Source organism: Neorhizobium tomejilense (genome assembly GCF_964254135.1).
In the GTDB taxonomy this organism is placed as follows: Bacteria; Pseudomonadota; Alphaproteobacteria; order Rhizobiales; family Rhizobiaceae; genus Neorhizobium; species Neorhizobium tomejilense.
In genome coordinates this window covers 4,091,669-4,147,500 of sequence record NZ_CAXUSO020000001.1, presented here as the reverse complement: position 1 = coordinate 4,147,500, position 55,832 = coordinate 4,091,669, and the positions used below count along the sequence as shown (strand labels likewise).

Here is a 55,832-nt window from a genome sequence, read left to right as displayed (position 1 = left end):
CACTGCCGCGACCTCGGCGCTCGCCGCCCGGTATCTCGCGCGGGAAGATGCCGAGATCATGCTGATGGTCGGAACCGGCCGGCTTTCGCTCAATCTCATGCAGGCCCATGCGATCACACGGCCGCTCAAACATTTCCGCATCTGGGGGCGCAATATAGAGAAGGCCGAAGAGACTGCGCACGAAGCACGGATGCTCGGGCTCGACGCGGTGGCCGTCAAGGATCTGGCCCACGCGGCCGGACAGGCGGACATCATTTCCTGTGCGACGCTATCGAGCGAGCCGCTGATCCGTGGCGAATGGCTGAAGCCGGGCGCGCATCTGGATCTCGTCGGCGCCTTCAAGCCGAGCATGCGCGAGAGCGACGACGAGGCGGTGCGGCGCGCGTCGGTTTTCGTCGATACGCGTGCCGGCGCCATGAAGGAAGGTGGCGACATCGTTCTGCCGCTTGCAAGCGGCGCGCTATCGAAAGACGGGATCAAGGCGGAACTCGCCGAACTCGCGCATCGAAAACATCCCGGCCGCACAAGCGCGGACGAGATCACGCTCTTCAAGTCGGTGGGCGCAGCGCTCGAAGATCTTGCCGGAGCGATCCTCGCCTATCGTCATGTCAGCGGACAGGTTTCGCACTGATGGCCTCAGCGCATGAGGCAGGTCCGATCACGAAGACCCTGCCAAGGCTTCCCGTTACCGACGTACTGGGCAATATAATGGTGGCGCTGGCCGAAGGTACGCGCGCGGTCCTTTCCGCCCCACCGGGCGCCGGCAAGACGACGCTGGTGCCGCTCGCGCTGCTCGACCAGGCCTGGTGCACGGGAAAGATCATCCTGCTCGAACCGCGGCGGCTGGCAGCGCGCGCAGCTGCATCCCGGATGGCATCGCTGCTTGGCGAGCAGGTGGGCGATCGGGTCGGCTACCGGATGCGGCTCGACAACAAGGTCTCGGCGAAGACGCGGGTCGAAGTGGTGACAGAGGGCGTTTTCGCCCGGATGATCCTCGACGATCCCGAGCTCAACGGCGTTTCCGCCGTCATCTTCGACGAATTTCACGAGCGGTCGCTCGACGCGGATTTCGGTCTGGCGCTGGCGCTGGATGTGCAATCGGCACTGCGCGACGATCTGAAGATCCTCGTCATGTCGGCGACACTGGATGTGGAGCGGGTGGCGGGCCTGCTTGGCGAGCCTCCTGTTATCAAGAGCGAAGGCCGGACCTTTCCGATCGACATCCAGCATCGCGACCGCGCACCGAACGAAAGGATCGAAGACGCGATGACGCGGGCGATCGTCGAGGCGCACGCGAATGACACGGGTTCCATCCTTGCTTTCCTGCCGGGCCAGGCGGAAATCCTGCGCACGGCCGAGCGGCTCGCGAACCGGTTCGGGCCGGAGACCGTGGTCGTGCCGCTTTACGGCAACCTTTCCCAGAGGGAGCAGGATCTGGCGATCAGGCCGGCGCCCGCCGGGCAGCGCAAGATCGTGCTGGCGACGTCGATCGCCGAAACCTCCATTACTATAGACGGAGTCCGGATCGTCATCGACAGCGGGTTGCAGCGCCTGCCGGTGTTCGAGCCCTCGACCGGGATCACCCGGCTGGAGACGGTGCGCGTTTCCCGCGCCTCGGCAGACCAGCGGGCGGGTCGTGCCGGCCGTACCGAACCGGGCATCGCGATGCGCCTCTGGCATCCGGGGCAGACGGCAGCGCTGCAGGCGTTCACGCCACCGCAGATACTGGCAAGCGATCTTTCCGGCCTAGTTCTCGATCTTGCCCATTGGGGCGTCCAGGATCCGAAGGGGCTTGCCTTTCTCGATCCGCCTCCCGGACCGGCCTTCAACGAGGCAAAGGTGCTGCTGGCCCAGCTTGGCGCGCTCGACCCCCAGGGCGGGCTGACGGAAAAGGGCCGGCTGATGCGGGAACTGGCGCTTCCGCCCAGGTTATCGGCCATGGCTATCTCGGCGGCGGAGGAGGGTTTCGGCAGGCAGGCAAGCCTGCTTGCGGTGCTCCTGACCGAACAGGGGCTCGGCGGCAGCGACATCGATCTCGACGAGCGGTTGCGGCGGTTCCGCAACGAACGCGGCGACAGGGCCGACGCTGCAAGGAAGCTTGCGGACAGGGTCGCTTCGAACCTGCCGAGGCGATCGCAATCGACGGAACCGGTACTCGCCGGCAGGCTTCTCCTGCATGCCTATCCGGACAGGATCGCGCTCCAGCGCGGCGGACGCGGACGTTTCGTGATGGCAAACGGGCGCGGCGCGGAACTGCAGGAGACCGAGCGGCTGGCGGCATCGCAGATGCTTGTCATCGCCGACCTGACCGGCCGGGCAGCGCAGGCGCGTATTCTCGCGGCAGCGGAGATCAGCCGGGCGGACGTCGAGGCTGAGCTTTCCGGCGCGATCCGCGAGAGCGAGGAGTGTTTCTTCGACCGGGCGAGCCGGCAGGTGCGCGCCCGCAAGGTGACGCGGCTCGGCGCCATCATCTTTGAGGAAAGGCCGCTGCCACGGCCGAGTGGCGAACGGGCCGCACAGGCGCTTGCGGACGGCGTGCGGGAACTGGGGCTTCAGGTTCTGCCGTTCTCCAAGGAAGGTGCGCAATTGCGCGACCGGATCGGTTTCCTCAGCCGGTCGATCGGCGCGCCTTGGCCTGATATGAGCGACGAGGCGCTGCTTGCCCGGCTCGACGACTGGTTCGTCCCGTTCCAGGGCAGTATGTCGGGCATCGATTCCATCAATCCCGGCAGCCTTTCGGAAGGGTTGCGTTCGCTCATTCCGCATGAGGTTTCCCAGGATCTCAACAAGCTGGCGCCGACGCATTTCGAGGCGCCTACGGGCGAGCGGCATCCGATCCGTTACGACGGCGAGGAGCCGGTCCTGGCGATCCGGGTGCAGGAACTGTTCGGGCTGAAGAAACATCCGGCGATTGCCGGTGGGAAGCTGCCGCTGCTGCTCGAACTCAACTCGCCGGCGCATCGGCCGATCCAGACGACGCGGGACCTGCCCGGCTTCTGGGCCGGCTCCTGGAAGGATGTGCGGGCCGAAATGCGCGGCCGCTATCCCAAACATCCCTGGCCGGAGGACCCGGCCGAGGCTGCCCCGACGACACGTGCCAAACCGCGCGGGACGTGACAGAATGCCGCCTGCGACCTGAAGTCGAGCCGGTTTATGAAGGCGGCCGCAAGTCACTTGTATAAGGCAAGGTAAAGAGCAGACGGTGAGCGTAGACAGTCCTTCAGTGCGTTTTGCGCAATTCGGCCCTTCGAGCCGGCGGATTCGGCTTCAGACGCTGGTGCGGCTGCGCTGGCTTGCGGTCGCCGGCCAGACGATCACCGTGGTCATCGTCGGGCTGCTGCTGCAGTTTCCGCTGCCTCTTCAGGAAGCAGGTATCCTGGTCGGCGCGCTTGCGGTCGCAAACCTCACCCTGTCGGCCTGGTTTCCGCCGACCCATCGGCTTGGCCCGAAATCGGCGCTGGCGTTGCTCGGTTTCGACCTGCTGCAGATGGCGGCGCTGCTGTTCATCACCGGCGGGCTTGCCAACCCCTTTGCACCGCTGATCTGCGTTCCGGTCATCATCGCCTTCGCTTCCCAGCCGCTGCGCCATTCGCTAGTGCTGATCGTTTTTGCGCTGGTCTGCACCACGGTGCTCGCCTTTTCGCCCTATCCGGTGCCCTGGTACGAAGGCGAGCCGCTCCGGATCCAGCCGGTCATGCAGCTCGGGGTTTGGTGTTCGATCGCCTCTATGATGATGTTCGCCGCCTTCTATGCCTATCGCGTCAGCCATGAGGCGACGCTGCTTGCCGATGCGCTGGCGGCGACCGAACTGGTCCTGGAGCGGGAGAAGCATCTTTCGCAGCTCGACGGGCTGGCCGCCGCCGCCGCCCATGAACTCGGCACGCCGCTCGCAACCATCAGCGTCGTCGCCAAGGAGATGGAGCGCGAGCTCGGTCCCGACGATCGGTTCCGCGAGGATGTGCTGCTGCTGCGAAGCCAGAGCGAACGCTGTCGCGACATCCTTCGCCGGCTCACCTCGCTTTCCGCCGAGAGCGAGGAACATATGCGCCGGTTGCCGCTTTCCTCCCTGGTCGAGGAGGTGGTGGCGCCGCATCGGCAATTCGGCATCGAGATCGAACTCGTCGAGGAAAACGACCGAACCGACGAACCGGTCGGCAACCGCAATGCCGGCATTATATATGGGCTCGGAAACCTGATCGAAAATGCCGTCGATTATGCCAAGAGCAAGGTGATCGTCACGGTGGAGCACGACGTCGAGCGGGTGGCGATCACCATCGAGGACGACGGCCAGGGTTATGCGCCGGATATTCTTTCGCGGATCGGCGAACCCTATATGACGAAGAGGCCCAAGGAAGACGAACGGGCCGGTGGCCTTGGCCTCGGTCTCTTCATCGCGAAGACGCTGCTCGAACGGTCCGGCGCCTCGATCCGCTTCGGCAACCGCGACAGCGGCGAACCGGGTGCCCGCATTCATATCGAATGGCCGCGCTCGGTGATGGACGCGCAGGACTTGAAATAGGCCGGCCAGCCGGCCGATCATCATGAAAAGGCAAGCGGGCCTTTGAAACCCGCGGAGAAAAAGAGATGGAAACACACCCGGAACCGACCAAGGCTCATGCCGACCCAGAACTCGGGCCTGACCCTTCGCTGCTGATCGTAGATGACGACGGGCCGTTCCTGCGCCGGCTGGCCCGCGCCATGGAGACCCGCGGCTTCCTGGTCGACACGGCGGAGTCCGTCGCGGAAGGCATCGCCAAGACGAAGGCGCGGCCGCCGAAATATGCGGTGGTGGATTTGCGCCTCGGCGACGGCAACGGGCTGGATGTGATCGAGGCGATCCGTCAGAGCCGCGAGGACACTAAGGTGATCGTGCTGACCGGCTACGGCAATATCGCAACGGCCGTGACCGCGGTGAAGCTCGGGGCGCTCGATTATCTCGCCAAGCCCGCCGATGCCGACGACATTTTTGGCGCGCTGACGCAGCGGCCGGGCGAGCGGGCGGACGTGCCGGAAAACCCGATGTCTGCGGATCGCGTCCGCTGGGAACACATCCAGCGGGTCTACGAGATGTGCGAGCGTAACGTGTCCGAGACGGCGCGCCGGCTCAACATGCATCGCCGCACGCTGCAGCGCATCCTTGCCAAGCGCGCGCCGAAATAAGTCACATCTCGTCGAAATTCTTGCCGGTCGCCCATTCCGCCAGCATCAGGCGCTGGGCGGCGGCACGCGAAAAATTCAGTGTCATCGCCTTGCGGGTAGCGGGCGGCAGCCTGTGTTCCGGTGCGTCGCGCAGCAGATGCCCGCCATAACCGTCCGAGAGGAAAAGACCGCAATCCTCCGGGAAGATGTCGAGAGGCACATCCTTGTGCGTCGCGAAAAACAGCCGGTCGCAAAAATAACGGTATTCCGGCCATTTGCGATCGACGCGAAAATCCTCGATCGACGTCTTGATCTCGACGATCCAGATCTCGCCCTTTTCCGAAATGGTCACCAGGTCGGCTCGCCTTCCGCTCGACAGCACGAGTTCCGGCAATATCGCATGTCGCATGTCGTGGAGCAGAATCTGGACGCCCTTGCGCACCAGCATGGCGCGGGCCGACTGCCGCCCATCTATTAACGGATTATTACTGGCAAGGTTGAGTATAGTCATAGAATCCCGAAAAACCGCTTCCATGATGTTGCAAAAACGCCATGGCTTTTTTCAATCATGCGCCGGCTCTGTTTTGATGCGCTGCAGCGCTTGCCAAGCGTAGTTTAATCGAAAATAACCCGTCATCAAAGATGGGCCAGACGCCCGTCTAAATCGATTCGTTTATCCAAGAGATCTCCATGCGCTTTCGCACTAGCATGCTCGCACTCGGCTTGTTGGCAACTGCCGCCTTGGCCGGTTGCGCCTCCACGATTCCCGGCGGCGGCACCCAGGTGGCCACGGCCTCCTACACCGAACAGATCTTTACCGACTCCTACGGTTCGGTGAGAGACGCCGGATATACTCTGCCGGCGATCCCGATCAACAAGGTGGCCAAGCAGTATGTCCGCCAGATCGTCAGCTATCAGACCAGCGAAAAGCCGGGCACGATCGTCGTCAACACGCGTGAACGCCATCTCTATTACATCATGCCGAACGGCAAGGCGATGCGCTACGGCATCGGCGTCGGCAAGCAGGGTTTTGCCTGGTCGGGCACGGCCTATGTCGCCTGGAAGCAGGAATGGCCGACCTGGCACCCGCCGAAGGAAATGGCCGGCCGTCGTCCGGACGTTGCAAAATACGTCGAAGACGGCATGGGCCCCGGTCTCAGCAACCCGCTCGGCGCCCGCGCCATGTACCTGTTCAACGAAAAGGGCCAGGATACACTCTTCCGTCTGCACGGCACGCCGGAATGGAACTCGATCGGCACCGCGGCTTCGTCCGGCTGCATCCGCCTGATCAACCAGGACGTCATCGACCTTTACAGCCGCGTCCGTCCGGGCCGCGAAACCAAGGTCGTGGTGGTCCAGTAATCGCGAAATTCGACGAGAATACGAAAAGGCCGCCGAGAGATGTCTCCGGCGGCCTTTTTCTTTGTTCAGTTCCCTGCTCTCCGGTCAGCCAGCTAGCTTGGCTTTCAGCTCGATCCGGCGGCGATGCAGGACCGGCTCGGTATAACCGTTCGGCTGCTCGCGGCCCTTGAGCACCAGATCAAGCGCGGCCTGGAACGCGACGGAATCCTCGAAATCCCTGGTCATCGGGATGTAGAGCGGATCTCCGGCGTTCTGGCCATCGACGACGCCGGCCATGCGCTTCATCGTCTCGACGATCTGCTCTTCGCTGGTGAGCTTGTGATAGAGCCAGTTCGCCATGTGCTGGGCCGAGATGCGCAACGTTGCGCGGTCTTCCATCAGGCCGACATTGTTGATGTCCGGCACCTTGGAGCAGCCGACGCCCTGATCGATCCAGCGGACGACGTAGCCGAGAATCCCTTGCGCATTGTTGTCGAGTTCGCGCTGGATTTCCTCCGGCGTCCAGTTCGGCCGAACGGCGACCGGCACCGAGAGGATGTCCGACAGTTTTGCCCGGGTGCGGCTCTTCAAACCTGCCTGGACGGCTGCAACATCGACCTTATGATAGTGGGTGGCATGCAGCGTGGCCGCCGTCGGCGACGGAACCCAGGCGGTGTTGGCGCCGGCCTTCGGATGAGCGATCTTCTGCTCCAGCATCGCCGCCATCAGGTCCGGCATCGCCCACATGCCCTTGCCGATCTGCGCATGGCCGGACAGGCCGCATTCGAGACCGATATCGACGTTCCAGTTCTCGTAGGCTGCGATCCAGGCAGCCTGTTTCATGTCGCCCTTGCGGATCATCGGGCCTGCTTCCATCGAGGTGTGGATCTCGTCGCCGGTACGATCGAGGAAGCCGGTATTGATGAAGACGACACGCTCGCGCGCCTCGCGGATGCAGGCCTTGAGGTTGATCGTGGTACGGCGCTCCTCATCCATGATGCCCATTTTCATGGAATTGGTCGGAAGGCCGAGCGCCTGTTCGACGCGGGCAAAGATCTGGCAGGCGAAAGCGACCTCTTCCGGCCCGTGCATCTTCGGCTTGACCACATACATGGAGCCGGCCCGCGAATTCTGGCGGCGTCCGTTCGGGCCGATATCGCGGATCGCAATCAGCGCCGTAATCATGGCGTCCATGATGCCTTCCGGAACTTCCCTGCCCTCGCTGTCCAAAACCGCCGGATTGGTCATCAAGTGACCGACATTGCGGATCAGCATCAGCGAGCGGCGCTTCACCGTCACATCACCGCCGGCAGGTGCCTTGAAGGTGGTGTCCGGGTTGAGCTTGCGGATGAAGGACTTGCCGCCCTTGGCAACCTCCTCCTGAAGGTCGCCGTTCATCAGGCCGAGCCAGTTGCGGTAGACGACGACCTTGTCCTCGGCATCGACCGCGGCAATCGAATCCTCGCAGTCCATGATGGCGGTCAGCGCCGATTCCAGCCAGACATCGGAAATCCGGGCCGGATCCTCCCTGCCGATCGCCGTCGTGGCATCGATCAGGATTTCGATATGCAGGCCGTTCTTCGTCAACAGCAAATGGGTCGGCTTAGCCGGCTCTCCAAGATAGCCGGCAAACTGCGCCGGATCGGCAAGATTGACCGTCTTACCGTCCTGGGCTGCCGCCGCAAGCGTTCCGCCCGTCACCACAAACGAGGTGACGTCCGTCCAGCTTGCTCCTGATAGCGGCACCGAATGATCGAGGAAGTCACGCGCCCAGGCGATGACCCTGGCGCCTCGGATCGGGTTGTAGCCCTTGCCCTTTTCGGCACCGTCCGTCTCGGGAATGGCGTCCGTGCCATAGAGCGCATCGTAGAGCGAACCCCAGCGGGCATTGGCGGCATTCAGCGCATAACGGGCATTCATGACCGGTACCACCAGCTGCGGCCCGGCGATTTCGGCGATTTCCGGATCGACCTTGTCGGTCGAAACCGTAAAGTCCGGCCCTTCCGGCAGCAGGTAGCCGATGTCGCGCAGGAAGGCTTCGTAAACTGCCAGATCGCTGGGGGCGCCGTTCTTGCGGTACCAGTCGTCGAGCTTGGCCTGGAAGGCGTCGCGCTTGGTGAGAAGTTCGCGGTTCTTCGGCGCCAGATCGTGGACGATCTTCGAAAACTCGGAGAAGAAGCGGTCGGCATCGACGCCGGTGCCCGGCAGCGCTTCCTTCACCAGGAAGTCATGGAGCTTCTCGTCGATTGCGAGACCATTTTTTTCGATACGGGCCATCGGTTCCTCCGAATTTTTCATGCCGCGACTGTCTTTGTTAGCGAGCGAAATTGCAATTGCACAAATATTGAATGACCTATGCCATATTGGAATTAATCACGAACGATAGCAGCTATTTCCGGCCTGCCTCCGGGGAATGCCGCTCCCAATAAGGCGTCGGCCCATAGAGGTCCGCCAGATACTCGATGAACGCCCGGACCTTGGAGGGAAGATGCTGCCGGCTGGGATAGACCGCCGAGACCGAGACATTTTTGGAGCCTTCGTACCCTGGCATTACACTCACCAAACGCCCGTCCTGGAGTTCGTTGCCGATGTCCCAGGTGGATCTTAGCGCGATGCCGAGGCCGGCGATTACCGCTTCGCGGATGACTTCGCTCGAATTTGTGTTCAGCCTTCCAGCCGGTCGGTAAATCAGCGGGCCTTTGGGGCCTTCCAGCCTCCAGGGTTCGCCATTGTGGGCCGTGAGGCAGTGATGACCCGCCAGTTCCTCAAGGCTTGTCGGGGCGCCGTGCCGCTCGATGTAGGAGGGAGAGGCGCAGAGAATGCGTCGGACCTGCACAAGCTTGCGGGCGACAAGGCTCGAATCTTTCAGCTCGGATATGCGGATCGCCACATCAAAACCCTGGGCGATAATATCCGTGAACTCGTCCGACAGCATCAGGTCGATCGACAGATGCGGGTTTGCCTGCATGAATGCCGGCAAATGAGGCGCGATATGCATCCGCCCGAATGAAGTCGGCGCGGAGATCCGCAGATTGCCGGCGATCTCGGTCGACCGGCCCGAGACGAACTGCTCGGCATCCTCGATCCCGGTCAGGACGTTGGCGATCCTGTCGTAAAAACCCTTGCCGGCGTCGGTCATCCCGACCTGGCGGGTGGTCCGCTGCAGGAGCCGCGTCCCCAGCTGCTCCTCCAGCCTCTTGATACGCTTGGAAACCACTGCCGGCGAAATGCCGAGACTCTTTGCCGCCGCCGACATGTTTCCGGTGGCCGCCACTTTGACGAAGATTTCCAGATCGGCGAGATTGGTGATCACTGCAGTTTTTCCCGGCTGGAATAAATGCCGGCCAACTTACGCCCTTTTGAAGAGAGCTTAAAGGTGGTCCACACCCCCAGCGTCGAGGAGCATGGGCCGGCTAAGCGACCTGAAAAACAGCTATCCTCGGCCGACCGACAGCCACGGCAGTAATCCGTGCCTCGATGAGCTTTCGCGAGCCCTCGATTTCCGGCGCATCCAGTTCTTCCGAGACGGTCACGGCGGCGTCCCTGGCGCCATCCGCATTCGCCTGTGCCAGCGCGGCTGCGATTGCGCGGTCACGGGCCGTTGCCAGTGCTTCCGTTTCGCCGATGACCGCAATGCGCTCGCCCGCGCCGGACACTATAAATCGCCCCTCTTCCGGGGAAGTGACGACAATGGTGACGCTGGCACGGACCTGGCCGACCACCGCCCCGACGGCATTTGCGACATCGGCATCGGCCGGTATGACCGGCTGCGCGCCCAGCATATCCGCAACCGCCGGATAATAGACGGGTGCCGAAGCGCCGAGCCCGATCAAGGGACGATCGAGCGAGACGGAGAACCGGGCGATGCCGGGAACGCGTTTCAGCGCTCGGTCGACGGCAAGCGAAACCGCGGGATCGATGGCTTCGGCGCCGTCTTCGGAAAGGCAGGCCGCGAGCACGGCCTCGGACGACTGGCGCGTCAGCCGGCTCACGATCTTTTCGGCCAAGTCTCCCGGGGACGCGGCGATCCCGCGCCCTGCGCCGTCCTTGCGCCGGGCGGCAAGTTCGAGACCCAGACTTGCAGCCTCTCCGCACCATTGGTTCTGGCGGCCGAGCACGTGCAGGGCATCAGATGGGGTGATGCCACAGAGATGCACCAGCCCTCTCGCAACCAGCCGGTCGAGAACCGCCTTTTGCGAATTCATGGTCAGAAGATCATTGAGCGAAACCGGCGCAATGCCAATGCGGGCGAAAAGTGCCTGTTCCGGCGGCTGCAGGCCCTGGGCCATCATATCCGGCACGCCGGTTCGCACCGCAAAGCGCCCGTCGTGCCGTCCGGCATGGCTGGCCCGCAGCTGCCTTTCCAGCGTCGACAGGATGATCTCGCCATGCGCCATCGCGGCAAGGCTCAGCGGCAGAAGCCGGCGCGGACCGAGCGTGAGCCGGGCGTCGAGGCCGCGGTCGTCGATATGGACTTCGGAATCGCCGCCGAGCCCGTAGGTGCGCAGCGCCACCGCCTCGACCATGGTGCGATGACCGCCGACGACGGCGCCTTCTTCCGCCAGCTTCGGTCGCCCGCCATCGAGAACCGCAACATCCGTGGTCGTGCCGCCGATATCGGAAACGACCGCCTGATCGAGCCCCGTCAGGAAATGCGCACCGACGAGACTTGCGGCAGGACCGGAAAGGATGGTCTCGATCGGCCGCAGCCGGGCTTCGGCGGCGGAGATCAGGGCACCATCGCCGCGCACCACCATCATCGGCGCCGTGATGCCGCGCGCGGTCAGAAAACCTTCGCAGGAGCCCACCAGCCGGTCGATGATCGACACCAGCCGGGCGTTCAGAAGCGTGGTCAACGCACGGCGGGGACCGCCGAGTTTCGACGAAAGCTCGTGGCTGCAGGTGACGGGCAGATGCGAAAGCTCGCGAATACGGTCCCTGACCCGGATTTCATGAGCCGGATTCCGGACGGCGAAATAACCTGCGACGGCAAAGGAAGACACCGTACTGCCAAGCGCGGGCATGGCTGCCTCCAGAGCCCCCATGTCGAGCGGCGTTTCGTTGCCGTGCACATCGTGGCCTCCGGGCAGGAAGATCACCGGATCATTTCCCAGCGCCTCCGCAAGTCCGCCGCGGGTCAGGTCCTCCGCAGCAAAACCGATCATGATCAGGGCGGCACGACCGCCCTGCCCCTCGACCAGCGCATTGGTGGCAAGCGTCGTCGACAGCGAAACGAGGCCGATAGCCGAAGCGGAAGCCGCGCTTTTTTCCAGTACCGCATCAACCGCGCCGGCAATGCCGACCGCCAGATCATGCCTGGTCGTCAGCGATTTTGCCTTGGCGATAACGCCTTCGCCCTCGCGGAACAGCACCGCATCGGTATAGGTGCCGCCGGTATCAATTCCGAGAAGAAGAGGGCCGGGAGGAAAGGAAGGGGCCACGCGAGAATCCTGAAGATCGGGTCCATGGATCAATAGCGCATAGGCCGCCAAGATCAATTCACCAGCGGAGACCTCTGATGTCGCGGACTGACCCGCATAAGCAGACCATCTCGCGGCTGGGTGGTCAGCTTCTGGACCGGCCAGACCTTGGTTTCCGGCGTAACATCGAAACGATAGCGACCCATCAGAACCGCAAGCGCGATCACCGCCTCCTGCAGGGCGAAGGTGGCGCCGATACAGGTGCGCGGGCCCGCGCCGAAAGGCAGATACTGGAACCGGTTCAGCTTGCCGCGATTCTCGGGCAGAAAACGCTCGGGCATGAAGGCCCGCGGTTTTTCCCAATAAAGCTCGTGGCGGTGCAGCGTCCAGGGCATGACCAGCACGGTCACGCCGGCGTCGATCCTGACCGTCTTGCCTTCCGGGCTCGTCCAGCTGTCGTCGCTGATCGCTTCGCGGTTGATCGAAGGCGCCGGCGGATAGAGCCGCAATGCCTCCTCGAATGCCGCCCGCACCCATGGCATCAGTTCCAGCCATTCGACCGGATCGGCGCCGGTCGCCAGAACACGGTCGATCTCTTCCTCCATGTTCTGCCGTACCGATGGCGATTCCGCGACGCAATAGAGCGTCCAGGCCAGCGCCCGGGCCGTCGTCTCGTGCCCCGCGCCGATGAAGGTAAGGATATTGTCCTCGATCTCGCCCATCGTCAGTCCGTCGGGACCGGCCAGCTGCAGCAACAGCGTCAGGAAATCCTGCGGCACGTCGCCCGGATGTTTGCGCATCCGCTCCTGCCGCATAAGCATGGTTTCGGCGACCACCCGCCGGAACTTGTCGAGGATCCGCCTGCCGCCGATGCGCGTAACGCGTGGCACCCAAGGCGGCGCGCGCAGCATGTCCATCGGATCGATCCGGCCCATGCGATGCAGAAGCTGGTCGACATCGTCGGCAACGGTCTCCTTGTTCCCGGCGATCTCCCCGGAAAACAGGGTTTCGGCGAGGATGGCATAGGTCAGTTCCGTCATGTCGACGGAAATATCGCGGACCGAGCCCTCGGCGCCGGCCTCGGCATATTTTCTTGAGAACTCCTCGGTCTGGCTCAGCATCTGGCCGGCAAAACCGCGGGAATGCCTTGGCGTGAAAACCGGTGCCATTGCCTTGCGGCAGCGTTTCCAGACCTCGCCTTCCGCCGTCAGCAGGCCGTCCCGGAGGATCGGGCGAAGGACGAGCTGGCGGATTTCCGACATTTCGTAATTGCTGACATTGTCCACCAGGATATGCCGGATAAGCCCGGGATGATTGACGATCAGCGTCCGTTCCTTGAAGAACTTCGTCTCGAACCAGGGCAGCGTGTAGGAAACCTTGCCCCAGAGCTCCAGCGGATTGCGCAGCGCAGTCCAGATGACCTCGATCGGGTTCAGCAGTCGATCTCGAAGCGGAGGTGCCGGCGGAACGAAGGGTTCGGGGCGGATGTCCATGGACAGCCCTCCTCAGGGGTTTCCTATGGAGGGAGTATCAGCCGTCAGAGGAGAGATTTCAACTCGGCGAGCTTGTCGTTGACCAGCCAGCCGTAATAATTCTCCTCCGGCAGGCCGCCGCGGGCAGCCAAGGCCGCGGCGCGCTGCGTCGAACCGCCGGTATTGTAGAGCGTCGCGGTGATGCCGGGATTGCGGGAGATATCCATGCCGGCGATCGTCTTGTAGTCGTCGATGGAGCGGCGGATGCTGGCTGCCATATAGGCGAGCGACTTGTCCGGATCCATGATCGCATCATAGACCGCGGCCGCTTTATTCTCGTCGAGCTTCGGATAACCGGAGGTTCTGGCCACCATGTCCGAGAGCATCAGCGCCGTCAGCGGATTGACCTGGCCGAGGCCAAAAGTCTGGCCGGCATAGAACGGCTGAAAAAAGACCGCGCTGAATCGGTTGTCCGGAAACGAGGTGCCGCCAACCGAACGGCCGCGAAAACTCTTTTCCCAGACGCCTTCACGGCAGGTCCAGAGCTTGTAGGAATCGGCGAAATCGCCGCATTTGCTGAATTCCGGCCGATCGAGAAACTGCTGGATGGTCTCGTCGCCGTAGCCGAAACGGAAACTGTTGCCAGCATAGGCGGCGGCCTTGACGTAATAGGTCTGCAGCCGGTCGTAGGCATCGACATTGTAGGTGTGTTCGCCGACGATCGCGCCGATCATGTGGATCGGATCGATACCGTAATCGGCGGCCGTCGACCTGACCTTGGCAATCAGCTTCTTGTCGGAGGCCAGGAGGTCGCGGATTTTCTCGTATTTGTCATCGAAGGTGGTGCGGCCGGCTCGGGTCCGGCGTACGGAAGCGCCGGGAACCTTCGGCTGTTCCGCGTGACGGTTTCCTTCGGGAACCATCGTAAGTCCGCCTCCGAGCGCGGAAGAAGCCGCAGACGTCGCGACGACAAGGATCAGTGCCAGAAGGATGCGTTTCAAGATTTTTGCGTGTCCCAGGACTTAGACTATGCCGTTCTCCGGCACGGGATGCTGAAAGCCATTCCAAACCGACTCACTCAGCGCCGGATATTTCCATGAAAACGCGCTTCCCTTACGCGAGGCGCAAGGACCGTGTCGAGACGCGGGCGTTCAAAATCCCGTCAGCGCCGGCAAATGAGCAGCCGGACGTTGCCCGGCTGCCACGATTGCCCGCTCAGAGAATATAACGCGACAGATCGGTGTCGGCGGCAAGATCGCCGACATGCTTCTTGACGTATTCCGCATCGATCGTGACGGCCGTGCCGCCCTGGTCCGGGGCGTTGAACGAGATTTCGTCGAGCACCCGTTCCATCACGGTCTGCAGCCGGCGGGCACCGATATTCTCGACCGAAGAGTTGAGATGCACTGCGACATCCGCCAGAGCGTCGATCGCATCCTCGGTGAAGTCGAGCGTCAGCTCTTCCGTTTCCATCAGCGCCTTGTACTGGCGGATAAGGCTTGCCTCGGTTTCCGTCAGGATGCGGCGGAAGTCCTCCTTGGTGAGCGGCCTCAGCTCGACCCGGATCGGCAGGCGGCCCTGGAGTTCCGGTAGGAGGTCGGAGGGCTTGGAGACATGGAAGGCGCCCGAGGCAATGAACAGGATGTGGTCGGTCTTCACCGGTCCGTATTTGGTCGAGACCGTGGTGCCTTCGACCAGCGGCAGCAGGTCGCGCTGCACCCCTTCGCGGGACACGCCGGCGCCCATTCCGCCGTCGCGGGCGGCGATCTTGTCGATCTCGTCGAGGAAGACGATGCCGTCGTTTTCGACGGAGCGGACAGCCTCGCGCTGGATGACCTCGTTGTCGATCAGCTTGTCGGATTCGTCGCGGATCAGCTCGCCATAGGATTTCTTGACGGTGGTACGGACCTTCTTGGTGCGGCCGCCCATCGCCTTGCCGAACATTTCCGACAGGTTCAACACACCTATATTGGCGCCCGGCATGCCGGGGATCTCGAAACCGGGCATGCCGGAGCCGCTATCGGCCACCTCGATGTCGATTTCCTTGTCATCCATCTCGCCGGCGCGCAGCTTCTTGCGGAAGCTTTCGCGGGTAGCGGGCGAGGATGTCGCACCGACCAAGGCGTCCAGCACCCGTTCCTCGGCGCTCATATGGGCCTTCGCCTGCACGTCGGCGCGCATCTTGTCGCGCACGAGGCCGATGCCGATCTCGACGAGATCGCGGATGATCTGCTCGACATCGCGGCCGACATACCCCACTTCGGTGAATTTGGTCGCTTCGACCTTGATGAAAGGCGCGCCGGCAAGCTTCGCCAGGCGACGCGAGATTTCCGTCTTGCCGACGCCGGTCGGGCCGATCATCAGGATGTTCTTGGGCATCACTTCGTCGCGCAGGCTCTCGTCGAGCTGGTGACGGCGCCAGCGGTTACGCAGCGCGATCGCCACCGCGCGCTTGGCGTCGTGCTGGCCGATGATGTGCCGATCCAGCTCGGAGACGATTTCCCGGGGTGAAAAGTTACTCATGTCAAATCCGTTTCTTGGCTTGCGTCCAGCGCCATGAAATGGGCCGGACCGTATATGGATGTCCTGGTGTCGACGTAGCGGAAGCCGGCCTTCTCGTAGGCGCGGATCGCCTGGGCGTTTTCCGGGTCCGGATCGATGACGATCCTTCTCGCGCCCCTTTCGAAAAGCTCAGCGGCCAGCTGGCGGATGATCGCGCTGCCATGGCCGATGCCGACAAGTTCGGGGATGCCGATCGAGATATCGATGCCGAGCGTGCCCTTCGGCTGATCCTGATAGGGATGGTCCTCTTCAAGATGCGGATCGTAGTACTGGAGATAGGCGATCGGCCTGCCGTCCAGTTCCACGATCATCGGCCGTGTCTCGACGCTCGTCATCAACTGTTCGATGCTTGCCAGTTCCTCATCGACCCCGCCCCACCATTTCGCGATATGCGGCTCGGCGAGCCACTGCGCGAGCAGCGGAAAATCCTCTGCCGCGACATCACGAAACGAATAGCGGGGCGCGCCGTCAGTCATCGGCATCCAGCGTTTCGATGACCAGGTTATGGTTGGTGTAGACGCAGATATCGGCGGCGATATCCAGCGCCTTGCGGGCGATCTCCTCGGCCGACTTGTCCGAATCCATCATCGCGCGTGCTGCGGCATAGGCATAGTTGCCGCCCGAGCCGATCGCGATCGTTCCGTGCTCCGGTTCCAGCACGTCACCGTTGCCGGTAACCGCCAGTGTCGTCGATTTGTCGGCGACCAGCATCATCGCTTCGAGATTGCGCAGGTACTTGTCCGTGCGCCAGTCCTTGGCAAGCTCGACGGCGGCCCGCATCAGCTGGCCCGGATATTGTTCGAGCTTCTTTTCAAGCCGGTCGAGCAGCGTGAAGGCATCGGCGGTCGCGCCGGCGAAACCGGCGATCACTTCGCCCTTGCCGATGCGGCGCACCTTGCGGGCATTGCCCTTCATCACGGTCTGGCCAAGGCTCACCTGGCCGTCGCCGGCCATGATGACCTTGCCGCCTTTCCGAACAGTAATAATGGTTGTCATAAGCCACCTGTTGGCCCGTCTTGCGGGCATTGGTTTTCAGAGCATTTCGGCCCCGTTGGACATTTATGTAAGACGGTCCAGGGCGAATGCAATCTCATGATGCTATGCCGCCGCCACTGCCCTGCTTTTGCTGGATATTTGACGTAGTGCCTGATAAGGAGCGCAGATCGATCGCATGGAGCAGACCCAGATGGGTGAGACGACTACCGCACGCGTGGGCAACATCGTCCGCAAGACCAACGAAACCTCCGTTTCCGTTTCCGTCAATCTCGACGGCACCGGCGCGGCCAGGATTTCCACGGGCGTCGGCTTTTTCGACCATATGCTGGACCAGCTCTCGCGACATTCGCTGATCGACATGGACATCGAGGTCACCGGCGACCTGCATATCGACGACCACCATACCGTGGAAGACACCGGTATCGCGATCGGCCAGGCAATCTCCAAGGCGCTCGGCGACCGTCGCGGCATCGCCCGCTATGCCTCGCTCGACCTTGCCATGGACGAGACGATGACCAAGGCGGCTATCGATGTTTCCGGCCGGCCGTTCCTGGTCTGGAACGTCGCGTTCAGCGCGCCGAAGATCGGCACGTTCGATACGGAACTGGTGCGGGAATTTTTTCAAGCGCTTGCCCAGAATGCGGGCATCACGCTGCATGTCCTGAACCATTACGGCGCCAACAACCATCATATCGCCGAGACCTGCTTCAAAGCCGTGGCACGGACACTTCGCGCCGCCATTGAAATCGACCCGCGGCAGGCCAATCGCGTTCCTTCGACCAAGGGAATGCTGGTCTGACTGCTTGAGGAGACAATCCTTGAGAAGCTATCTCGTTCTGACACCGCCCAATGACCCGCGACGCGGACCCGAAAGGGATCTCCAGTCGACCCTCGTTCTGCGGGACGGGTTTTCCTGGCTGGCGCTGTTGTTTCCGTGGATCTGGCTGTTCTGGCATGGGCTATGGATTGCCGGGATCGTGGTGCTGCTGGTCCAGATCGGCGGCGGCATCCTGATGCAGGTTCCTGGTTTCTGGACCGCCGGCCTGCTGCTTGGTTTCGCCACCAGCCTGCTCACGGCATTCGAGGGCCGACATTATCGCTCCGAAGCGCTGATCCGCCGCGGCTGGACACTGGAAACGGTGATCTCCGCCCACGATCTGCGTACGGCCGAAGATATCTACTTCTCTGGCCTGCCGCAGCCGGAACAACAACCAATGCCGGTCTCGGCCGAGTGGGCAAAGCAGGCAAAGCCGCCCGCCGCCGGATGGCAGGCCCCACACATGGGCCTTTTCGAACATGGAGGACGCTGATGCGCGTCGCAATCATCGACTACGGGTCCGGCAACCTCCGTTCCGCGACCAAGGCCTTTGAACGAGCCGCCCGGGAAGCCGGAATCGACGCGGTCATCGATCTGACCGACAAGGCCGAGGCCGTTGCCAGCGCCGACCGTATCGTGCTGCCGGGTGTCGGCGCCTATGCGGACTGCAGCGCCGGCCTCGCCGCCGTGCCGGGCATGCGGGAAGCCATCCTCGACGTCGTCGAGCACAAGGGCCGCCCCTTCCTCGGCATCTGCGTCGGCATGCAGCTGATGTCGTCGCGGGGGCTTGAAAAGACGACCACCGACGGCTTCGGTTGGATCGAAGGCGATGTCGTCGAGATGACCCCGAGCGATCCCAACCTCAAGATCCCGCAGATCGGCTGGAACACGCTCGATATCCATCACCCCCACCCGCTGTTTGACGGCATCCCGACCGGACCGGACGGCTTGCACGCCTATTTCGTGCATTCCTACCATCTGGCGGCCAAGCACCGCAGCGACGTGATCGCGACCACCGAGTACGGCGGTTCGATGACCGCTTTCGTCGGCCGCGACAATGTGGCGGGCTCCCAGTTTCACCCTGAGAAAAGCCAGACGCTAGGGCTTGCCCTCATCTCCAATTTCCTGCGCTGGAAGCCCTGAGCTCGCGCGAACTCTCAAGGACCGAAGACATGATCCTCTTTCCTGCAATCGACCTAAAGGACGGCCAGTGCGTGCGCCTCAAGCTCGGCGACATGGACCAGGCCACCGTCTACAATCCCGATCCCGCAGCCCAGGCCAAGGCCTTCGAGGACCAGGGGTTCGAGTGGCTGCATGTGGTCGACCTGAACGGCGCCTTCGCGGGGACGAGCGTCAACGGCACTGCCGTCGACGCCATCCTCAAGGCCACGAAGAACCCCGTGCAGCTCGGCGGCGGCATCCGCACGCTCGACCATATCGAAAACTGGCTGGCGCGCGGGCTTGCCCGCGTCATCCTCGGCACGGTCGCGGTGCGCGATCCGGCTCTGGTCATCGAGGCCTGCAAGCAGTTTCCCGGCAAGGTCGCCGTCGGCATCGACGCCAAGGGCGGCAAGGTGGCGGTCGAGGGCTGGGCGGAAGCGTCCGAGCTGGGCGTGATCGAGCTGGCGAAGAAATTCGAAGGCGCCGGCGTTTCGGCGATTATCTATACCGACATCGACCGCGACGGCATTCTGGCCGGCATCAACTGGGCCTCGACGCTGGAACTCGCAGATGCCGTTTCCATTCCGGTCATCGCATCGGGAGGACTTGCCTCGCTCGACGACATCAGCCGCATGCTGGAGCCGGATGCGGCCCGGCTCGAAGGCGCGATTTCCGGCCGTGCGCTGTATGACGGCCGCATCGATCCCCACGAAGCGCTGGCCCTGATCCGCTCCAGACAAGGACGTGCCGCATGACCCTCAAAGCCCGCGTCATCCCCTGCCTTGACGTCAAGGACGGCCGCGTCGTGAAAGGCGTCAACTTCGTCGATCTCATCGATGCCGGCGATCCCGTCGAGGCTGCAAAAGCCTATGACGCTGCCGGTGCCGACGAACTCTGCTTCCTCGACATCACCGCCTCCTCCGACAATCGCGAGACGATTTTCGACGTCGTCGCCCGTACCGCCGACCATTGCTTCATGCCGCTCACCGTCGGCGGCGGGGTGCGTGCCGTCGGGGACATCCGCAAGCTGCTGCTGGCCGGCGCCGACAAGGTGGCGATCAACTCGGCAGCGGTCAACAATCCGGACTTCGTGGCTGAGGCCGCCGACAAGTTCGGCAACCAGTGCATCGTCGTGTCGATCGACGCCAAGCGGCGGCGCAGCCAGGCGATCGGTGGCGACAATCTGAGCGCCTGGGAGATCTACACGCATGGCGGCCGCAACGCGACCGGCATCGATGCCGTCGAGTTCGCCGTCAAGATGGTCGAGCGCGGCGCCGGCGAGCTGCTCGTCACCTCCATGGACCGGGACGGCACCAAGAGCGGCTACGATCTGGAGCTGACGCGGATGATCGCCGACAGCGTCAGGGCACCGGTTATCGCGTCGGGCGGAGTCGGAAACCTGGACGACATGGTCGCCGGCATCAAACAGGGCCACGCAACGGCAGTGCTGGCCGCGTCGATTTTCCACTTCGGGACCTATACGGTCGGTCAGGCAAAGCACTATATGGCAGAGCACGGCATCGCCATGCGGCTCGATTGAGCGGTCGGAGAGAATGTTATGAGTGAATTTTCCCTGATCGACCTCGAGCGGATCGTCGCCGAGCGGGCCAAGGCCTCGCCGGAAGAGTCATGGACGGCAAAACTGGTCGCCGCCGGCCAGGAGAAGGCCGCAAAGAAGCTCGGCGAAGAAGCCGTCGAAACGGTGATCGCCGCGATCAAGCACGACGCCAAAAATCTGACGGCGGAAAGCGCCGATCTTCTCTATCATCTTTTAGTCGTCTTGAATATTGCGGCGGTACCGTTGCAGGATGTGCTCGACGAACTCCAGCGAAGGACCGGCCAGTCCGGCCTTCAAGAAAAGGCAAGCCGGCCGACATCATGAATATCGTTTCCCAGCCCGCCGAGGCGCCGGAGCTCGAGACCGGCTCGAATGCGGAATATTACTCGCCCTATCACCACTTCAGTGCGGAAGAATGGGCGAAGTTCCGCGCAGACACGCCCCTGACGCTCACCGCCGACGAGGTGCAGAGGCTGCGTTCGCTGGACGACCCGATCGATCTCGATGAAGTCAGGCGCATCTATCTCTCGCTGTCGCGCCTGCTGTCGACGCATGTGGAGGCGACGCAACGCCTCTTCCAGCAGCGAAACCGTTTCTTGAGCCTTTCCGACATCACCAAGACGCCCTTCATCATCGGCATTGCCGGGTCGGTCGCGGTCGGCAAATCGACCACCGCACGTATCCTGAAGGAACTGCTCGCCCGCTGGCCGTCGAGCCCGAAAGTGGATCTGATCACCACCGATGGTTTCCTCTACCCCAACGCCGTGCTGAGCCGTGAAAACCTGATGGAGCGCAAGGGGTTTCCGGAAAGCTACGATATCGGCACCATCCTGCGGTTCCTGTCGGCGATCAAGGCCGGCGAACCGAACGTCAAGGCGCCGCGTTACTCGCATCTCACCTACGACGTTCTGCCGGACGAATACACGCTGGTCGACCGGCCGGACATCCTGATATTCGAAGGCATCAACGTCCTCCAGTCACGGGCGTTGCCGGCCGACGGTAAGATCGTGCCGATCGTCTCGGACTTCTTCGACTTCTCGATCTATATCGACGCCGACGAGGAGCAGATCCACAACTGGTACGTCCAGCGCTTCATGAAGCTGCGCCAGACCGCCTTCCGCGATCCGACCTCGTTCTTCAAGAAATACGCGGCAATCGATGCGGATGCGGCCCGCGCCGTTGCCGAAGGATTGTGGGAAAACATCAACCTGAAGAACCTGCGCCAGAACATTCTGCCGACCAGGCCCCGGGCGGACCTCATCCTGCGCAAGGGCCGCAATCATCTGGTCGAAACGGTCGAACTGCGGAAACTGTAGGCGATCGATCGTCGGCTATTGAATTAAATCGTCAACTATTCACGCGGCGGAGCGTCAGGTTGATGCGTCCGCCGTTCTTCAGCAGCGTCGACGTATCCGGATAGATGCGATCGACGCCGTGAAAGGCGAGGCGTCCCTCTCCGCCCAGCACGACGACATCTCCACTCGCCAGCCGGAAAGAGCCGGTCGGGTCCTTCCGGTTGCGGCCACCGACCCGGAACAGGCAGCTGTTGCCTAGCGAGACGGAGAGAACGGGGGCGGCCAGATCGTTCTCGTCGCGGTCCTGATGCAGGCCCATCTTGGCATCGTCGGAATAGAAATTGATGAGGCAGGCTTCCGGCGGCTTCGGATAGCCGCCGAGCTTTTCCCAGAGATCGAGCAGATCCCGTGGCATCGGGGGCCAGGGCTTTTTCGTCAGCGGGTGAAAAGACTGGTATCGATACCCCTGGTCCTTGTCCGTTACCCAGCCGAGGGGGCCGCAATTGGTCATGCGCACCGACATGGGTTTGCCGGTGCCGGGCATTTCGGGCGTGTAGAGCGGTGCCTCGGCCACGACGTCTCGTATCAGTTCGACCAGATGCTCCTGCGCCGGTCGATCCAGATAGTCGGGAAGGTGCCTGATGCCATTCGCATGCGTCGCCAAAGATCAATCTCCGCTGTTAGTCGCCGCTTGGCCGGCCGCGCATCTTCTTGACGTCCGAACGGCCGGATTTTTCTTTCAGCCGACGCTCCACCGAACCCTTGGTCGGCTTGGTCTTCTTGCGTGGCGGCGGCGGCGGTTCGGCGGCCTTGAGGATCAGTTCCTTCAGCCGCTCGCGTGCGTCTTCCCGGTTGCGATCCTGGCTGCGGAACCGGTTCGCTTCTATCATCAGCACGCCGTCCTTCGACACCCGTTTTCCGGCGAGCTTGATGGCGTTTTCCTTCACCCGCTCCGGCAAAGACGGCGTATTCACGATGTCGTAGAAAAGCTGGACCGCCGTCGAGACCTTGTTGACGTTCTGGCCGCCCGGCCCGCCCGCCAGCACGAATTGTTCCGTCAGTTCCCCTCCGGCGATGGTGATGCGGTTGTTGATGACAAGGGGATTGCTGGCCATGGGTCTCTGGTCTTTGTTCTTGGGCGCATGCCGTTGTCCGGAACCGGCACCCACGTTCGGGCGACATACGGCAGGCCCGCATCTTTCCCACAAAGCCGGCAAAAAGAAAACCGCCGGCCCAGGGTCTTATCCCGGGCCGGCGGTTTCACGTGAATCCTTCAAAGATTACTCGGCGGCGGCAAGCATGACCGGAGCGGCGCTTCTCACCTTGCTGTCGACGTGGTCTTCGTACTGCCCGAAGTTCTGGATGAACATCGAGACGAGCTTCTTGGCATAGGCGTCGAACGCCGCACCATCCGCCCAGGTCGAGCGAGGATCGAGGATCGCATTGTCGACGCCGTCAACGGCGACCGGCACCGCGAAACCGAAATTCGGGTCGGTCCGGAACTCCACATTCTTGAGGCTGCCATCGAGCGCAGCGCTCAAGAGGGCGCGGGTCGCCTTGATCGGCATGCGCCGGCCGACGCCGTAAGCGCCGCCGGTCCAGCCGGTGTTGACGAGCCAGCAATCGACCCCGTGGCGGGCGATCAGTTCCTTGAGCAGGTTGCCGTATTCGGCCGGATGACGCGGCATGAACGGGCCGCCGAAGCAGGTCGAGAACGTCGCTTCCGGCTCTGTGACACCCTTTTCCGTGCCGGCGACCTTGGCGGTGTAGCCGGAGAGGAAGTGGTACATCGCCTGTTCCGGCGTCAGCTTGGCGATCGGCGGCATGACGCCGAAGGCATCGGCGGTCAGCATGATGATCGACTTCGGCTGCGGTGCCATGCCGGTCTTCGATGCATTCGGGATGAAATGCAGCGGATAGGCGCTGCGGGTATTCTCGGTCAGCGAATCGTCGTTGAAATCCGGAACCCGGTTCCCGTCGAGCACGACGTTTTCGATCACCGTGCCGAAACGGCGGGTCGCCGCATAGATTTCCGGCTCGGCTTCGGCCGAAAGATTGATGGCCTTGGCATAGCAGCCGCCTTCGAAATTGAAGACGCCGTTTTCACCCCAGCCATGCTCGTCGTCGCCGATGAGAGTGCGGTTCGGATCGGCCGACAGCGTGGTCTTGCCGGTGCCGGACAGGCCGAAGAACACCGCGGTATCGCCGTCCGGGCCGACATTGGCCGAGCAGTGCATCGGCATGACGCCTTGTTCCGGCAGGAAGTAGTTGAGCACGGAGAAGACCGACTTCTTGTTTTCGCCAGCATAGGAGGTGCCGCCGACCAGGATGAGGCCATTGGTGAAATCGCAGGCGATCACGGTCTCGGTGCGGCAGCCGTGGCGGGCGGGATCCGCCTTGAAGCTCGGCAGGTTGATGATCGTCAGCTTTTCTTCGAAGCTTTCGAGCGTGGCGCGATCCGGACGAATCAGAAGATTGCGGATGAAGAGGGCGTGCCAGGCGAATTCGCTGACGACGCGGGTCGGAAGCGCATATTCGGCATCGGCGCCGCCGACCAGATCCTGGACGAACAGCGTCTTGCCGGCCGCATGGGCGAGCATGTCCTGCTTCAGGACGTCGAAGTGTTCAGGCTTCATGGGCTTGTTGTCGCTGCCCCACCAGACACGCTTCTCGGTGCCGGCATCGCGGACGATGAACTTGTCCTTGGGGGAGCGGCCGGTGTGCTGGCCGGTAACGGCGCGGAGGGCGCCGTCGATCGTCAGATCGGCTTCACCGCGGCGGATTGCTTCTTCGTAGAGTTCAACCTCGGACGAATTGTAATAAACACGCGATACACCGCCGAGACCGATCGCCGCTAAACCCTTGGACGGGTTGTGAAGTCCAAACTCCTCCATGCGCGCACTCCTTCAGCTTGCCGTGGGGACTGACGCGAAATTAATGACAGATTTCTAAAAGGGCAAGAGGTCCTTTGCAAATTCTTTAATAATATCAATTATTTAATCGATTTAAAAAATTTTATTCCTCTTTAAATCGGTTTAATAAAGGTTTCAATCCGCATCCGCGCTATCTTAAACTCCATTGCCAAAACGCACGATCGTCAGCGGCCCCTTTATCTTTGCCACAATTTGTTCCACCTTTATACTCAAGAAGCGCGTCGGCTGATGCCGCCTGGCTGGGGTGATTTCCAGGAGATGCGCATAGATGATGACGGAGATGGAGAGCATGCAGACAATCGCGCTCGTAGACGACGACCGCAATATCCTGACGTCGGTGTCGATTGCACTCGAGGCAGAAGGATACAAGGTCGAGACCTATACGGATGGCGCTTCCGCGCTCGACGGGCTGATCGCCCGCCCTCCGCAGTTGGCGATCTTCGATATCAAGATGCCGCGCATGGACGGCATGGAGCTTCTGCGCCGCCTGCGGCAGAAGTCCGACCTGCCGGTGATCTTCCTCACCTCCAAGGATGAAGAGATCGACGAACTGTTCGGGCTGAAGATGGGCGCCGACGACTTCATCACCAAGCCATTCTCGCAGCGTCTTCTGGTGGAGCGCGTCAAGGCGATCCTGCGACGGGCCGGCAGCCGCGAGGCACAAGCCGCCGGCGGTGCCGGGGCCAAGATGGCAGCCGATCAGCAGGCAGCCCGCACCCTCGAACGCGGCCAGCTTGCCATGGACCAGGAGCGCCATACCTGCACCTGGAAAGGCGAGCCGGTGACGCTGACGGTGACCGAGTTCCTGATCCTGCATTCCCTGGCCCAGCGGCCCGGCGTCGTCAAAAGCCGCGATGCGCTGATGGACGCCGCCTATGACGAGCAGGTCTATGTGGACGATCGCACCATCGACAGCCACATCAAGCGGCTGCGCAAGAAGTTCAAGATGGTCGACAACGACTTCGATATGATCGAAACGCTTTATGGCGTGGGTTATCGATTCCGCGAGTCGGCTTGACCCTTGCGAAAGGTTAACTTGAGGCCACGGCCGGACCAGCGCTAAGCTGGCCCGGTGGAAGGACTGCAGTGGCAGATCAAACGTTCGACAGCAATATCGCCCGAATGGAGAAGGCTGGGACACGCCGCGCGCCGCGGAAGTTCTGGTCGCGTCCCTTCACGCTCATTCGGCGGGTGTTCGGCCACGCGGTCTTTTCGAGCCTCACCCGCCGCATCCTGTTCTTCAATATCGCCGCGACGGTCGTGCTGGTCGCCGGCATTCTCTACCTCAACCAGTTCCGCGAGGGGCTGATCGACGCCCGCGTCGAAAGCCTGCTGACGCAGGGCGAGATCATCGCCGGCGCGATTTCCGCCTCAGCCTCGGTCGATACCAACTCGATCACCATCGACCCCCAGAAACTCCTCGAACTGCAGGCCGGCCAGAGCATTACGCCGGTGCCGAACGACGAGGATCTCGATTTTCCGATCGATCCCGAGCGCGTCGCGCCGGTTCTGAGGCGGCTGATTTCACCGACCCGCACACGCGCCCGGATTTTCGATGCCGACGCGAACCTGCTGCTCGATTCCCGCCATCTCTATTCGCGCGGACAGGTGCTGCGTTTCGACCTGCCGCCGGTGGAAAACGAAGCGCAGACCTGGAGCGAATGGTTTGCGGGCCTCATCAACCGCCTGCTGCAGCCGGGCAACCTGCCGGTCTACAAGGAAGCGCCGGGCGGCGACGGTTCGATCTATCCGGAGGTGATGAACGCGCTGACCGGGGTTCGGGGTGCGCTCGTGCGCGTCACCGACCGCGGCGAGCTGATCGTTTCCGTCGCCGTGCCGGTCCAGCGTTTCCGCGCCGTACTCGGCGTGCTTCTTCTGTCGACCCAGGCCGGCGACATCGACAAGATCGTGCATGCGGAACGGCTGGCGATCATGCGCGTCTTCGGCGTCGCAACGCTGGTCAACATCCTCTTGTCGCTGCTGCTGTCGTCGACCATCGCCAATCCGCTGCGGCGGCTGGCGGCAGCCGCAATCCGTGTGCGGCGCGGCGCCAAGCAGCGCGAGGAAATCCCGGACTTCTCCTATCGCCAGGACGAAATCGGCAATCTTTCGATCGCGCTTCGCGAGATGACCAACGCGCTCTACGACCGCATCGATGCCATCGAGAGTTTCGCGGCCGACGTCAGCCACGAGCTCAAGAACCCGCTGACCTCGCTTCGCAGCGCCGTCGAGACCCTGCCGCTGGCGAAATCGGAGGAGTCGAAACAGCGCCTGACGGAAATCATCTTCCATGACGTGCGCCGCCTCGACCGCCTGATCAGCGACATTTCCGATGCTTCGCGGCTGGACGCAGAGCTTGCCCGCTCGGATTCGACGTCCGTCGACATGGAAAACCTGCTCGGCAATCTCGTCGATATTTCGCGGCAGATCCGCAGCGGCCGCAAGCCGGTGGAAATCAGTCTCACGGTAGACAACAAGGCCGGCAACCGGTCGGCCTTCCTGGTCAACGGCCATGATCTTCGCCTCGGGCAGATCATCACCAACCTCATCGAGAACGCGCGATCCTTCGTGCCTGAGAAGGGCGGCCGCATCACCATCCGGCTCTCCCACACCAGGGATCGCGTAATCGTGACGGTGGAGGACAACGGTCCAGGCATCCAGGCGGAGGACATCGACCGCATCTTCGAACGCTTCTACACGGACCGGCCGGACGGCGAGAGTTTCGGCCAGAATTCCGGTCTCGGCCTGTCTATCAGCCGGCAGATCGCCGAGGCCCATGGCGGCTCGCTGAAGGCGGAAAACGTGCACGACGCCAAGACGGATGCTGTGACGGGGGCGCGCTTCACGCTGTCGCTGCCGGGCGGCGAAGACCAATGAGCACGACGCCGGTCAATATCCATGCGACCGCGATCGTCATCGGCACCAAGGGTCTCCTCTTCACCGGCCCGTCCGGCAGCGGCAAATCCATGCTCGCCTTTACCTGTATCGCCGCGGCCCGGCGCCAGGGCGCTTTCGCGGCCCTGGTGGCCGACGATCAGGTGCTCGTCTCGCGCCACGGCGATCATCTGCTCGCCACCCAGCCGGAACCGATCGCCGGCCTCATCGAACTGCGCGGCAGCGGCATCGCCCGTGTTGAAAGTCTCTCCGCCGCGGCGCTGGACCTTGCGGTCGAGATCATCTCCCTTCCCGAAGATGAAAGACTTCCGCCGGAAAACGAACGCTTCCGGATCCCCGATCTCGGCGACCTTCCGCTTGTCCGGATATGGCGCGGTGCACCGGACCCTTTGGCGGTTCTGGTGGCGTTCGCGTCTGATTTTCACGCCGAGATGCCGTTTCGATCATCCTGAAGCCTGATTTTTTAACTTGAACTTCGAGTCTACTTGGAGAAGATGGCATCCCACCGCTGGACCGCCTTATTGCAATGCGATATTGGCGCCGAGTTTCCATAGCAGGGGGCAGTTTTCATGATCGGACTAGTGCTTGTCACCCATGGCAAGCTGGCTGAGGAATTTCGTCATGCGGTGGAGCATGTCGTCGGGCCTCAGAAATTCATCGAAACCGTATCGATCGGTCCCGAGGACGACATGGATCAGCGGCGGCAGGATATCGTCGATGCCGTCACCAATGCCGACGAAGGCCATGGCGTCATCATCCTGACGGACATGTTCGGCGGCACGCCCTCCAATCTTTCCATTTCCGTCATGGAAAGCGGCAGGATCGAAGTGATTGCCGGCATGAACCTACCGATGCTGATCAAGCTAGCCGGCGTGCGCAGCGACAACAACATGGACAAGGCGCTCGCCGAAGCCTCCGAAGCCGGCCGCAAATACATCAATGTCGCAAGCCGCGTCCTCAGCGGCAAATGAGAACCCAGACCGGATGTCATCCCCCTCTTCCCGTGAATTCCTGATCGTCAACAAGCGTGGACTGCATGCGCGCGCCTCCGCCAAATTCGTGCAGATGGTGGAAACCTTCGATGCGCGGATTACCGTTTCCAAAGACGGAACGACCGTCGGCGGTACATCGATCATGGGCCTGATGATGCTCGCCGCCAGCACGGGATGCTCGATCGAGGTCTCAGCGGAAGGCCATCAGGCCGAGGAAGCGTTGAACGCGCTGGAACAGCTCGTCGCCAACAAGTTCGGCGAAGAAGCCTGACGCGCCCGCGGCTTAACCTTTCACTGACATAAACATATAAAGACTTCTTTATATCCCGTTGCCAGCTTGCCGGAAGCCTGCTAAACCGCTGGCCAGTTTCCGCTTGGCCAAAGCGGGTCTTGCCACGTCCGGCGGTACCCCGCCGGAAAGAGCACCACCGAACATGGAGAGCTTTATGAGCACTGAGAAGGATTACGTCGTCGCGGATATCAATCTTGCCGCCTACGGCCGCAAGGAGCTCGACATCGCAGAGACCGAAATGCCGGGCCTGATGTCGTGCCGCGAAGAATTCGGCACCACCAAGCCGCTGAAGGGCGCCCGTATCTCCGGCTCGCTCCACATGACCATCCAGACGGCCGTTCTGATCGAGACCCTTCAGGAACTCGGCGCGGAAATCCGCTGGGCGTCCTGCAACATCTTCTCGACCCAGGACCATGCTGCTGCGGCAATCGCTGCCGCCGGCATTCCGGTCTTCGCCGTCAAGGGCGAATCCCTGACAGAATATTGGGATTATACCGACAAGATCTTCCAGTGGGCCGATGGCGGTCTCACCAACATGATCCTCGATGACGGCGGCGACGCCACCATGTACATCCTCACCGGCGCCCGCGCCGAAGCCGGCGAGGACGTTCTTTCGAACCCGACCTCGGAAGAAGAAGAGATTCTCATCGCGCAGATCAAGAAGCGCCTCAAGGCATCGCCGGGCTGGTTCACCAAGCAGCGCGACGCGATCAAGGGCGTTACCGAAGAAACCACGACGGGCGTGCACCGCCTTTACGAACTGTCCAAGAAGGGCCTGCTGCCCTTCCCGGCGATCAACGTCAACGATTCGGTCACCAAGTCGAAGTTCGACAACAAATACGGCTGCAAGGAATCGCTGGTCGACGGCATCCGCCGCGGCACCGACGTGATGATGGCCGGCAAGGTTGCCGTCGTCTGCGGTTACGGCGACGTGGGCAAGGGTTCGGCCGCGTCGCTTGCCGGCGCCGGCGCCCGCGTCAAGGTCACCGAAGTCGATCCGATCTGCGCCCTGCAGGCCGCCATGGACGGCTTTGAAGTCGTCGTCCTCGAAGACGTCGTCGACAGTGCCGACATCTTCATCACCACGACCGGCAACAAGGACGTCATCCGCATCGACCACATGCGCGCGATGAAGGATATGGCGATCGTCGGCAATATCGGCCACTTCGACAACGAAATCCAGGTCGCCGCGCTCAAGAACCTCAAGTGGACCAACGTCAAGCCGCAGGTCGACATGATCGAGTTCCCGAAGGGCAACCGCATCATCCTTCTGTCGGAAGGCCGCCTGCTCAACCTCGGCAACGCCACCGGCCATCCCTCCTTCGTGATGTCGGCATCGTTCACCAACCAGACGCTCGCCCAGATCGAACTCTTCACCAAGCAGGGCGAGTACAAGAACGACGTCTACATCCTGCCGAAGCACCTCGACGAAAAGGTCGCTCGCCTGCATCTCGCCAAGCTCGGCGTGAAGCTGACGGAACTCTCCGACGAGCAGGCAGCCTATATCGGCGTCTCGCAGACGGGCCCGTTCAAGGCTGAACACTACCGGTACTAATCAATAGCCGGTCAATCCACAAGATATGGTAGCCGCGGCCTTGACAAAGGTCGCGGTTTCTTTTTTGGGCGCATCCCTTCCCGGCGATTCCCTAAGCAAGTATTGTTTTAGAACTTGATTCGCGCCTTCCCTGGAGCGTGATGCCGGAAGCCGCCAGCGGTTTTCGACCATCGTCGCGCTCCCACCATGTGATTGGGAGCCGTCCGGCTACGGGCAAGGCACGGAGTGGTATGTCTTGTCGATGAGCGGCAATTGGACGGAGACAGACCGGATATGTCGGTAAAAAAAATGAGCTCGTCAGAACGGGCCGATCCCCTTTGCGGCGGAGCGGACGCTCCGGCTTTGCGTTTCGTTTCGGGGACACCGGACGATAATGCGACCGTTGGAAGACTTCGCCGCCTGGCGCTGTTCGGCAGCGCTTTCCTTTCGGGCACCGCCCTTTCAGGGCTCGCGACCGCAGCGCTTGCGCAGCAGTCGGGCGATTCAGCCGTCCGCCTGTTTTCCTCGACGGAAGTCATCGTTTCATCGCTGGTGATGGGCGCGCTTGGTGCCGCCCTGTTTTCCGCCATCTGGCTGGTGCGTCAGCGCGGCAACATGGAAGCTGAAACACAGGAAATGCGCAGCGCCCTTTCGGATGCGCAGCAGCGGATTTCCAAGTTCGAAGCCCTGATCGCCGACAAGAACCGCCGGATCGTCGTGTGGGAAAGCGGTTCCTCGAAACCTGAATTCCTCGGCCAGCTGCCGGCGGAAACCGGCGCACCGCAGCAGGACCGCGAATTTCTCGCCTTCGGCCGCTGGATGCGCGGCAGTTCGGCCAGCGAACTGGACAAATCCGTCGAACTGCTGCGGGTCGAAGCCCGCTCGTTCGACATGGTCGTCGAGACCAACCGTGACGAGATCCTGGAAGTGCAGGGCCGCGTTTCAGGCGGCAAGGCCTTCGTCCGCTTCATCGCACTCAACAACCTGCGCGCCGAACTGGCCGAGCTCAAGATCGAGCGCGAGCGGCTGACGAACTCGATCATGATGTTCCATTCGCTGCTCGACGCCATCGAGCACCCGGTCTGGCGCCGCGATTCGCAGGGCAGGCTCACCTGGGTGAACCACGCCTATGGCGATGCCGTGGAGGCTCCGACGCCTGCGCAGGCGCTCGAGGACGGCCGCGAATTTCTGGGCTCGATCGCACGCGAAAAGATCAGATCGGCGGCAACCTCCACCTCGCCTTTCCATGACCGGATATCCACGGTCGTGCACGGAAACCGGACCATGTTCGACGTCGTCGACGTCGTCATACCCGGCGGTTCGGCAGGCTTGGCGGTCGACGTTTCCGAGGTGGAAGCCGTGCGCGAGGAACTGAAGCGGACGCTGAAGAGCCACGCCGAAACGCTCGACCATCTGGCAACGCCTGTCGCCATCTTCGACGGCGAGCGCCGGCTGCAGTTCTACAACCAGGCTTTCGTGCAGCTCTGGGGGTTCACCCTGCCCTTCCTCGATTCCAGGCCGGACAATAGCGAGCTGCTCGATAAATTGCGCAGCGAAGGCAAGCTGCCGGAGCAGCTCAGCTGGCGGAGTTGGAAGGACGCGGCCTTGTCCGTCTATCAATCTCCCAACACCCAGACCGACCTCTGGCACCTGCCGAACGGCCAGACATTGCGCGTGATCGCCACCGCCCATCCGCAGGGCGGCGCAACCTGGGTGTTCGAGAACCTTACCGAACAGGTGGATCTCGAGACCCGTTACAATACGCTGGTCCAGGTTCAGGGCGAAACCATCGACCATCTGTCCGAAGGCGTCGCCGTCTTCGGGCCGGACGGGCGCATCCGCCTGTCCAACCCCGCCTTCCGGGCGCTCTGGGGCATCACCGCCGAAGAATCCAAGCCGGGCACGCATATCAAGGCGATCGAGACCGCCTGCGCGCCATCCTACGACAGGCAGGATGGCTGGCGCCGCTTCGGCCAGATGCTGACCAATTTCGACGACGAGCGCCCCTCGCTGCAGGGTACGTTCGAGCTTTATTCCGGCCTGATCCTCGACTATGCCGTGACGCCGCTGCCGAACGCCCAGACGATGCTCACCTTCGTCGACATGACGGCGAGTGCCAGGGCGGAACGGGCGCTCAAGGAAAAGAACGAGGCACTGCAGAAGGCCGACGAGCTCAAGAACGATTTCGTCCAGCACGTCTCTTACGAACTGCGCTCGCCGTTGACCAACATCATCGGCTTCACCGATCTGCTGAAGACGCCGGGCATCGGCCCGTTGAACGAGCGGCAGTCGGAATATATCGATCATATCTCGACGTCGTCGTCGGTTCTCCTGACGATCGTCAACGACATCCTCGATCTGGCGACCGTCGATGCCGGGATCATGCAGCTCAACTATTCCGAAATGGCGATCGACGACCTGCTCGACGACGTGGCCATGCAGATCGCCGACCGGCTGCACGAAAACGGCGTGACGCTGGCGATCACCGCGCCGGCCGGTCTCGGCACCATCGTCGCCGACCAGCAGCGGCTGAAGCAGATCCTCATCAAGCTGCTCACCAATGCCACCAACTTTGCGCCGGACGGCTCAGCCATCACGCTCAACTGCTGGCGCACCCATAGCGACGTGTTCTTCTCGGTGACCGACAAAGGCCCAGGCATTCCGGAAGATATCCTGAAAACAGTGTTCGACCGCTTCTCGGCCAATGCCAAGGGCGGCAAACGCTCGGGCGCGGGCCTCGGCCTTTCGATCGTCGAGAGCTTCGTGACACTGCATCACGGCGATGTCGCGATCGACAGCAAGCCCGGTCAGGGAACCACGGTTACGTGCCGCATTCCGAGCGGCACGACGGCGCGGTCCGTCGCCGCCGAATGAGTGGTGAGACGGCCCTTACCCTGACGCTTGCCGACGAGGCCGAAACGATCCGCCTCGGCGAGGATATGGCGCTGGCGCTGAAGAAGGGCGACTGGATCGCCCTTTCCGGCGATCTCGGCGCCGGCAAATCCACCTTCGCCCGGGCCTTTTTGCGCGCGCTGGCTGATGAAGACGAGCTGGAAGTGCCGAGCCCGACCTTCACCCTGGTGCAGAGTTACGAGCTGCGCATTCCGGTGGCGCATTTCGATCTCTATCGGCTTGGGGATTCCTCGGAACTCGACGAACTTGGTTTCGACGAGGCGCTTTCCAACGGCATCTGCCTGGTGGAATGGCCCGAGGTCGCCGACGACCTGCTGCCGCAGGCCCGCATCCAGCTCAGGCTCGAACAGAGCGGCAGCGGCCGGACGGCGACGATCACAGCCCCGGACACGCAGATGCAGCGTATCCGCCGTGTGCTGGCGATCCGGGAATTTCTCGACAGCCATGGTTACTCCGGCGCCCGGCGGCGGTTCCTCACTGGAGACGCTTCGACGCGCGCCTATGAGAGCGTGACGATCGCAAACGGCGAAACGCTGATCCTGATGGACTGGCCGCGCCCGGCGCAAGGGCCGCCGGTTCTCGACGGCAAGCCCTATCCCAAGGTCGCGCATCTGGCCGAAGACCCTTATCCCTTCGTGGCGATCGACGAATACCTGCGCGAACTGGGCCTGGCGGCGCCGGAAGTGCTGCACGTGGATTACGACCAGGGCATCCTGCTGATCGAAAATCTCGGCGAAGAGGGGGCCGTCGACGAAGACGGCAATCCCATCGAGGAACGCTACCGCGAAAGCGTCGTGTGCCTAGCCTTCCTGCACAGCCATGAGATGCGCCAGGACCTGCCGGTCGGGGACGGCCATATCCACCACATTCCCGACTTCGATCCGACCGCGATGAAGATGGAAGCCCGGCTTCTGATCGACTGGCACCTACCGTGGAAACGCGGCACGGCGGCGACCGACGAGGAACGCCAGGAATATCTGGCGATCTGGGACAACCTCATCCGCGAACTCGACGGCGTCGAGAAGAACCTGCTGCTGCGCGATTTTCATTCGCCCAATATCATCTGGCGGCCGCATGAATCGGGTGTCCGGCGCGTCGGCCTGATCGACTTTCAGGATGCGATGATCGGCCCGACTGCCTATGACCTGGCCTCGATCGTCCAGGACGCGCGGGTGGATATCCCAAAGGCGCTGGCCGACCAGTTGATGCTGGATTACGTGACGCTCCGCCGCGCACTCGGAGCCTTCGACGAGCCGACGTTCCTGAAGGCCTGGGCGATCATGGCGGCGCAGCGCAACTGCAAACTCGCCGGCCTTTGGGTGAGGCTCTTGCAGCGGGATGGCAAGCCGGGCTATCTGAAGCACATGCCGCGGACGCTCCGCCATCTCGCGACGGCGCTGAGCCACGATGTACTCACCCCCTTGCGCGATTGGTGTCGCCGGGCTGGAATAGAACTGCCCGAATCATAAATACGGTTTTAGATGACCATTAAACGAGCCCCCATCAAACAGGCCATGGTGCTTGCCGCAGGGCTCGGCACCCGCATGCGGCCGATCACCAACGCGATGCCGAAGCCGCTGGTGCCGGTCGCCGGCAAGCCGATGATCAACTACGTGCTGGATTCGCTAAAGGAAGCCGGCGTCGAGCGCGCGGTGGTCAACGTGCACCACTTCGCCGACCAGATGGCAGCGCATCTTGAAGCTTACAAGGGCCTCGAAATCCTGATCTCCGACGAGCGCGACGCGCTGATGAACAATGGCGGCGGTATCGTAAAGGGGCTGAAGCTCCTCGATCGCGGCACGGTTTTCATCATGAATGCCGACCTCTTCTGGATCGGCGAGACACTCGGCAAACCGACCAACCTGCAGCACCTGGCAAATTTCTTCGACCCCGAGCGCATGGACATGGCGATGCTCTGCGTCGATATCGACAACACGACCGGGCACAACGGTATCAACGATTTCGGCATGGATGCGGATGGCCGGTTGAGGCGTTACCGGGACGATCCGGCCAATCCGGTCGTTTATGCCGGCGCCTTCGCGATGAGCCCGTCCTTTCTGGATGGCGCGCCGTCCGACGCCTTCAACATCAATATCTATTTCGACAAGGCGATCGCCCGCGGCCGGCTCTATGGAACTATGCTCGACGGCCACTGGATCACCGTCGGCACACCGGAAGCGCTGCCGGAAGCCGAAGCGGTGATCGCCCGTTATCAGGTGGAGGCATGACCACGCTATCCGGCAAGAAGCGGGTCTTTTCGATCCCCGCCGGAGCGCCGTTCCTCAAGACCGTGGCAGCAACACTCTGCGACGGCCGGCTCAACGAGACCTTCCGCTACGATCCGGCCGATCCGCTTTCGCTCGCCGACGTGACCATCTATGTGCCGACGCGCCGTTCGGCCCGCGTGTTGCGCTCGGAATTCGTCGACCTCCTCGGCGGCCGATCGGCGATCCTGCCGGTCATCCGGCCGCTTGGCGAAACCGACGACGACAGCGGTTATTTCGACCTCGTGGCACCCGAGGAAATGGACCTCGCACTGCCAATCGGCGGCACAGCCCGACTGCTGGAGCTCGGCCGGCTGATCCTTGCCTGGCGCAACCAGCTTCCGAAGATCGTGCTCGACGTGCATTCGGAATCCCCGCTCGTCGCACCGGCCAGCCCCGCCGATGCCATATGGCTCGCCCGGGCGCTTGCGGAGCTCATCGACGCGGTCGAGACCGAAGAGCGCGATTGGGCGGATCTCAAAAAACTCGACACCGGCGAACATGCGCTCTGGTGGCAGCTGACCGCCGAGTTCCTGTCGATCGCCAGCGCCTTCTGGCCGCTTCGGCTCGAAGAACTGCGCCGTTCTTCGCCGGCGAAACACCAGGCGGCGATCCTGCGCGGCGAGGCACGGCGGATTTCTCTGAGAGACCATAAAGGCCCGGTGATCGTCGCGGGTTCGACCGGGTCGGTGCCGGCCGCTGCCGATCTGATCGCCGCGATCTCCAACCTTCCGAACGGTACCGTGGTTCTGCCGGGGCTCGATCTCTCGATGCCGGCGGATCAGTGGGCGATGATCGGCGAACAGGCCATTGACGGTAAACCCGAACCCGCCAGCCGCAGCCATTCGCAATTCGGCCTGTCACGGCTGCTCAGGAAGCTCGGCGTGACGCGGGAAGACGTGGCGGTGCTTGGCGAAGTCCCGGGCGATCTCACCTTCCGCGCCGAAGCGCTCTCCCAGGCGCTGGTGCCCGCCAAGGCGACCGACCGCTGGAGCACTTGGCGGGACAGCGCCGATCCCGGCCTCCTGGCCCAGGCCTTTGCCGATGTTTCGCTGATCGAAGCCTCGAACGAACGCGAAGAGGCTGTGGCGATCGCCATCGCGCTTCGGCTGGCGCTCGAGCAGCCGGGCAGGCAAGGCGGCGAGAGCCAGGCGGCACTGATCACACCCGATCGTGCGCTGGCCCGCCGGGTCACCGCCGAACTTTCCCGTTTCGGCCTGCTCGCCGACGATTCCGCCGGTTCGCCGCTTTCCGGCACGCCGCAGGGCACGCTGACCCAGCTGCTGCTCGAAGCGACGCTTCGGCCGGGCGACCCGCTGGCGATCGTGGCGCTGATCAAACACCCGCTGATGCGGCTCGGCCTGCCCACTGCCGATCTGCGGTCTTCCGTCGAAGCGCTTGAAATCCTGGCGCTGCGCGGCGGTCTGGGCGACATGGACATTTCGGCGCTGGAGCCGCTGCTCGAAACCCAGCTTGCTGCCCAGCTTAAAGACCGGCATACGCCTCACTGGCGGCTGTCGCTGCCTGCCGACGCCGTCGACAAGGCCCGTGACCTCGCCCGGCGGCTGGCAAAAGCCGTCGAGCCGCTCGCCTCGGCCCTCATCCGCCGCCGGCCGGACGGGCGCGGCCTCACCGCCAAGCTGACGCTCTCCGACTGGGCCGAACGCACGGGCCGCGCGCTGGAAGCCATCTGCGTGGATGAGGGGAAAAACCTCGCGGCGCTCTGGCCCGGCGAAGCTGGCGAGCGGCTGGCGGGGTTGCTCTCCGAAGTCATCGACACCGACGGGCAGATGGAGGCGGACGGTCCCCAATGGATCGACATCGTCATGGCACTGACAACAGGCGAGGCGGTAAAGCCCCGTTCGCTCAGCCATCCGCGCATCTTCATCTTCGGCACGCTGGAAGCCCGGCTGCAGAGCGTCGATACGATGATCCTCGGCGGCCTCAACGAAGGGTCCTGGCCGGGCCAAACCGTCAACAACCCCTTCCTGTCCCGGACGATGAAGACCGATATGGGCCTCGAGCCGCCGGAACGGCGGATCGGCCAGCTCGCCCACGATTTCGAAATGGCCTGCGGCACCCGGCATCTGATCCTGTCGCGCTCGACGCGGCAGGGATCGACGCCGACCGTCGCCTCGCGCTGGCTGCAGCGGCTGCTGGCCCTGGGCGGAAGACGATTTGCCGAAGATCTCAAGGGCCGTGGCCACCAATATCGCGATTGGGCCTTCATGATCGACGCCGGCGAAAACCAGCCGGTCGCCAAGCGCCCGGCCCCGAAACCGCCGGCGGATCTGCAGCCGGTGAAATATTCCTTCAGCGAGGTCGGGCGCCTGCGCCGCGACCCTTATTCGACCTATGCCCGCCGCATCCTGAAACTCGATCCGCTCGACCCGTTCAACCGCGATCCCGGCGCTTCCGAACGCGGTATACTCTACCACGCGATCGTGGACCGCTACACGCGCGAGGGCCACAAGCCCGGAACGCCTGCGGCCAAAGAGGCAATGCGCCGGATCACCCAGGAACTGTTCGACGCCGAACAGCTGCCAACCCATATCGATCGCGTCTGGCGGCCCCGTTTTGTCGAAGTCGCCCGTGCCTTCCTGGACTGGGAAGTCGAGCGGGCGCCGGATATCCGCAGGACGATGACGGAAGTCGGTGCCGGCTGGGAGCTGGAGCCCGCCGGCATCCGCGTCACCGGGATCGCCGACCGGATCGACATCAAAGGTTCGGGCCTTGCGGACATCGTCGACTACAAGACGGGCCTCAGCCCATCCGTTTCCCAGGCGCGGGCACTGCTCGATCCGCAGCTCGGGCTTGAGGCGGCGGCGCTTCGGGCCGGAGCTTTCAAGGATGCCGGTCCCTTGACGCCCGACCAGCTGCTCTATGTCCGGCTGCGTCCCGGCGACCGGTTCCGGGAAGATAAGGTCAACAACGAGGGTTCGAACGCGACGGCCAAGCGGCAGCCTAAATCCGCGATCGATCTGGCGGACGAATCCCTCGAACAGCTGGCCCGGTTCGTGATCACGCTCCGCAATGGAGAAGCCGGCTTTGCATCACGGCTCGTCCCGATGGCGCAGAATGATTTCGGCGGCGAATACGACCACCTCGCCCGTGTTGCCGAATGGTCGACGGCCGACGACGAGGAGGCGGAAGTCGATGAGTGATCTGGCTCCGGAGGGCGACGACCCGATCAAGTGGATCGACTGGACGACGGTGCAGCAATCGCTCGCCTCCGATCCTATAAGTTCCGCCTGGGTTTCCGCCAATGCCGGCTCCGGCAAGACGCATGTGCTGACCCAGCGGGTCATCCGCCTGCTGCTCGCCGGTTGCCGGCCTTCATCGATCCTCTGCCTCACCTATACCAAGGCGGCCGCATCGGAAATGTCGAACCGTGTCTTCCAGCGGCTTTCGGAATGGACGGTGCTTTCGGACGACGAGCTGCGCAAGCGGATCGCTGGCATCGAAGGCGCTGAGCCGGATGTTTTTAAGCTCGCGGAGGCGCGGCGGCTGTTCGCGAAGGCTCTGGAAACGCCGGGCGGGCTGAAGATCCAGACCATCCACGCCTTCTGCGAAGCGCTGCTGCACCAGTTTCCGCTCGAAGCCAATGTCGCCGGGCATTTTTCGGTGCTCGACGACCGCGCCGCCTCCGCCCTGCTCGCCGATGCGCGGCGCTCGCTGCTGACGGCGACCTCGGCGGAAGAAGACCCGGTGCTCGCAGAAGCCTTTGCGCACGTGCTGGATCTCGGCGACGAATTCGGGCTCGAAACGCTGCTCGGCGATATTATCGCCAACCGCACCGCGATCCGCCGTTTCATTGCCCATGCCGAACGTCACGGCGGCATCGGCGTCGAGCTGAAGCGCGCGCTGGGGTTGGGGCCAGCCGACACGGAAGACAGTATAGCAGCAGCCTACTGGCCCCTGCCCGGCCTCTCCGGCCTGACGCTCGATCTCTATCTGGCGCTTGCCGACCAGAAGGGCGGGCAGAAGGTCACGGAGGTCGCTTACGGCCTTCGACTGGTCGCCAAGGAGCCGGATGTCCTGAAGCGGGCCCAGCATCTCGACCAGATTTTCCTGACCCGCGAGGGCAAGCCGAAAGCCGACAGTTCGCTGGTCGCCAAGGCGATGACAACGACGGCGCCGGAACTCGCCGAAGCGGTGGCAACCGCCCGTGCCCATGTCGTCGCTTGTCGCGACCGGCTGCGGCTGATCCGGATGTTCCTCGCCACCAAGGCGGCTCTGACGCTCGCGCAACGCCTCAACGACGATTACGAGGACCTGAAGAAACAGCGCAGCCTGCTCGATTTCGAGGACCTGATCGCCCGCACCGCCGATCTCCTCACCCGAGACGGCGTCGGCGCCTGGGTGCATTACAAGCTCGACCAGGGCATCGACCACATTCTCGTCGACGAGGCGCAGGACACCAGCCCCATCCAGTGGACGGTGATCAAGTCACTGGCGGAGGATTTCTATTCCGGCGCCAGCGCCCGCGAGACCCGCCGCACCATTTTTGCCGTCGGCGACGAAAAACAGTCGATCTATTCCTTCCAGGGCGCCCGGCCGGAGCGGTTTGCGGAAGAACGCAGCGAGACCGAAAAGCGGGTGCGGGCCAGCGACCAGGCCTTCCACTCGGTGCGGCTGCCGCTCTCCTTCCGCTCCACGGCCGATGTGCTCGCAGCCGTCGACCAGGTGTTTTCTCTGGAGGAGAACTTTCGAGGCCTCAGCGCGCTCGGCGAACCGGTGCAGCACCGCTCCAACCGGATCGGCCACCCGGGCGCCGTCGATCTCTGGGATGTCGTGGTGCCGGAAGTCGCCGAACAGGAGGAGGACTGGACGGCGCCATTCGATTCGACGCCCGATAAGGCGCCTTCCGCCATTCTCGCCGGCCGGATCGCCAACCGGATCGAGGAGATGATCGGCAAGGAAACGATCATCGAAAAGGGCGTCGAACGGCCGATTGAAGCCGGTGACATCCTTGTTCTGGTCCGAAAGCGCGACGCCTTCGTCAATGCGCTGACCCGGGCACTGAAACGCCGCGACAACATTCCCGTCGCCGGTGCCGACCGGCTGCGGCTGACGAGCCATATCGCCGTGCAGGATCTCCTGGCGCTCGGCCGTTTCCTGCTGCTGCCGCAGGACGATCTTTCGCTGGCGGCGCTGCTCAAGAGCCCGCTCTTCAATCTCTCCGAGGAGGATGTCTTCGAAGTCGCGGCACTGCGGGTCGAGAACATCAGTGCCTGGACGCAACTCAACCGTCTGAGCGACGAACAGCCGCTCCGGTTCCGCGATGCGGCCGACCGGCTTCAGCACCTTCTCAGCCTCTCGCGGCAGCTCAGCCCTCACGATCTGTTTGCCCGGATTCTCGGGACGCAAGGCGGGCGACGGAAATTCCTTGGCCGGCTCGGGACCGAGGCGGGCGATATTCTCGACGAATTCCTGACCTTCGCGCTCGACCACGAGACAAATGGATTACCGGGCCTGCAGGCCTTCATCTCAACGCTGGAAATCGAATCGCCGGAGGTGAAGCGCGAGCAGGACGGCGGCCGCAACGAGGTGCGGATCATGACCGTGCACGCTTCCAAGGGCCTGGAGGCGCCGGTGGTGTTCCTCGTCGACAGCGGCTCGAAGGCTTTCATTTCCTCGCATGTGCCGAAATTCCGGCTGCTTCGGATCGCCGGCGAGAACGTACCCGCCTGGGTGCCAGGCAAGATGCTGACCAATGCGATGACATCAGCCGACGACGATCGGATCAGGACTTCGACCGAGGAAGAATATCGCCGGCTGCTCTATGTGGGGATGACACGGGCTGCGGACCGGCTGATCGTCTGCGGTTATCGCGGCAAGATCGACAATCCCGATACCTGGCAGTCGATGATCTCGAAGGCGCTCGCCGCCGACGAACACCATTGCAGCCCGGCGGAGTTTCGCGGCTCGGATGGCGAATGGGGCGGTTTCAAATGGCGGCTTCCGGCCGCCCCCGGACAGGCGCCGAAGGCGGCGCACAAGGAGGCGGCGGCAGCGGACAGAACGCCGCTTCCCACAGCGCTTTCCCGTCCCCTGCCCGCGCAAAAAATCCTGCCGCGGCCGCTCAGCCCTTCCGGCGCCGGCACGATGATCGATGACGACGCGGACGACCTCATCGTCACATCGCCGCTGTTCGCCACTGACCAGAAGGACCGTGCGGGGCTGGCGCTGCAGAAGGGCAAGCTGGTCCACCGAATGCTGCAGATGCTGACGGATTTTCCAGAGCCCGAACGTGCCTCCGCCGGCCGCCGTTATGCGGACCGTGCGGCCCGTTTCTGGCCGGCGGCGGAGCGCGAGAAGCTCGTCGCCAGCGTCATGTCGGTGCTGTCGCACACGGAACTCGGGCCGGTGTTTTCCGAGCGCAGCCAATCGGAAGTCTCGATCATGGGCACGCTGACGCTAGAAGGCCGCGACTATGCGATTTCCGGCCGCATCGACCGGCTGGTGGTGACCGAGGATCGGGTGATCATCCTCGACTACAAGACCAATCGAGTGCCGCCGAAGAACCTCGACGCAATACCGCTCTCGCATCGCGCCCAGCTCGCCATCTATCGCGAAATCCTGCGGCCGCTTTATCCGGCAAAGAATTTCGACTGCGTGCTGGTCTATACCGAGTCGGCGCAAGTGGTTACGCTGCCGGCGGAACTGCTGTCACGCTCGCTTGCGGAACTCAAAACAAAGTGAGATAGCGGCCATTGAAAACTTTGAGCGGGAAGCTCACATTTACACCAACAGAGAATCGTGAAGGAGAGCCCTATGGCTACCGTAAAAGTCGATAACAGCAACTTCCAGGCCGAAGTCCTCGACGCCGCCGAGCCGGTGATCGTGGATTTCTGGGCTGAATGGTGCGGCCCTTGCAAAATGATTGGCCCGAGCCTCGAAGAAATTTCGAACGAGCTCGCCGGCAAGGTGAAGGTCGTCAAGCTGAATATCGACGAAAATCCTGAGCTTGCTGCCCAGTTCGGCGTGCGCTCGATCCCGACGCTTGCCATGTTCAAGGGTGGCGAAGTCGCCGACATCAAGGTTGGCGCCGCTCCGAAGACCGCCCTTTCGGCCTGGATTTCCAGCGCCGCCTAACTTCCAGTCGCATGCCCGCGTAAAAAAGCCCGGCTGATCCCTGCAGCCGGGCTTTTTCTATGTCGGTCCCGGCCCTTCCGGTCAGGTCGGTGGGGTGCCGTTGTCGGCAAGTACGTTGCCGGCGAAATAAAGCGAGCCGCCGATCAGGATGCGCGGCGGCGGAGCGCCCGGCACCTGGCGACGGGCGATTTCCTGCAGCGCCTCGGCCGTGGAGCCGGCGGGTTCGGCCACCAGGCCCGCATCGAATGCGGCATGGGCGAGAACTACCGGGTCGAGCCCGGATTCGCTGCCGCGGATGCGCACAGTGAAGACGTGTTCGGCAATGTCGGCAAAGGCGCGGAAATAGCCGATCGGATCCTTGGTATTGATCATGCCGGCAATGATGTAAAGCGGCCGGGCCTGGCGTTCCTCGAAGGATGCCATCGCCTCGGCGATCACCTCGCCGGCGCCGGGATTGTGCCCGCCGTCCAGCCAGATTTCAGAACCCTCGGGCGCATATTGCAGCAATTTGCCTTCGGTCAGCTTCTGGAGGCGGGCCGGCCATTCGACGGTCGCCATCGCCTTTTCCATCATCGCTTCGGTGACGGTGAAGCCAGCTGCCTTGACGGCGCGGATGGCGGCGGCGGCGTTGGCGTATTGGTGACGCCCCGGCAGGCGCGGCAAAGGCAGATCGGCAAGGCCGAACTCGTCTTGATAGATCAGCCGGCCAAATTCCTCGTGGGCCGAAAATTCCTGGCCATAGACGGCGGTCGGACAGCCGAGCCGTTCGGCAGTCGAAACCAGCACGTCGCGGGCCGCCTCAAATTCCTGCTGTCCAATGACGACCGGGCGGCCGCGCTTCATGATCCCCGCCTTTTCTGCGGCAATCAGTTCGACTCGATCGCCGAGATAGGCCTGGTGGTCGAGCGAGATCGGCATGATAACCGAGACCGCCGGATCGGAAATGACGTTGGTGGCATCGAAACGGCCGCCGAGGCCGACTTCGAGGAGCACCGCATCGCCGGGCTGTTCCGAGAACAGCAGGAAGGTGGCGGCGGTCAGTATCTCGAAGACGGTGATCATCTGGCCGTTATTGGCCGCCGCGATGCGCCGCAGGGCATCCGCCAGCATCTCATCGCCGACGATCTGGCTGCGGCCGCCTTTGACGCCGATTCGATAGCGTTCATGCCAGTTGACGAGATGCGGGGACGTGTGGACATGCGTAGCGTAACCGCCTGCCTCGAGCAGGGCACGGCAGAACGCGGTCACGGAGCCCTTGCCGTTGGTGCCGGCCACATGGATGACGCGCGGCAGTTTCCTGTGCGGATTGCCGAGGAGTTCGAGCAGGCGGGTGATCCTGTCGAGTGAAAGATCGAAACCCTTCGGATGAAGGGTCATCAGCCTATCGATTTCCCGTTCCGCCTCGCTCACAACGGGCTCGTTCATGGTGGTCATCCCGCCGCTCCGGCTCTCGATGCTCTCTTTCGGTCAGGCGCTGAGCGCGATGGGCGCCGGAAGCGCTTCCTGGACAGGCTGCTTTGTCAGCATCTTCAGGATCTTGGCCAGCGTCGACGGAATGTCGTGGCGCTTCACCACCATGTCGACCATGCCGTGCTCCAGCAGATATTCCGAGGTCTGGAAACCTTCGGGCAGCTTTTCGCGCAGCGTCTGCTCGATGACGCGCTTGCCGGCAAAGCCGATTTCGGCCCCCGGTTCGGCGATATGAACGTCGCCCAGCATGGCGTAGGAGGCCGTGACGCCGCCGGTCGTCGGGTTGGTGAGCACGACGATATAGGGCAGGCCCGCTTCCTTCAGCATGTCGACCGCAACGGTGGTGCGCGGCAGCTGCATCAGCGACAGGATGCCTTCCTGCATGCGGGCTCCACCGGAGGCCGGGAAGATCACCAGCGGGCATTTTTCGGTGAGAGCCCGTTCGCAGGCGCGGACGATCGCCTCGCCGGCCGCCATGCCGAGCGAACCGCCGATGAAGTTGAATTCATGCACGATAGCAACGAGCTTCAAGCCCTGGACTTCGCCGAGACCGGCAAGAATCGTGTCTTCCTGCTCGGTCTTGATGCGGCTGTCCTTCAGGCGGTCGGCATACCGTTTCGAATCGCGGAATTTCAGTGGATCCTGGGCGACCTTCGGCTGCGGGAACGCTTCGAAGACACCGCCGTCGAAAAGATCGACAAGGCGAGCCTTGGCCGGCATCTTCATGTGGAAACCGGAAGCGGGGATGACCCACTTGTTTTCCTCCAGGTCCTTATGAAAGACCATTTCCCCGGTTTCCGGGCATTTGATCCAGAGATTTTCCGGAACGTCCCGGTTGGGACGACCGAGCATGGAGTTGATGCGCGGCCGGACGTAATTGGTGATCCAGTTCACTTGGCGTACTCCCGATTAACTCAAGCCTAATGTGGGAAACTATTCGGCGGCAACAAGGCGGGCAGCGCGCACGCCGGTTGCAAGGCCCCGAACCAGGGTTGCGACCGCAGCAACGGTATCCGGACCGGCCTTGCCGTCCTTGGTGAGGCTGCCGGCGATCTGGCTGACGATTGCCGAACCGACAACGACGCCATCCGCCGCAGCACCGATTGCCTTGGCGTGATCCGCAGTCTTGACGCCGAAACCGACGCAGACCGGCAGAGCCGTGTGGCCCTTGATGCGCTTGACGGCTCCGCCGATCAGCGACGGATCCGGAAGGGCCGAGCCGGTAATGCCGTTCATCGAGACGTAATAAACGAAACCCGACGTGTTCTTGAGAACGGCCGGGAGGCGCTTGTCGTCGGTGGTCGGGGTGGCGAGGCGGATGAAGTTGACACCCTTGGCCAGTGCCGGGATGCAGAGCTCGTCATCCATTTCCGGCGGAAGGTCGACGACGATCAGGCCGTCGATGCCGGAGGCGATCACATCATCGAGGAATTTTTCGACGCCATAGACATAGATCGGGTTGTAGTAACCCATCATGACGATGGGCGTTTCGGTGTCGCCTTCGCGGAACCTGCGTGCGAGCTCGAGCGTCTTTGCAAGCGTCTGGCCGCCTTTGAGAGCGCGTTGACCGGCCATCTGGACCGCCGGCCCATCGGCCATCGGATCGGAAAACGGCATGCCGAGCTCGATCAGATCGGCACCGGCATCCGGCAGTGCCTTCATGATGCCGAGCGAAGTCTCGAAATCCGGATCGCCGCCCATGATGTAGGTGATCAGCGCGGGGCGACCCTCGGCCTTCAGGGCCGCGAAACGTTTGTCCATACGAGCGGTCATATCAAAGCTCCATGCCGAGAATCTTGCCGACGGTGAAGATGTCCTTGTCTCCACGGCCCGACAGATTCATCAGGATGATTTCGTCCTTGCCCATCTTGGGGGCGCGCTTGATCACTTCGGCGAGCGCATGGCTCGGCTCCAGCGCCGGGATGATGCCTTCGAGGCGGGTCAGCATTTGGAAAGCGTCGAGCGCTTCGTCATCCATGATCGGCACGTATTCGGCACGGCCGATGGAATGCAGCCAGCTGTGCTCCGGACCGATGCCCGGATAGTCGAGGCCGGCCGAAATCGAATGGCCTTCGAGGATCTGGCCGTCGCCGTCCTGCAGCAGATAGGTACGGTTGCCATGCAGGACGCCAGGCGATCCGGCGGTGATCGAGGCGCAGTGCTCGACGCCCTGGAGACCACGGCCACCGGCTTCGACGCCGACGATCCGGACGCTGTCGTCATCGAGGAAAGGATGGAAGATGCCGATCGCGTTCGACCCTCCGCCAACGGCGGCAATGACCACGTCAGGCAGCCTGCCTTCGGCTTCCAGCAGCTGGGCGCGGGCTTCGGTGCCGATGACCGACTGGAAGTCGCGGACCATTTCCGGATAGGGATGCGGGCCGGCGGCGGTGCCGATCAGGTAATAGGTGTCGTCGACATTGGTGACCCAGTCGCGCAGCGCCTCGTTCATGGCGTCCTTCAGCGTGCCGTGACCGGCGGTGACCGGACGGACTTCAGCACCGAGGAGCTTCATGCGGAAGACGTTCGGCGCCTGGCGCTGAACGTCGGTGGCGCCCATGTAGACGACGCAGGGGAAGCCGAAACGGGCGGCAACGGTCGCGGAGGCAACGCCATGCTGGCCGGCACCGGTTTCGGCGATGATACGGGTCTTGCCCATGCGCTTGGCAAGCAGGATCTGGCCGATGCAGTTGTTGATCTTGTGCGAACCGGTATGGTTCAGCTCTTCGCGCTTGAAATAGATCTTGGCGCCGCCGAGATGTTGGGTCAGGCGCTCGGCGAAATAGAGCGGGCTCGGGCGGCCGATATAATGGGCGCCGAGATCAGCCAGTTCCTTCTGGAAGGCCGGATCGTTCTTCGCCTTTTCCCATTCCCCCTGGAGATCCAGGATCAGCGGCATCAGCGTTTCGGCGACGAAGCGCCCGCCGAAAATACCGAAACGGCCATCCTCATCGGGGCCGGAACGGAACGAATTGGGTTTTGGCGTCTCGTTCACTGTCTACTCCCTCACGCGCTTTTCCGACCCGCATCTGCAACGGCATCGAAAAACGCATCGATCATTCCAAGGTCCTTGATACCCGGCGCACTTTCGACACCGGACGATAGATCGATACCGGTCGCCCGCGTCGATTTGAGGGCGATGGCGGCATTATCCTTGTTCAATCCTCCCGAAAGCATGTAATCCACGCCCTCGTCAAGGGAAGCCATCAGGCTCCAGTCAAAGGAAATGCCGTTGCCGCCCGGCAATTCAGATCCGGCGGGAGCTTTGGCATCGAAGAGAAAACGGTCAGCGACGCCGATATACGCATCGACCCGGTCAAGATCGCCGGCTTCCTTCACGGAAAATGCCTTCATGACCGGCAGGCCGAAGAGCGCCTTGACCTGCAGAACCCGTTCCGGGCTCTCGTTGCCATGCAGCTGCAGGATATCCGGCCGCACCATGGATACGATGTCGTCCAGTTCCTCGTCATCGGCATCGACCGTCACCGCGACGAGCTTCACCCGTCCGCGGACTCGATCGGCAAGGTCTCCAGCAAGGTCCGGTTCCACATACCGCGGGCTCTTGGCAAAAAAGATGAAGCCGATATGCGAGGCGCCCCGCGCCACGGCGCGATCGACAGCCTCGGGGGTCTTCAACCCGCAGATCTTGATATCAGGTTTCATGAGGTGCGGAGTGGCATGAAATTCCGCCGGAGTCGAGGCAAATCATAGCCGAGAGTGCCGCGTTTGAGGCATGGATCCTCGGGTCAAGCCCGAGCAACTGTGTTGTTGGTGTCAAGCTTGGAAGGGTTTTCGGTCCCTCATTGCGGCGTTAAGTGCGACGAGCAACCGTCTTGCTATGGCGATCAGGACAAGCTTTGGAGGTTTGCCGGCATTGCGCATGGCTTGGAATATGCGCTTGAAGGGACCTGACCGACAGGCCGCAAGTGCGGCCATATAGAGCGCGTCGCGGACGCGTTTGCGCCCGCCCCATATGCAGCGTTTGCCGCGCATGGCACCTGAATCGCATGCGATCGGTGCGAGGCCGGCAAGAGCTGCGACGGAACGGCGATCACGACGACCCAGTTCCGGCATATAGGCTAGAAGCACGCTTGCCGTCTGCGGACCGACGCCCGGCGCCGAACGCAGGATCGCCTGATCTTCAGCCAAAGCCTCGACCTGCCTCACCAGGATGTCGATCCGGACATTGATGGCGGCGATCTGCCGGTCGAGCACTTCCATCATCTGTCGCAGGCTCTCGTCGATGTCCCGGCAATGGGGCTGGGCGAGACGGATGCGCTCGCTCTTGCGCATTGCCACAAGTTGGTCGCGCCGCTCGACAAGGGTTCGAAGAACCTGACGGGCTGCGTCAGGCTTGGCCTCGGGAGCCAGAGACATGGTCGCTCCATAAAGGGCAAGCATGCGTGCGTCGACCCGGTCGGTCTTGGCAAGAAAGCCTGCCGCTCTCGCAAACTGGCGTGCCTTGCGGGGATTGGCGCGATGGAAGGCCAATCCCGCCTGATGCAGCTGTCGGCAAAGTGCCCGGTCATAAGGCCCGGTCGCCTCCAGGACGCCGAAGGCCTGATACTCGGCGACAAAGCCGATGAGTGCCTGATGGCCTTGGCTGTCATTGTCAAACCGACGGACCATACCGGCGGGGTGAAGAAAACAATCCAGAAACGACTTGGAAATGTCGATCCCGACGACGCAAGATGGTAAGCTCATGAGACCCATCCTTATCCTGCGGGATCGCCGCGCCAACGGCCTCCCGGTCAACTGTTCGGGTGGAAGCATGTCTAAAGGCGGCGTACCGCGCTCGGGCACGGTCTCTCAGACCAAGGATGACGAAGGTACGCCGCCGGCCTGCTCAGATTCAACTCAAAGCAAAACCAACGCAACAGATAAGGATGACGACGGAGAAGGCGGCGGATGGCTAAGGAGCGGACGGCTGGTGATCGCCAACGGGCGATAACATCCAAGCTCGTCATCCTCGGGCTTGACCCGAGGACCCACAGGCGGTCTCCTACTCGAAGTCGATCGCATGCAGCTGCGAGCCGTGCTGTTTCAGCCATTTGCGCGCTTCTTCCATGCGCGGGCAGAGCTCCCTGCACAGGGCCCAGAATTTTGGGCCGTGGTTCATCTCCTTCAGGTGCGCCACTTCATGGGCGGCGAGATAGTCGATGATCAGAGGCGGAGCCATGACGATGCGCCAGGAAAAGCTGAGATTTCCATCCCACGAGCAGGACCCCCAGCGGCTGCGGGTATCCTTCATGGAGACCGACTTGATCGGCTTTCGGATGGCGGCGGCGTGGCGGGCTACCAGCACTTCGAGATCCTTGCGCGCTTCCTTCTTGAAAAAGGCGGAGAGCCGGCGGCCCATGTGATCCTCAAGGCCACTCACCCTCAGCACCGGTTCGCCGTCGATCAGCACCGCTTCGGTGAGGCCGCGGAGCGTGCCGGTATGTTCGATGCGGTGAGGCACGCCACGAAAGGCGATGCGGCCGCCCGGGCGAATCGCATTGTCCGCGGAGAATTTCGCCAGCTTGGTCAGCAGCCAGCCCTGATGGCGGTCGAGGAAATCGTCGATCTCGCGCTTCAGCAGGCCCGCCGGCACGGTGAGATTGAGCGCGCGGCCGCCGGGTTCGATCCTGAGCGTGATGCGGGTGGCACGGCGGTTTTCCCTGATCGTCAGCGGCATCGCCCGATCGCCGACATCAAGGGTCCGCTTCACCGTTTCGAGCGGTTTCGGTTTGGAGCGGACTGGCTTTTTCAGAAGCGCGAACATGGACCCTTTCTAGCCGATTCCCTTACATAAAAAAGCCGGCGCCTCACAGACGCCGGCTTTCCATCACGTTTCACGTGAATCCTTGGGAGGATCAGAGATCGACAACCGGGTTCTGGCCGGAAGAACGGTTCTGCCGCTCGCGCATGAAGCGATCGAACTCTTCCTGGTCCTTGGCGCGGCGAAGCTCGCGCACATAGTTGTCGAATTCTTCGCGCATTTCGTCCAGCTTGCGGCGTTCTTCTTCGATCCGGTCGATCTCGGTCTTGCGCCAATCGTCGAAGGCTATGTTGCCGGTGGTGAAATGCGTGTTGTAACGGGACTTCGCCCGGCGGCAGCCGGCGAACATGCGATCGGCGCGGTCGTTGGCATCGCGCTTGAAGCCGCGGAGCCTGTCCCCGAAGAGAATATAGGCGAGCATGGCAAGGCCGAGAGGCCAGAAAACGACGAAACCGAGCACCATGAGCGCGATGGTGGCCGGCGTCCAATCCGGACGAATCAATGCTGACTGGTTCATTGGTCACACCCTGATGTTTCAGCGGGTGGCCACATGCCAGCCCGTCTCATCTCGATTTGGTGAGCCCATGATCCGCCTTCAAGAAGACGGATCATTAAATTCAAGAAGATGCTGAAATATAAACCGGAATTCGAAGAACCCGCCGGCTTAGCCGGCCTTGCCGCCCTTTATCACACGCTTGACCGGAGTCTTCTTCGGTGCGGACTTGGCATGTTTCTGGGTGAAGGCGACGATGCGGGGGGCGATCTCCCGACGGAAACGCGAGCCGTTGAACACGCCGTAATGGCCGACATCCGGCTGCATGTAATGCAGGCGCATGTCATCGGGGATATTGGGGCAGATGGTCTGCGCCGCATTGGTCTGGCCGAGACCGGAAATATCGTCGTTCTCGCCCTCGACGGTCAGAAGTGCCACCTGATGGATGAGCTTGGTATCGACCGGTACATTCCGGTGCATCATCTCGCCCTTCGGCAGCGAATGCTTGATGAAGACCGTGTCGACCGTCTGGAGGTAAAACTCCTCGGTGAGGTCCATGACCGCCAGATATTCGTCGTAGAACTCGCGGTGCTTCTCGGCGGACTCGCCGTCGTTCTTGACGAGGTGCTGGAAGAATTCCTTGTGGGCGCTGACATGGCGGTCAAGGTTCATCGACATGAAGCCGGACAATTGCAGGAAACCCGGATAAACGCGGCGCATGAAGCCTGTATGCGGCCACGGCACGTTCATGATGACGTTGTCGCGGAACCATTCGATCGGATGTTTTTCCGCTAGCTTGTTGACGGCGGTCGGGTTGATGCGGGTGTCGATCGGGCCGCCCATCAGGATCATCGAGGCCGGAACCATCGAATCCCGCTGCGATTCCATCACCGCCACGGCAGCCAGAACCGGGACGGAGGGCTGGCAGACACCGATGACATGGGCGCCGGGGCCGATCGCGTGCAGCATCTCGATGATGTAGTCGATATAATCGTCGAGATCGAAGCGGCCATCGGTGATCGGCACCATGCGGGCGTCGATCCAGTCGGTGATGTAGACATCGGCGCTTGGCAGCAGCGCTTCCACGGTGCCGCGCAGCAAGGTCGCATAATGGCCGGACATCGGCGCGACGATCAGGATCTTCTGGTCCGGGGCACGGCCGGCCGGCAGATCGCGGCGGAAATGCAGGAGATTGCAGAACGGCTTGTTCCAGACGATCTCTTCCGTCACCTCGACAGTCTCGCCGTCGACGGTCGTGAACGGGAGATCGAAGGCCGGCTTGCCATATCGGCGCGTCACGCGCTCGAAGACTTCAAGGCCGGCGGACAGCGTCCGGCCCATCGTCGTATGGGAAAACGGATTGAGCGGGTTGGAATAGAAGAAGTGCATGGCATCCGCGGCAGCGCGGACCGGAGCCATCGCGGCGTGGTTCATCTCGTAGAACTGATAGAACATCGAGGTGCTACCTTTCTTGATTTCCGACAGCGCATTCGACAGGGGCATCGAACCGATCGGTTCAGGAGCAGCGTGGGGATAGGCTAGCACTTTTCTATTGCGGTGCAACATTATGGGGGATACCGGCTGAATTGGCCAAGAGGAAGGCGGAACCGCAGATCATTCTGCTGTCTTGAGAATGACATGTAAGCCTTAAAGTTCCACCTTCCAAGCCTGGTTAAGGACTCATGCCCGCCGGCGGGCATGAGTCCCCGATCATTTAGATATCGGCGACGAAGGTCTGGCGCTGGGTGCCGAGGCCATCGATGCCGAGCTCGACGACTTCGCCAGGCTTCAGGAAACGCTGCGGCTTCATGCCGAGGCCGACGCCCGGAGGCGTGCCGGTGGAGATGATGTCGCCCGGATGCAGCGACATGAACTGGCTGAGGTAGGAGACGAGATAACGGACGCCATAGACCATGGTCTTGGTGGAGCCGTTCTGCATCTTCTCGCCATTGACCGTGAGCCACATGCCGAGGTTCTGCGGATCGGCGATTTCGTCCTTGGTGACGAGCCAGGGGCCGATCGGGCCGAAGGTGTCGCAGGACTTGCCCTTGGTCCACTGGCCGGAGCGTTCGGTCTGGAAGGCGCGTTCGGAGACGTCGTTGGTCAGGCAGTAGCCGGCGACATAATCCATCGCATCGGCTTCCGAGACATATTTCGCAGTCTTGCCGATGACCACCCCGAGCTCGACTTCCCAGTCGGTCTTCTGGGAACCGCGCGGGATGACCACGTCGTCGTTCGGGCCGACGATGGCGGAGGTCGCCTTCATGAAGATGATCGGCTCCGGTGGTACGGTCGCGCCGGTTTCGGCCGCGTGGTCGGAATAGTTGAGGCCGATGCAGATGAACTTTCCGGTGCCCGCGACGCAGGCGCCGATGCGGGTCGGCTGCAATTCGGGCAGGCTTTCCGGATCGAGAGCGGCGATCTTGGCAAGGCCTTCCGGGGAAATGGCAGGCCCGGCAATATCGGCGACATGGCCGGACAGATCGCGGATCTTGCCCTTGTTGTCAAAAAGTGCCGGCGTTTCATGGCCCGGCTCACCAATGCGCATCAGTTTCAAAACATGATCCTCCATTTAAGCGAGGAGGTTTATGGAACATGCGTCCCGGCTTGTCACGCCCGTTTTCAGTCCACCAGAAGTCTGTTGCCAAGCAGGTCGGTGGGCCTATTGTTAGTCCCAAATCTACTCCCGGCCTGCAATTTCGGAGAATGCCCATGACCAGCAGCAACACCCGCGATTCGGAGTTTCCGATCGATACCTTCTTCCTCGACCGCTGGTCGCCGCGGGCGTTTACCGAGGAAACGATCGATCAGGCGACCATGCTGACGATCCTCGATGCTGCCCATTGGGCGCCCTCCTCCGGCAACAACCAGCCCTGGCGTTTCATCTATGCGCTGCGCGGAACGCCTCATTTTCCGGTGCTCGTCGACATTCTTTCGCCGGGTAATCAGCGCTGGGCGCAGAACGCGGCAGCGCTGATGATCGTTGTCTCGAAGACCTATCGCGTCGCGAGCAATGGCGAGCGCCGGCTCGCCTACACCCATTCCTACGATACGGGTGCTGCCTGGTTCTCGGTGATCTGCCAGGCGATGAAACTCGGTTATCACGCGCATGGCATGGAGGGTTTCGACAAGGAAAAGGCCGTCGAAGTGCTGGGCATTCCGGAAGGTTACCGGGCCGAGGCAGCGGCTGCGATCGGCCGCATCGCGGACCGGAGCACGCTTCCCGACGACCTTGCCGAGCGGGAGTTTCCAAGCAAGCGCAAGCCGGTTTCGGAGATCGCCTTCGAGGGAAAATTCACCGGAGAGCCCTGAACGCCGGCGATGCCTCGAAATTGTTTCACGTGAATCCGTATCCACAGGAAAGATTCACGTGAAACATTTTCGAACTGGACAAACAAAAAAGCGGCGGCCCCAGGGACCGCCGCTTTTTTGTGAAGCTTCAACGTCAGATGTCGAGGTTGGCGACGCTCAGCGCGTTTTCCTGAATGAACTCGCGGCGCGGTTCGACTTCGTCGCCCATCAGGCGCGAGAAGAGACCGTCGGCATCGGTCGCATCGTTGACCCTGACCTGCAGCAGCGAGCGGACGTTCGGATCGAGCGTCGTTTCCCAGAGCTGCTCGGCATTCATCTCGCCGAGACCCTTGTAACGCTGCATGGAAAGACCCTTGCGGCCTGTCGCGAAGATCGATTCCAGCAGCGCGCGGGGGCCGGACATTTCCTGCTGGCCATCCTTGCGAGTGAGGACCGGCGGGGTGCGATAGATTTCCTGCAGGCGCGCCGTCATCTGGTCGATATGGCGGGCATCGGCCGAACCGATCAGTGCCACGTCTACGGAGGCGACTTCCTTGACGCCGCGCACCATGCGCTCGAAACGCAGGCCGCCTTCGTCCGTCACATGGCCGGTCCAGCCGCGTTCGGTCTCTTCGGCGATCATGTCCAGGCGGCGGGCGACTTCGTCGGCAGTCTGCTGGGCCCGTTCGCGGTTGTCGGTCAGTTCCGGATTGAGGGCACCGGCGATCGCGGCCTGTTCGATGATCGAGCGGCTGTAGCGGGAATGCAGGCCTTCGACCAGGCTGCGCAGGCGCAGCGCATCCTGGATGACTTCGCGCATATCCTGGCCGGCACGCACTTCGCCGGAACCGAGCGTCAGCGTCGCCTCTTCGAGGCCCATGGTGATCAGGTATTCTTCCAGGGCGACTTCGTTCTTCAGGTACTGGATCGACTTGCCGCGGCTGACCTTATAGAGCGGCGGCTGGGCGATGTAGATATGCCCGCGCTCGATCAATTCCGGCATCTGGCGGAAGAAGAAGGTCAGAAGCAGGGTGCGAATATGGGCGCCGTCGACGTCGGCGTCCGTCATGATGATGATTTTGTGGTAACGCAGCTTGTCGGCGTTGAACTCGTCCTTGCCGATCGATGTACCGAGCGCGGTGATCAGCGTGCCGATTTCCTGGCTTCCGAGCATCTTGTCGAAACGGGCCCGTTCGACGTTGAGAATCTTGCCGCGGAGCGGGAGGATCGCCTGGTTCTCACGCGAACGGCCCTGCTTGGCGGAACCGCCGGCGGAATCGCCCTCTACGAGGAACAGTTCGGACTTGGCCGGGTCGCGCTCGGAGCAGTCGGCGAGCTTGCCGGGCAGCGAGGCGATGTCAAGTACGCCCTTGCGACGGGTCAATTCACGGGCCTTGCGGGCGGCTTCGCGGGCGACGGCCGCCTCGACCACCTTGCCGACAAGGATCTTCGCTTCCGTCGGATGCTCTTCAAACCAGGTGCTCAAGGCTTCGTTCATCAGGCTTTCGACCACAGGCCGAACTTCCGACGAAACGAGCTTATCCTTGGTCTGCGATGAAAACTTGGGGTCGGGCACCTTGACGGAAAGCACGGCTGTCAGGCCTTCGCGGCAGTCTTCTCCCTGCAGCGTGACCTTTTCCTTCTTGGTGATGCCGGAACTATCCGCGTAGGACGTCACCTGGCGCGTCAGGGCGCCGCGGAAGCCGGCCATATGGGTGCCGCCATCGCGCTGGGGAATGTTGTTGGTGAAGCAGAGCATGTTTTCGTGGTAGCTGTCGTTCCACCACATGGCCACTTCGACCGTCATGCCGTCCTTTTCGCCCTTGATGCTGACCGGCTTTTCGACCAGCGGCTTCTTGGAGCGATCGAGATAACGGACGAAGGCTTCGAGACCGCCATCATACAGCATCTCCTCTTCCTTGACGTCCGGCTTGCGCTTGTCCGTTAGCCGGATTCTAACGCCGGAATTCAGGAACGCCAGTTCGCGCAGACGATGCTCGAGCGTGCCGTAGTCATATTCGGTCATCGTGAAGGTTTCGGAGCTTACGAGGAAGGTAACCTCGGTTCCGGAGCGACCTTCGTATTCGCCGATGACCTTGAGCGGGCCGTCGGCAACGCCGTGGGTGAAGGAGATT

At 62.5% G+C, this 55,832-nt stretch carries 48 protein-coding genes (2 of these 48 running past the window's edge); 25 read left to right on the top strand and 23 right to left on the bottom strand.

Annotated elements, in window-relative coordinates; translation table 11 throughout:
• From lhpI to ACSQ3G_RS20370, 4 genes are all read left to right on the top strand, one after another.
• On the top strand, positions 1–631 hold the 3' portion of the coding sequence (lhpI, locus tag ACSQ3G_RS20385; protein ID WP_436111325.1) for a bifunctional Delta(1)-pyrroline-2-carboxylate/Delta(1)-piperideine-2-carboxylate reductase. Its footprint begins 323 nt before the window's first position; 631 of the gene's 954 nt are visible here — the last part of the coding sequence; its start codon lies beyond the left edge, outside the window; it ends in the stop codon at positions 629–631.
• Positions 631–3,117, top strand: a complete 2,487-nt coding sequence (gene hrpB, locus ACSQ3G_RS20380; RefSeq protein ID WP_436111324.1) for an ATP-dependent helicase HrpB — start codon at positions 631–633, stop codon at positions 3,115–3,117. The genes lhpI and hrpB overlap by 1 nt, the downstream gene beginning before the upstream one ends.
• A gap of 85 nt (positions 3,118–3,202) precedes the next feature.
• Positions 3,203–4,519 (top strand): ActS/PrrB/RegB family redox-sensitive histidine kinase, encoded by a 1,317-nt coding sequence (locus ACSQ3G_RS20375; RefSeq protein WP_436111323.1) that lies wholly within the window; start codon positions 3,203–3,205, stop codon positions 4,517–4,519.
• A 65-nt stretch (positions 4,520–4,584) separates the two neighbouring features.
• Positions 4,585–5,160, top strand: a complete 576-nt coding sequence (locus ACSQ3G_RS20370) for an ActR/PrrA/RegA family redox response regulator transcription factor (RefSeq protein WP_046607960.1) — start codon at positions 4,585–4,587, stop codon at positions 5,158–5,160.
• A gap of 1 nt (position 5,161) precedes the next feature.
• On the opposite strand, the gene ACSQ3G_RS20365 is transcribed toward ACSQ3G_RS20370, so the two are convergent.
• Positions 5,162–5,650 (bottom strand): MmcB family DNA repair protein, encoded by a 489-nt coding sequence (locus ACSQ3G_RS20365; protein ID WP_436111322.1) that lies wholly within the window; start codon positions 5,648–5,650, stop codon positions 5,162–5,164.
• Between the two features lie 179 nt (positions 5,651–5,829).
• Between ACSQ3G_RS20365 and ACSQ3G_RS20360 the strand changes: the two genes are divergently transcribed.
• On the top strand, positions 5,830–6,501 hold the full coding sequence (locus tag ACSQ3G_RS20360) for a L,D-transpeptidase (protein ID WP_105422070.1): 672 nt from the start codon (positions 5,830–5,832) through the stop codon (positions 6,499–6,501).
• A gap of 84 nt (positions 6,502–6,585) precedes the next feature.
• Here ACSQ3G_RS20360 and ACSQ3G_RS20355 read toward each other — a convergent pair whose 3' ends face one another.
• From ACSQ3G_RS20355 to hslV, 8 genes are all read right to left on the bottom strand, one after another.
• Complete coding sequence (locus ACSQ3G_RS20355) at positions 6,586–8,757, bottom strand: malate synthase G (RefSeq protein WP_436111321.1); 2,172 nt, start codon at positions 8,755–8,757, stop codon at positions 6,586–6,588.
• 112 nt (positions 8,758–8,869) lie between these two features.
• Complete coding sequence (locus ACSQ3G_RS20350; RefSeq protein WP_436111752.1) at positions 8,870–9,790, bottom strand: LysR family transcriptional regulator; 921 nt, start codon at positions 9,788–9,790, stop codon at positions 8,870–8,872.
• 103 nt (positions 9,791–9,893) lie between these two features.
• Positions 9,894–11,921, bottom strand: coding sequence for a hydantoinase/oxoprolinase N-terminal domain-containing protein (locus ACSQ3G_RS20345; protein ID WP_436111320.1), 2,028 nt, complete (start codon positions 11,919–11,921; stop codon positions 9,894–9,896).
• A 53-nt stretch (positions 11,922–11,974) separates the two neighbouring features.
• A complete protein-coding gene (locus ACSQ3G_RS20340; RefSeq protein WP_436111319.1) occupies positions 11,975–13,393 on the bottom strand; it encodes a cytochrome P450 in 1,419 nt (472 codons plus the stop codon).
• Between the two features lie 44 nt (positions 13,394–13,437).
• Positions 13,438–14,373 carry a DUF1402 family protein gene (locus ACSQ3G_RS20335; RefSeq protein ID WP_436111318.1) on the bottom strand — a complete coding sequence of 312 codons (936 nt, stop codon included), beginning with the start codon at positions 14,371–14,373 and terminating at the stop codon, positions 13,438–13,440.
• A 214-nt stretch (positions 14,374–14,587) separates the two neighbouring features.
• Positions 14,588–15,895 carry an ATP-dependent protease ATPase subunit HslU gene (hslU, locus tag ACSQ3G_RS20330; RefSeq protein ID WP_436111317.1) on the bottom strand — a complete coding sequence of 436 codons (1,308 nt, stop codon included), beginning with the start codon at positions 15,893–15,895 and terminating at the stop codon, positions 14,588–14,590.
• On the bottom strand, positions 15,892–16,410 hold the full coding sequence (locus ACSQ3G_RS20325; RefSeq protein WP_436111751.1) for a GNAT family N-acetyltransferase: 519 nt from the start codon (positions 16,408–16,410) through the stop codon (positions 15,892–15,894). Before ACSQ3G_RS20325 ends, hslU begins: the two co-directional genes overlap by 4 nt.
• A complete protein-coding gene (hslV, locus tag ACSQ3G_RS20320) occupies positions 16,403–16,930 on the bottom strand; it encodes an ATP-dependent protease subunit HslV (protein WP_436111316.1) in 528 nt (175 codons plus the stop codon). The genes ACSQ3G_RS20325 and hslV overlap by 8 nt, the downstream gene beginning before the upstream one ends.
• Before the next feature lie 190 nt (positions 16,931–17,120).
• On the opposite strand from hslV, the gene hisB reads away from it, so the two are divergent.
• The 7 genes from hisB to coaA are packed head-to-tail and all read left to right on the top strand — an operon-like array spanning position 17,121 to position 21,782.
• The gene (gene hisB / locus ACSQ3G_RS20315; protein WP_436111315.1) at positions 17,121–17,729 is read left to right on the top strand and encodes an imidazoleglycerol-phosphate dehydratase HisB; all 609 of its coding nucleotides are present in this window, start codon (positions 17,121–17,123) and stop codon (positions 17,727–17,729) included.
• Between the two features lie 19 nt (positions 17,730–17,748).
• Positions 17,749–18,240 (top strand): DUF2628 domain-containing protein, encoded by a 492-nt coding sequence (locus ACSQ3G_RS20310; RefSeq protein WP_436111314.1) that lies wholly within the window; start codon positions 17,749–17,751, stop codon positions 18,238–18,240.
• Positions 18,240–18,890, top strand: a complete 651-nt coding sequence (hisH, locus tag ACSQ3G_RS20305) for an imidazole glycerol phosphate synthase subunit HisH (RefSeq protein ID WP_436111313.1) — start codon at positions 18,240–18,242, stop codon at positions 18,888–18,890. Before ACSQ3G_RS20310 ends, hisH begins: the two co-directional genes overlap by 1 nt.
• 29 nt (positions 18,891–18,919) lie before the next feature.
• Complete coding sequence (gene hisA, locus ACSQ3G_RS20300; protein WP_436111312.1) at positions 18,920–19,663, top strand: 1-(5-phosphoribosyl)-5-[(5-phosphoribosylamino)methylideneamino]imidazole-4-carboxamide isomerase; 744 nt, start codon at positions 18,920–18,922, stop codon at positions 19,661–19,663.
• The gene (gene hisF / locus ACSQ3G_RS20295) at positions 19,660–20,448 is read left to right on the top strand and encodes an imidazole glycerol phosphate synthase subunit HisF (protein WP_105440002.1); all 789 of its coding nucleotides are present in this window, start codon (positions 19,660–19,662) and stop codon (positions 20,446–20,448) included. Before hisA ends, hisF begins: the two co-directional genes overlap by 4 nt.
• 18 nt (positions 20,449–20,466) lie before the next feature.
• Positions 20,467–20,790 carry a phosphoribosyl-ATP diphosphatase gene (locus ACSQ3G_RS20290; protein ID WP_233954815.1) on the top strand — a complete coding sequence of 108 codons (324 nt, stop codon included), beginning with the start codon at positions 20,467–20,469 and terminating at the stop codon, positions 20,788–20,790.
• Positions 20,787–21,782 (top strand): type I pantothenate kinase, encoded by a 996-nt coding sequence (gene coaA, locus ACSQ3G_RS20285; protein ID WP_105422091.1) that lies wholly within the window; start codon positions 20,787–20,789, stop codon positions 21,780–21,782. The genes ACSQ3G_RS20290 and coaA overlap by 4 nt, the downstream gene beginning before the upstream one ends.
• A 31-nt stretch (positions 21,783–21,813) precedes the next feature.
• Here coaA and ACSQ3G_RS20280 read toward each other — a convergent pair whose 3' ends face one another.
• The 3 genes from ACSQ3G_RS20280 to ACSQ3G_RS20270 form a co-directional block, all read right to left on the bottom strand.
• Complete coding sequence (locus tag ACSQ3G_RS20280; RefSeq protein WP_436111311.1) at positions 21,814–22,425, bottom strand: alpha-ketoglutarate-dependent dioxygenase AlkB; 612 nt, start codon at positions 22,423–22,425, stop codon at positions 21,814–21,816.
• 16 nt (positions 22,426–22,441) lie between these two features.
• On the bottom strand, positions 22,442–22,876 hold the full coding sequence (gene arfB / locus ACSQ3G_RS20275) for an alternative ribosome rescue aminoacyl-tRNA hydrolase ArfB (protein WP_436111310.1): 435 nt from the start codon (positions 22,874–22,876) through the stop codon (positions 22,442–22,444).
• A 165-nt stretch (positions 22,877–23,041) separates the two neighbouring features.
• Positions 23,042–24,655 (bottom strand): phosphoenolpyruvate carboxykinase, encoded by a 1,614-nt coding sequence (locus ACSQ3G_RS20270; RefSeq protein WP_436111309.1) that lies wholly within the window; start codon positions 24,653–24,655, stop codon positions 23,042–23,044.
• Between the two features lie 328 nt (positions 24,656–24,983).
• Here ACSQ3G_RS20270 and chvI point away from each other — a divergent pair, with 328 nt between their 5' ends.
• From chvI to trxA, 12 genes are all read left to right on the top strand, one after another.
• Positions 24,984–25,712, top strand: a complete 729-nt coding sequence (gene chvI / locus ACSQ3G_RS20265) for a two-component system response regulator ChvI (protein WP_105404799.1) — start codon at positions 24,984–24,986, stop codon at positions 25,710–25,712.
• Positions 25,713–25,816: 104 nt separating this feature from the next.
• Positions 25,817–27,571, top strand: a complete 1,755-nt coding sequence (locus ACSQ3G_RS20260) for a sensor histidine kinase (RefSeq protein ID WP_436111750.1) — start codon at positions 25,817–25,819, stop codon at positions 27,569–27,571.
• Positions 27,568–28,041, top strand: coding sequence for an HPr kinase/phosphorylase (locus tag ACSQ3G_RS20255; protein ID WP_436111308.1), 474 nt, complete (start codon positions 27,568–27,570; stop codon positions 28,039–28,041). The genes ACSQ3G_RS20260 and ACSQ3G_RS20255 overlap by 4 nt, the downstream gene beginning before the upstream one ends.
• 117 nt (positions 28,042–28,158) lie before the next feature.
• Positions 28,159–28,560 carry a PTS sugar transporter subunit IIA gene (locus ACSQ3G_RS20250; protein ID WP_037086324.1) on the top strand — a complete coding sequence of 134 codons (402 nt, stop codon included), beginning with the start codon at positions 28,159–28,161 and terminating at the stop codon, positions 28,558–28,560.
• A gap of 13 nt (positions 28,561–28,573) precedes the next feature.
• Complete coding sequence (locus ACSQ3G_RS20245) at positions 28,574–28,852, top strand: HPr family phosphocarrier protein (RefSeq protein WP_105404802.1); 279 nt, start codon at positions 28,574–28,576, stop codon at positions 28,850–28,852.
• 175 nt (positions 28,853–29,027) lie between these two features.
• Positions 29,028–30,428: an adenosylhomocysteinase gene (gene ahcY, locus ACSQ3G_RS20240; protein ID WP_436111307.1), complete on the top strand. Its 1,401-nt coding sequence runs from the start codon at positions 29,028–29,030 to the stop codon at positions 30,426–30,428.
• A 273-nt stretch (positions 30,429–30,701) separates the two neighbouring features.
• A complete protein-coding gene (locus tag ACSQ3G_RS20235) occupies positions 30,702–33,281 on the top strand; it encodes a PAS domain-containing sensor histidine kinase (RefSeq protein ID WP_436111306.1) in 2,580 nt (859 codons plus the stop codon).
• Positions 33,278–34,789, top strand: coding sequence for a tRNA (adenosine(37)-N6)-threonylcarbamoyltransferase complex ATPase subunit type 1 TsaE (gene tsaE, locus ACSQ3G_RS20230; RefSeq protein WP_436111305.1), 1,512 nt, complete (start codon positions 33,278–33,280; stop codon positions 34,787–34,789). Before ACSQ3G_RS20235 ends, tsaE begins: the two co-directional genes overlap by 4 nt.
• 12 nt (positions 34,790–34,801) lie before the next feature.
• Positions 34,802–35,548 carry a nucleotidyltransferase family protein gene (locus tag ACSQ3G_RS20225; protein WP_436111304.1) on the top strand — a complete coding sequence of 249 codons (747 nt, stop codon included), beginning with the start codon at positions 34,802–34,804 and terminating at the stop codon, positions 35,546–35,548.
• Positions 35,545–38,748 (top strand): double-strand break repair protein AddB, encoded by a 3,204-nt coding sequence (gene addB / locus ACSQ3G_RS20220; RefSeq protein ID WP_436111303.1) that lies wholly within the window; start codon positions 35,545–35,547, stop codon positions 38,746–38,748. Before ACSQ3G_RS20225 ends, addB begins: the two co-directional genes overlap by 4 nt.
• A complete protein-coding gene (gene addA, locus ACSQ3G_RS20215; RefSeq protein ID WP_436111302.1) occupies positions 38,741–42,289 on the top strand; it encodes a double-strand break repair helicase AddA in 3,549 nt (1,182 codons plus the stop codon). The genes addB and addA overlap by 8 nt, the downstream gene beginning before the upstream one ends.
• 72 nt (positions 42,290–42,361) lie before the next feature.
• Positions 42,362–42,682: a thioredoxin gene (trxA, locus tag ACSQ3G_RS20210; RefSeq protein ID WP_038547409.1), complete on the top strand. Its 321-nt coding sequence runs from the start codon at positions 42,362–42,364 to the stop codon at positions 42,680–42,682.
• An 81-nt stretch (positions 42,683–42,763) separates the two neighbouring features.
• On the opposite strand, the gene ACSQ3G_RS20205 is transcribed toward trxA, so the two are convergent.
• The 10 genes from ACSQ3G_RS20205 to ACSQ3G_RS20160 form a co-directional block, all read right to left on the bottom strand.
• Complete coding sequence (locus ACSQ3G_RS20205; protein ID WP_436111301.1) at positions 42,764–44,116, bottom strand: bifunctional folylpolyglutamate synthase/dihydrofolate synthase; 1,353 nt, start codon at positions 44,114–44,116, stop codon at positions 42,764–42,766.
• 33 nt (positions 44,117–44,149) lie between these two features.
• Complete coding sequence (gene accD, locus ACSQ3G_RS20200; protein ID WP_105440013.1) at positions 44,150–45,046, bottom strand: acetyl-CoA carboxylase, carboxyltransferase subunit beta; 897 nt, start codon at positions 45,044–45,046, stop codon at positions 44,150–44,152.
• Positions 45,047–45,085: 39 nt separating this feature from the next.
• The gene (gene trpA / locus ACSQ3G_RS20195; RefSeq protein ID WP_436111300.1) at positions 45,086–45,925 is read right to left on the bottom strand and encodes a tryptophan synthase subunit alpha; all 840 of its coding nucleotides are present in this window, start codon (positions 45,923–45,925) and stop codon (positions 45,086–45,088) included.
• Between the two features lies 1 nt (position 45,926).
• Positions 45,927–47,147: a tryptophan synthase subunit beta gene (trpB, locus tag ACSQ3G_RS20190; protein ID WP_436111299.1), complete on the bottom strand. Its 1,221-nt coding sequence runs from the start codon at positions 47,145–47,147 to the stop codon at positions 45,927–45,929.
• A gap of 11 nt (positions 47,148–47,158) precedes the next feature.
• Positions 47,159–47,815 (bottom strand): phosphoribosylanthranilate isomerase, encoded by a 657-nt coding sequence (locus tag ACSQ3G_RS20185; RefSeq protein WP_105440015.1) that lies wholly within the window; start codon positions 47,813–47,815, stop codon positions 47,159–47,161.
• A 111-nt stretch (positions 47,816–47,926) separates the two neighbouring features.
• A complete protein-coding gene (locus tag ACSQ3G_RS20180) occupies positions 47,927–48,856 on the bottom strand; it encodes an IS110 family RNA-guided transposase (protein ID WP_436111298.1) in 930 nt (309 codons plus the stop codon).
• 298 nt (positions 48,857–49,154) lie between these two features.
• Entirely contained in the window at positions 49,155–49,916 is a 762-nt protein-coding gene (locus ACSQ3G_RS20175; RefSeq protein ID WP_046636688.1) for a M48 family metallopeptidase, read from the bottom strand.
• A gap of 91 nt (positions 49,917–50,007) precedes the next feature.
• A complete protein-coding gene (locus ACSQ3G_RS20170) occupies positions 50,008–50,430 on the bottom strand; it encodes a DUF2852 domain-containing protein (protein ID WP_046668110.1) in 423 nt (140 codons plus the stop codon).
• Positions 50,431–50,577: 147 nt separating this feature from the next.
• A complete protein-coding gene (locus tag ACSQ3G_RS20165; protein WP_436111749.1) occupies positions 50,578–51,861 on the bottom strand; it encodes a polyhydroxyalkanoate depolymerase in 1,284 nt (427 codons plus the stop codon).
• A gap of 259 nt (positions 51,862–52,120) precedes the next feature.
• Positions 52,121–52,963 (bottom strand): fumarylacetoacetate hydrolase family protein, encoded by an 843-nt coding sequence (locus ACSQ3G_RS20160; protein WP_436111297.1) that lies wholly within the window; start codon positions 52,961–52,963, stop codon positions 52,121–52,123.
• Positions 52,964–53,118: 155 nt separating this feature from the next.
• Here ACSQ3G_RS20160 and ACSQ3G_RS20155 point away from each other — a divergent pair, with 155 nt between their 5' ends.
• Positions 53,119–53,718 (top strand): nitroreductase family protein, encoded by a 600-nt coding sequence (locus ACSQ3G_RS20155; RefSeq protein ID WP_436111296.1) that lies wholly within the window; start codon positions 53,119–53,121, stop codon positions 53,716–53,718.
• A 133-nt stretch (positions 53,719–53,851) separates the two neighbouring features.
• Here ACSQ3G_RS20155 and gyrB read toward each other — a convergent pair whose 3' ends face one another.
• Positions 53,852–55,832 carry the 3' portion of a DNA topoisomerase (ATP-hydrolyzing) subunit B gene (gyrB, locus tag ACSQ3G_RS20150; RefSeq protein WP_105404813.1) on the bottom strand. 455 nt of this gene lie beyond the right edge of the window, so 1,981 of the gene's 2,436 nt are visible here — the last part of the coding sequence; the start codon falls outside the window, past its right edge — the gene reads right to left on this strand; it ends in the stop codon at positions 53,852–53,854.

Excerpts from the sequence above, each read along its gene's own strand:
- ACSQ3G_RS20185 (WP_105440015.1), bottom strand. The coding sequence starts at position 47,815 with ATGAAACCTGATATCAAGATCTGCGGGTTGAAGACCCCCGAGGCTGTC.
- ACSQ3G_RS20290 (WP_233954815.1), top strand. The coding sequence starts at position 20,467 with ATGAGTGAATTTTCCCTGATCGACCTCGAGCGGATCGTCGCCGAGCGG.
- hisH (WP_436111313.1), top strand. The coding sequence starts at position 18,240 with ATGCGCGTCGCAATCATCGACTACGGGTCCGGCAACCTCCGTTCCGCG.
- trxA (WP_038547409.1), top strand. The coding sequence starts at position 42,362 with ATGGCTACCGTAAAAGTCGATAACAGCAACTTCCAGGCCGAAGTCCTC.
- ACSQ3G_RS20355 (WP_436111321.1), bottom strand. The coding sequence starts at position 8,757 with ATGGCCCGTATCGAAAAAAATGGTCTCGCAATCGACGAGAAGCTCCAT.
- ACSQ3G_RS20245 (WP_105404802.1), top strand. The coding sequence starts at position 28,574 with ATGTCATCCCCCTCTTCCCGTGAATTCCTGATCGTCAACAAGCGTGGA.
- ACSQ3G_RS20180 (WP_436111298.1), bottom strand. The coding sequence starts at position 48,856 with ATGAGCTTACCATCTTGCGTCGTCGGGATCGACATTTCCAAGTCGTTT.
- ACSQ3G_RS20365 (WP_436111322.1), bottom strand. The coding sequence starts at position 5,650 with ATGACTATACTCAACCTTGCCAGTAATAATCCGTTAATAGATGGGCGG.
- ACSQ3G_RS20235 (WP_436111306.1), top strand. The coding sequence starts at position 30,702 with ATGTCGGTAAAAAAAATGAGCTCGTCAGAACGGGCCGATCCCCTTTGC.
- hisA (WP_436111312.1), top strand. The coding sequence starts at position 18,920 with ATGATCCTCTTTCCTGCAATCGACCTAAAGGACGGCCAGTGCGTGCGC.
- ACSQ3G_RS20250 (WP_037086324.1), top strand. The coding sequence starts at position 28,159 with ATGATCGGACTAGTGCTTGTCACCCATGGCAAGCTGGCTGAGGAATTT.
- addB (WP_436111303.1), top strand. The coding sequence starts at position 35,545 with ATGACCACGCTATCCGGCAAGAAGCGGGTCTTTTCGATCCCCGCCGGA.
- hslU (WP_436111317.1), bottom strand. The coding sequence starts at position 15,895 with ATGAGTAACTTTTCACCCCGGGAAATCGTCTCCGAGCTGGATCGGCAC.
- coaA (WP_105422091.1), top strand. The coding sequence starts at position 20,787 with ATGAATATCGTTTCCCAGCCCGCCGAGGCGCCGGAGCTCGAGACCGGC.
- ACSQ3G_RS20360 (WP_105422070.1), top strand. The coding sequence starts at position 5,830 with ATGCGCTTTCGCACTAGCATGCTCGCACTCGGCTTGTTGGCAACTGCC.
- ACSQ3G_RS20170 (WP_046668110.1), bottom strand. The coding sequence starts at position 50,430 with ATGAACCAGTCAGCATTGATTCGTCCGGATTGGACGCCGGCCACCATC.
- hrpB (WP_436111324.1), top strand. The coding sequence starts at position 631 with ATGGCCTCAGCGCATGAGGCAGGTCCGATCACGAAGACCCTGCCAAGG.
- ACSQ3G_RS20260 (WP_436111750.1), top strand. The coding sequence starts at position 25,817 with ATGGAGAAGGCTGGGACACGCCGCGCGCCGCGGAAGTTCTGGTCGCGT.
- chvI (WP_105404799.1), top strand. The coding sequence starts at position 24,984 with ATGCAGACAATCGCGCTCGTAGACGACGACCGCAATATCCTGACGTCG.
- trpA (WP_436111300.1), bottom strand. The coding sequence starts at position 45,925 with ATGACCGCTCGTATGGACAAACGTTTCGCGGCCCTGAAGGCCGAGGGT.
- ACSQ3G_RS20205 (WP_436111301.1), bottom strand. The coding sequence starts at position 44,116 with ATGACCACCATGAACGAGCCCGTTGTGAGCGAGGCGGAACGGGAAATC.
- ACSQ3G_RS20340 (WP_436111319.1), bottom strand. The coding sequence starts at position 13,393 with ATGGACATCCGCCCCGAACCCTTCGTTCCGCCGGCACCTCCGCTTCGA.
- ACSQ3G_RS20325 (WP_436111751.1), bottom strand. The coding sequence starts at position 16,410 with ATGACTGACGGCGCGCCCCGCTATTCGTTTCGTGATGTCGCGGCAGAG.
- addA (WP_436111302.1), top strand. The coding sequence starts at position 38,741 with ATGAGTGATCTGGCTCCGGAGGGCGACGACCCGATCAAGTGGATCGAC.
- ACSQ3G_RS20155 (WP_436111296.1), top strand. The coding sequence starts at position 53,119 with ATGACCAGCAGCAACACCCGCGATTCGGAGTTTCCGATCGATACCTTC.
- ACSQ3G_RS20175 (WP_046636688.1), bottom strand. The coding sequence starts at position 49,916 with ATGTTCGCGCTTCTGAAAAAGCCAGTCCGCTCCAAACCGAAACCGCTC.
- ACSQ3G_RS20225 (WP_436111304.1), top strand. The coding sequence starts at position 34,802 with ATGACCATTAAACGAGCCCCCATCAAACAGGCCATGGTGCTTGCCGCA.
- ACSQ3G_RS20165 (WP_436111749.1), bottom strand. The coding sequence starts at position 51,861 with ATGTTCTATCAGTTCTACGAGATGAACCACGCCGCGATGGCTCCGGTC.
- ahcY (WP_436111307.1), top strand. The coding sequence starts at position 29,028 with ATGAGCACTGAGAAGGATTACGTCGTCGCGGATATCAATCTTGCCGCC.
- ACSQ3G_RS20270 (WP_436111309.1), bottom strand. The coding sequence starts at position 24,655 with ATGGAGGAGTTTGGACTTCACAACCCGTCCAAGGGTTTAGCGGCGATC.
- tsaE (WP_436111305.1), top strand. The coding sequence starts at position 33,278 with ATGAGTGGTGAGACGGCCCTTACCCTGACGCTTGCCGACGAGGCCGAA.
- arfB (WP_436111310.1), bottom strand. The coding sequence starts at position 22,876 with ATGGCCAGCAATCCCCTTGTCATCAACAACCGCATCACCATCGCCGGA.
- hslV (WP_436111316.1), bottom strand. The coding sequence starts at position 16,930 with ATGACAACCATTATTACTGTTCGGAAAGGCGGCAAGGTCATCATGGCC.
- ACSQ3G_RS20370 (WP_046607960.1), top strand. The coding sequence starts at position 4,585 with ATGGAAACACACCCGGAACCGACCAAGGCTCATGCCGACCCAGAACTC.
- ACSQ3G_RS20255 (WP_436111308.1), top strand. The coding sequence starts at position 27,568 with ATGAGCACGACGCCGGTCAATATCCATGCGACCGCGATCGTCATCGGC.
- hisF (WP_105440002.1), top strand. The coding sequence starts at position 19,660 with ATGACCCTCAAAGCCCGCGTCATCCCCTGCCTTGACGTCAAGGACGGC.
- hisB (WP_436111315.1), top strand. The coding sequence starts at position 17,121 with ATGGGTGAGACGACTACCGCACGCGTGGGCAACATCGTCCGCAAGACC.